50 protein-coding genes, 3 rRNA genes and 1 riboswitch are annotated in these 56,992 nt (G+C 70.0%); of the genes, 21 read left to right on the top strand and 32 right to left on the bottom strand.

Annotated elements, in window-relative coordinates; all coding sequences use genetic code 11:
- Positions 1–73: 73 nt before the first annotated feature.
- On the bottom strand, positions 74–643 hold the full coding sequence (locus G3I54_RS25925) for a hypothetical protein (protein ID WP_164617597.1): 570 nt from the start codon (positions 641–643) through the stop codon (positions 74–76).
- A 182-nt stretch (positions 644–825) separates the two neighbouring features.
- Here G3I54_RS25925 and G3I54_RS25920 point away from each other — a divergent pair, with 182 nt between their 5' ends.
- The 3 genes from G3I54_RS25920 to G3I54_RS25910 all read left to right on the top strand — a co-directional run bounded on the left by G3I54_RS25920 (position 826) and on the right by G3I54_RS25910 (position 3,278).
- On the top strand, positions 826–1,848 hold the full coding sequence (locus G3I54_RS25920; RefSeq protein WP_164617595.1) for a winged helix-turn-helix domain-containing protein: 1,023 nt from the start codon (positions 826–828) through the stop codon (positions 1,846–1,848).
- A 139-nt stretch (positions 1,849–1,987) separates the two neighbouring features.
- A complete protein-coding gene (locus G3I54_RS25915) occupies positions 1,988–2,701 on the top strand; it encodes a C39 family peptidase (RefSeq protein WP_164617593.1) in 714 nt (237 codons plus the stop codon).
- 124 nt (positions 2,702–2,825) lie between these two features.
- Positions 2,826–3,278: a Rieske (2Fe-2S) protein gene (locus tag G3I54_RS25910; RefSeq protein WP_164617591.1), complete on the top strand. Its 453-nt coding sequence runs from the start codon at positions 2,826–2,828 to the stop codon at positions 3,276–3,278.
- 9 nt (positions 3,279–3,287) lie between these two features.
- Here G3I54_RS25910 and G3I54_RS25905 read toward each other — a convergent pair whose 3' ends face one another.
- Positions 3,288–3,953, bottom strand: coding sequence for a cysteine hydrolase (locus G3I54_RS25905; RefSeq protein ID WP_164617590.1), 666 nt, complete (start codon positions 3,951–3,953; stop codon positions 3,288–3,290).
- Between the two features lie 165 nt (positions 3,954–4,118).
- On the opposite strand from G3I54_RS25905, the gene G3I54_RS25900 reads away from it, so the two are divergent.
- Positions 4,119–4,589 (top strand): pyridoxamine 5'-phosphate oxidase family protein, encoded by a 471-nt coding sequence (locus G3I54_RS25900; protein WP_164617587.1) that lies wholly within the window; start codon positions 4,119–4,121, stop codon positions 4,587–4,589.
- On the opposite strand, the gene G3I54_RS25895 is transcribed toward G3I54_RS25900, so the two are convergent.
- Positions 4,582–5,499, bottom strand: coding sequence for a LysR family transcriptional regulator (locus G3I54_RS25895; protein ID WP_164617585.1), 918 nt, complete (start codon positions 5,497–5,499; stop codon positions 4,582–4,584). The two genes, G3I54_RS25900 and G3I54_RS25895, sit on opposite strands and share 8 nt — an antisense overlap.
- A 74-nt stretch (positions 5,500–5,573) precedes the next feature.
- Between G3I54_RS25895 and G3I54_RS25890 the strand changes: the two genes are divergently transcribed.
- Entirely contained in the window at positions 5,574–6,689 is a 1,116-nt protein-coding gene (locus G3I54_RS25890; RefSeq protein WP_164617583.1) for a DMT family transporter, read from the top strand.
- Here the strand turns inward: G3I54_RS25890 and G3I54_RS25885 are convergent.
- Entirely contained in the window at positions 6,676–8,007 is a 1,332-nt protein-coding gene (locus G3I54_RS25885) for an aminotransferase class I/II-fold pyridoxal phosphate-dependent enzyme (protein WP_164617581.1), read from the bottom strand. The genes G3I54_RS25890 and G3I54_RS25885 overlap by 14 nt on opposite strands.
- Before the next feature lie 35 nt (positions 8,008–8,042).
- On the opposite strand from G3I54_RS25885, the gene G3I54_RS25880 reads away from it, so the two are divergent.
- Positions 8,043–8,738: a pyridoxamine 5'-phosphate oxidase family protein gene (locus tag G3I54_RS25880; RefSeq protein ID WP_164617579.1), complete on the top strand. Its 696-nt coding sequence runs from the start codon at positions 8,043–8,045 to the stop codon at positions 8,736–8,738.
- 134 nt (positions 8,739–8,872) lie between these two features.
- Here the strand turns inward: G3I54_RS25880 and G3I54_RS25875 are convergent, their stop codons facing one another.
- The 3 genes from G3I54_RS25875 to G3I54_RS25865 form a co-directional block, all read right to left on the bottom strand.
- On the bottom strand, positions 8,873–9,832 hold the full coding sequence (locus G3I54_RS25875) for an EamA family transporter (RefSeq protein WP_164617577.1): 960 nt from the start codon (positions 9,830–9,832) through the stop codon (positions 8,873–8,875).
- Positions 9,833–9,992: 160 nt separating this feature from the next.
- Complete coding sequence (locus G3I54_RS25870) at positions 9,993–11,018, bottom strand: EamA family transporter (RefSeq protein ID WP_164617575.1); 1,026 nt, start codon at positions 11,016–11,018, stop codon at positions 9,993–9,995.
- A gap of 214 nt (positions 11,019–11,232) precedes the next feature.
- Positions 11,233–11,775 (bottom strand): Clp protease N-terminal domain-containing protein, encoded by a 543-nt coding sequence (locus tag G3I54_RS25865; protein ID WP_343240419.1) that lies wholly within the window; start codon positions 11,773–11,775, stop codon positions 11,233–11,235.
- Positions 11,776–12,031: 256 nt separating this feature from the next.
- Here G3I54_RS25865 and G3I54_RS25860 point away from each other — a divergent pair, with 256 nt between their 5' ends.
- Together G3I54_RS25860 and G3I54_RS25855 are read left to right on the top strand one after the other, a co-directional pair.
- Positions 12,032–12,226, top strand: coding sequence for a hypothetical protein (locus G3I54_RS25860; RefSeq protein ID WP_007455626.1), 195 nt, complete (start codon positions 12,032–12,034; stop codon positions 12,224–12,226).
- 79 nt (positions 12,227–12,305) lie between these two features.
- Positions 12,306–12,737 carry an SRPBCC family protein gene (locus G3I54_RS25855; protein ID WP_164617571.1) on the top strand — a complete coding sequence of 144 codons (432 nt, stop codon included), beginning with the start codon at positions 12,306–12,308 and terminating at the stop codon, positions 12,735–12,737.
- A 120-nt stretch (positions 12,738–12,857) separates the two neighbouring features.
- On the opposite strand, the gene G3I54_RS25850 is transcribed toward G3I54_RS25855, so the two are convergent.
- The 5 genes from G3I54_RS25850 to G3I54_RS25830 all read right to left on the bottom strand — a co-directional run bounded on the left by G3I54_RS25850 (position 12,858) and on the right by G3I54_RS25830 (position 17,304).
- Entirely contained in the window at positions 12,858–13,463 is a 606-nt protein-coding gene (locus G3I54_RS25850; RefSeq protein ID WP_097877558.1) for a PadR family transcriptional regulator, read from the bottom strand.
- Between the two features lie 135 nt (positions 13,464–13,598).
- Positions 13,599–14,219: a response regulator transcription factor gene (locus G3I54_RS25845; RefSeq protein ID WP_164617569.1), complete on the bottom strand. Its 621-nt coding sequence runs from the start codon at positions 14,217–14,219 to the stop codon at positions 13,599–13,601.
- A complete protein-coding gene (locus tag G3I54_RS25840) occupies positions 14,216–15,562 on the bottom strand; it encodes a sensor histidine kinase (RefSeq protein WP_164617567.1) in 1,347 nt (448 codons plus the stop codon). The genes G3I54_RS25845 and G3I54_RS25840 overlap by 4 nt, the downstream gene beginning before the upstream one ends.
- Positions 15,563–15,568: 6 nt before the next feature.
- Entirely contained in the window at positions 15,569–16,333 is a 765-nt protein-coding gene (locus G3I54_RS25835) for an ABC transporter permease (protein ID WP_203687176.1), read from the bottom strand.
- On the bottom strand, positions 16,333–17,304 hold the full coding sequence (locus G3I54_RS25830; RefSeq protein ID WP_164617565.1) for an ABC transporter ATP-binding protein: 972 nt from the start codon (positions 17,302–17,304) through the stop codon (positions 16,333–16,335). Before G3I54_RS25830 ends, G3I54_RS25835 begins: the two co-directional genes overlap by 1 nt.
- A 148-nt stretch (positions 17,305–17,452) precedes the next feature.
- Here G3I54_RS25830 and G3I54_RS25825 point away from each other — a divergent pair, with 148 nt between their 5' ends.
- The gene (locus G3I54_RS25825; RefSeq protein WP_164617563.1) at positions 17,453–18,118 is read left to right on the top strand and encodes a hypothetical protein; all 666 of its coding nucleotides are present in this window, start codon (positions 17,453–17,455) and stop codon (positions 18,116–18,118) included.
- 99 nt (positions 18,119–18,217) lie between these two features.
- Here G3I54_RS25825 and G3I54_RS25820 read toward each other — a convergent pair whose 3' ends face one another.
- The gene (locus G3I54_RS25820; RefSeq protein ID WP_164617561.1) at positions 18,218–19,216 is read right to left on the bottom strand and encodes a WYL domain-containing protein; all 999 of its coding nucleotides are present in this window, start codon (positions 19,214–19,216) and stop codon (positions 18,218–18,220) included.
- Positions 19,217–19,350: 134 nt separating this feature from the next.
- Between G3I54_RS25820 and G3I54_RS25815 the strand changes: the two genes are divergently transcribed.
- From G3I54_RS25815 to G3I54_RS25795, 5 genes are all read left to right on the top strand, one after another.
- Entirely contained in the window at positions 19,351–19,746 is a 396-nt protein-coding gene (locus G3I54_RS25815; RefSeq protein WP_164617559.1) for a RidA family protein, read from the top strand.
- Between the two features lie 290 nt (positions 19,747–20,036).
- A complete protein-coding gene (locus G3I54_RS25810) occupies positions 20,037–21,317 on the top strand; it encodes an MFS transporter (protein WP_343240418.1) in 1,281 nt (426 codons plus the stop codon).
- Positions 21,318–21,521: 204 nt separating this feature from the next.
- Positions 21,522–21,785 carry a DUF6400 family protein gene (locus G3I54_RS25805; RefSeq protein ID WP_164617555.1) on the top strand — a complete coding sequence of 88 codons (264 nt, stop codon included), beginning with the start codon at positions 21,522–21,524 and terminating at the stop codon, positions 21,783–21,785.
- Positions 21,769–22,014, top strand: coding sequence for a hypothetical protein (locus G3I54_RS25800; protein ID WP_164617553.1), 246 nt, complete (start codon positions 21,769–21,771; stop codon positions 22,012–22,014). The genes G3I54_RS25805 and G3I54_RS25800 overlap by 17 nt, the downstream gene beginning before the upstream one ends.
- Positions 22,015–22,171: 157 nt before the next feature.
- On the top strand, positions 22,172–22,993 hold the full coding sequence (locus G3I54_RS25795; RefSeq protein ID WP_164617551.1) for a PhzF family phenazine biosynthesis protein: 822 nt from the start codon (positions 22,172–22,174) through the stop codon (positions 22,991–22,993).
- A gap of 75 nt (positions 22,994–23,068) precedes the next feature.
- Here the strand turns inward: G3I54_RS25795 and G3I54_RS25790 are convergent, their stop codons facing one another.
- The gene (locus G3I54_RS25790) at positions 23,069–23,848 is read right to left on the bottom strand and encodes a CPBP family intramembrane glutamic endopeptidase (RefSeq protein WP_164617549.1); all 780 of its coding nucleotides are present in this window, start codon (positions 23,846–23,848) and stop codon (positions 23,069–23,071) included.
- Positions 23,849–24,032: 184 nt separating this feature from the next.
- Between G3I54_RS25790 and G3I54_RS25785 the strand changes: the two genes are divergently transcribed.
- Positions 24,033–25,826 carry a substrate-binding and VWA domain-containing protein gene (locus G3I54_RS25785; protein ID WP_203687174.1) on the top strand — a complete coding sequence of 598 codons (1,794 nt, stop codon included), beginning with the start codon at positions 24,033–24,035 and terminating at the stop codon, positions 25,824–25,826.
- Between the two features lie 41 nt (positions 25,827–25,867).
- Here the strand turns inward: G3I54_RS25785 and G3I54_RS25780 are convergent, their stop codons facing one another.
- The gene (locus G3I54_RS25780; RefSeq protein WP_164617547.1) at positions 25,868–27,373 is read right to left on the bottom strand and encodes a glutamate--cysteine ligase; all 1,506 of its coding nucleotides are present in this window, start codon (positions 27,371–27,373) and stop codon (positions 25,868–25,870) included.
- 492 nt (positions 27,374–27,865) lie between these two features.
- Here G3I54_RS25780 and G3I54_RS25775 point away from each other — a divergent pair, with 492 nt between their 5' ends.
- Entirely contained in the window at positions 27,866–28,450 is a 585-nt protein-coding gene (locus G3I54_RS25775) for a hypothetical protein (protein WP_164617545.1), read from the top strand.
- A gap of 318 nt (positions 28,451–28,768) precedes the next feature.
- Complete coding sequence (locus G3I54_RS25770) at positions 28,769–28,975, top strand: DUF5999 family protein (RefSeq protein WP_007452228.1); 207 nt, start codon at positions 28,769–28,771, stop codon at positions 28,973–28,975.
- Between the two features lie 103 nt (positions 28,976–29,078).
- Here G3I54_RS25770 and gcvP read toward each other — a convergent pair whose 3' ends face one another.
- A complete protein-coding gene (gcvP, locus tag G3I54_RS25765; RefSeq protein ID WP_164617542.1) occupies positions 29,079–31,964 on the bottom strand; it encodes an aminomethyl-transferring glycine dehydrogenase in 2,886 nt (961 codons plus the stop codon).
- Between the two features lie 193 nt (positions 31,965–32,157).
- Positions 32,158–32,255: riboswitch (glycine riboswitch) on the bottom strand.
- Between the two features lie 132 nt (positions 32,256–32,387).
- Here gcvP and G3I54_RS25760 point away from each other — a divergent pair.
- Positions 32,388–32,768 (top strand): PRC-barrel domain-containing protein, encoded by a 381-nt coding sequence (locus tag G3I54_RS25760; protein WP_164617540.1) that lies wholly within the window; start codon positions 32,388–32,390, stop codon positions 32,766–32,768.
- Here G3I54_RS25760 and G3I54_RS25755 read toward each other — a convergent pair.
- The 14 genes from G3I54_RS25755 to G3I54_RS25690 all read right to left on the bottom strand — a co-directional run bounded on the left by G3I54_RS25755 (position 32,681) and on the right by G3I54_RS25690 (position 49,315).
- Positions 32,681–34,147, bottom strand: a complete 1,467-nt coding sequence (locus G3I54_RS25755; RefSeq protein ID WP_164617538.1) for a DNA polymerase IV — start codon at positions 34,145–34,147, stop codon at positions 32,681–32,683. The genes G3I54_RS25760 and G3I54_RS25755 overlap by 88 nt on opposite strands.
- A gap of 107 nt (positions 34,148–34,254) precedes the next feature.
- Positions 34,255–34,881, bottom strand: a complete 627-nt coding sequence (locus G3I54_RS25750) for a MerR family transcriptional regulator (RefSeq protein ID WP_164617536.1) — start codon at positions 34,879–34,881, stop codon at positions 34,255–34,257.
- A gap of 168 nt (positions 34,882–35,049) precedes the next feature.
- The gene (locus G3I54_RS25745) at positions 35,050–35,523 is read right to left on the bottom strand and encodes a bifunctional nuclease family protein (RefSeq protein WP_006123076.1); all 474 of its coding nucleotides are present in this window, start codon (positions 35,521–35,523) and stop codon (positions 35,050–35,052) included.
- Positions 35,524–35,576: 53 nt separating this feature from the next.
- Positions 35,577–36,320: a MerR family transcriptional regulator gene (locus tag G3I54_RS25740; protein WP_164617534.1), complete on the bottom strand. Its 744-nt coding sequence runs from the start codon at positions 36,318–36,320 to the stop codon at positions 35,577–35,579.
- Positions 36,321–36,361: 41 nt separating this feature from the next.
- Positions 36,362–37,141 carry an FHA domain-containing protein gene (locus G3I54_RS25735; RefSeq protein ID WP_164617532.1) on the bottom strand — a complete coding sequence of 260 codons (780 nt, stop codon included), beginning with the start codon at positions 37,139–37,141 and terminating at the stop codon, positions 36,362–36,364.
- A 190-nt stretch (positions 37,142–37,331) separates the two neighbouring features.
- Positions 37,332–38,144: a DUF881 domain-containing protein gene (locus G3I54_RS25730; RefSeq protein ID WP_164617530.1), complete on the bottom strand. Its 813-nt coding sequence runs from the start codon at positions 38,142–38,144 to the stop codon at positions 37,332–37,334.
- A gap of 5 nt (positions 38,145–38,149) precedes the next feature.
- On the bottom strand, positions 38,150–38,482 hold the full coding sequence (locus G3I54_RS25725) for a small basic family protein (protein ID WP_003970459.1): 333 nt from the start codon (positions 38,480–38,482) through the stop codon (positions 38,150–38,152).
- Positions 38,479–39,393: a DUF881 domain-containing protein gene (locus tag G3I54_RS25720; RefSeq protein ID WP_203687172.1), complete on the bottom strand. Its 915-nt coding sequence runs from the start codon at positions 39,391–39,393 to the stop codon at positions 38,479–38,481. The genes G3I54_RS25725 and G3I54_RS25720 overlap by 4 nt, the downstream gene beginning before the upstream one ends.
- Before the next feature lie 108 nt (positions 39,394–39,501).
- Positions 39,502–41,997: a mannose-1-phosphate guanyltransferase gene (locus tag G3I54_RS25715; protein WP_164617528.1), complete on the bottom strand. Its 2,496-nt coding sequence runs from the start codon at positions 41,995–41,997 to the stop codon at positions 39,502–39,504.
- A 112-nt stretch (positions 41,998–42,109) separates the two neighbouring features.
- Positions 42,110–42,718, bottom strand: a complete 609-nt coding sequence (locus tag G3I54_RS25710) for a CDP-alcohol phosphatidyltransferase family protein (RefSeq protein WP_164617526.1) — start codon at positions 42,716–42,718, stop codon at positions 42,110–42,112.
- A 165-nt stretch (positions 42,719–42,883) separates the two neighbouring features.
- Positions 42,884–43,000, bottom strand: a 5S ribosomal RNA gene (gene rrf / locus G3I54_RS25705).
- Between the two features lie 79 nt (positions 43,001–43,079).
- A 23S ribosomal RNA gene (locus tag G3I54_RS25700) occupies positions 43,080–46,204 on the bottom strand.
- Positions 46,205–46,507: 303 nt separating this feature from the next.
- Positions 46,508–48,035 (bottom strand): 16S ribosomal RNA (locus G3I54_RS25695).
- The 16S, 23S and 5S rRNA genes sit together here, the layout of an rRNA operon.
- Before the next feature lie 722 nt (positions 48,036–48,757).
- Complete coding sequence (locus tag G3I54_RS25690; protein WP_007456156.1) at positions 48,758–49,315, bottom strand: MarR family transcriptional regulator; 558 nt, start codon at positions 49,313–49,315, stop codon at positions 48,758–48,760.
- 132 nt (positions 49,316–49,447) lie between these two features.
- On the opposite strand from G3I54_RS25690, the gene G3I54_RS25685 reads away from it, so the two are divergent.
- On the top strand, positions 49,448–50,812 hold the full coding sequence (locus tag G3I54_RS25685) for an MFS transporter (protein ID WP_164617625.1): 1,365 nt from the start codon (positions 49,448–49,450) through the stop codon (positions 50,810–50,812).
- Between the two features lie 26 nt (positions 50,813–50,838).
- On the opposite strand, the gene G3I54_RS25680 is transcribed toward G3I54_RS25685, so the two are convergent.
- Positions 50,839–52,575 (bottom strand): SpoIIE family protein phosphatase, encoded by a 1,737-nt coding sequence (locus G3I54_RS25680; protein WP_164617524.1) that lies wholly within the window; start codon positions 52,573–52,575, stop codon positions 50,839–50,841.
- 275 nt (positions 52,576–52,850) lie between these two features.
- Positions 52,851–54,299, bottom strand: coding sequence for an NAD(P)/FAD-dependent oxidoreductase (locus G3I54_RS25675; protein ID WP_164617522.1), 1,449 nt, complete (start codon positions 54,297–54,299; stop codon positions 52,851–52,853).
- Between the two features lie 343 nt (positions 54,300–54,642).
- Here G3I54_RS25675 and G3I54_RS25670 point away from each other — a divergent pair, with 343 nt between their 5' ends.
- Both G3I54_RS25670 and G3I54_RS25665 read left to right on the top strand, forming a co-directional pair.
- On the top strand, positions 54,643–55,578 hold the full coding sequence (locus G3I54_RS25670; RefSeq protein WP_164617520.1) for a helix-turn-helix domain-containing protein: 936 nt from the start codon (positions 54,643–54,645) through the stop codon (positions 55,576–55,578).
- A gap of 263 nt (positions 55,579–55,841) precedes the next feature.
- Positions 55,842–56,992 (top strand): sigma-70 family RNA polymerase sigma factor (locus G3I54_RS25665; protein ID WP_164617518.1); only part of this gene is annotated, 1,151 nt, incomplete at its 3' end.

Raw genomic sequence — 56,992 nt, 5'->3', positions numbered from 1 at the left:
GGCATGAAGTGAGCATAGTAACCGACAGTGATCACGGGCGAGGAGACGTGAACCGCCGCGGCCGGGCCGGCCGTCAGGCCGTGGTTCGCGGAGTGTGCGTGCGGCGGCGGTAGTAGGAGTACGTGACCGCTCCCAGCAGCGGCCCCCAGGCGAGCAGCGGCCCATAGGAGACGACCAGCACCCATCCGGTGCTCATCACGCCCGACGGGTCCTTGTCATCGGTGCCGATCATCGGCTCGGGGTGGAAGTGGAAGACGAAGGTGTTCAGCAGGAAGTAGACACAGACGGCGGTGACGGCGAACGCTCCGAGCGCGGCCGGGACGACCGCGGCGGCCACCGGTACGCGCCGGCCGCCCACGAGCGGAATCCGGCGCGGCAGGATCTCACCCCAGGGCCGGACGAGGCCGAGGGTGAGCAGCGCGAGCAGCTCGGAGACAACCGTCAGGGCGAGCATGTACGCCTCTTCGGCGATGCTCGTCCCGCCCTCCAGCAGGCCGAGGGCCATGCCGATGATGACGGCCACCCGCCAGAGCCCCGACGGCAGGACGCACCAAGGAACCGCCCTTGCCGCCAACTCGGCCCAGCGCGGGACGGGTTGCGAAAGGACGGCGGGGGCGGGGGTGCGGGCGTCCCTGGCAGTCATGACACTTCCTTCGGCGGGAGGTGCTGATCAGTATTCGCGGCGGCGCCGGCCCGGAACTCCTGCTCAGGTAGGGATCGCCTCATCCGCCCGGGCTAGGGCGTGTCCGACGGCCCGAACGGAGAGACCGGCATATCCCGTCGCGGCGGCGGGTAATGGCCTGTTCGCCGTCCGATGGAGCGTCCATGCTGCGGATCCACTTCACACCCGAGGACATGACACGGGTCAGGGTGGCCCCGGGGCCGGATCTCCTGTGGGAGATCACCAACAGCGTGCAGACCCTGCAACGGACCGACGGGGCGCGGGTTTTCGGCGAGTGGCGGCGCTGGGTGCGGCCCCGGCTGCCGGAGAGCCGCCGGCTGCTCTCCCCGCTGCTGCCGCCCTACGGCTACTCCCCCGACTTCCTCACCCCCACCTCCGGGGAACGCACCACGCTCCGGGCCGCCGTCGACACCCTGCTCGGAACGCCGCGGCCGAGGCTGCGTGCGGAGCTGACCCGGCTGGCCGGATCGACGCCGCTGCCCGGCTGGGCCGCTTCGTTGGCCGAGGGCGACACGGACGCGCTCGCGCGGCTGGGCGACGCACTCCACGCCTACCAGGCGCAAGCGCTCCTGCCGCACTGGCGGCAGGTCCGCGCGGACCTGGAGGCCGACCGGGCGCTGCGGATGCGGCATCTGATGGACGGCGGCACCGAGGCACTGCTGACCGGTCTCGGGCCCGGCGTCCGCTGGCGGCCGCCCGTACTGGAGGTCGCCTACCCGGTCGACCAGGACCTGCGGCTGGACGGTCGCGGGCTCGTACTTCAGGCGTCGTTCTTCTGCTGGCCCACCCCGACCACCCTGGCGGACGGTGAACTGCCTCCCGTCCTGGTCCATCCCATCCACCACACGGCCGACTGGGCCGGCCGCCCGGGGGCGACGGGACCGACGACGGACCGCGGTCCCCTCGGCCGCCTCCTCGGGCAGACCCGTGCGGACCTGCTGCGGGCCACCCGTACCGGCTGCTCCACGGTGGAGGCGGCCAGGATGCTCCAGGTGACCCACCCGGCCGTCAGCCAGCACATGAACGTGCTGCGCGCGGCGGGGCTGACCACCACCGTGCGCACGGCCGGTCGTGCCTTTCACGTCGCGACCGCCGAGGGGCGTGCGCTGCTGGCCGCGGAGGACCGGCGCGCCGGGCGCGGTCCGGGCGGCGAACCGCGCCCGTAAGCCTGGGCTTACACCGCTTGTGCCCGTCCCTGGCCGGCCGCCACGCTGGCTGCTTCCATCGCACCGCACCCGGCCGGGCGGCCCCCACCGCCGCCCCGCGCCGGTGTTTCCGTACGGCACCCTCCCCACAGGAGCCCTCATGCGCGCGAGACTTGTCACCAGCACGGTCGCAACGCTCTTTCTCGGAGTACTTCTTCTCCCCGGCACCGCCCAGGCGTCGCCCGCGCCCGCCGTCCCGGTCGTGGACGTACGGGCCCACGACTCGACGGCCGGTACGGCCCTCCTCTCCGGCTACGACGAGCCGGGGGCCGGGCTGCGGGTCGCCGCCGGACGGACGAGCGACGCACGCTGGCTGGAGATCGACTACCAGGTCCAGGAGACCGGCTACTGGTGCGGTCCCGCCGCGACGCGCATCGCGCTCTCCGCCCGGACCGCCGCGCCGAGCCAGGGCGAACTGGCCGCGCAGCTCGGCACGACCGAGGCGGGCACCGATCACATCGGCCAGGTCACGGGCGTGCTCAACGCGCGTCTCGGCGGCGGCTGGTACGAGACCAAGGAGATGCCGAACGACCCGCCCACCCAGGGACAGCGGGACCTCCTGTGGCAGGACATCGTGTTCGACATCGACCGCAACTACCCGTTGGTCGCCAACATCGTCGCCCCGCCGGGCAACCAGCCGCCCGGCTACCCGCCGGACCAGACGATCTACCACTACTTCACCGTCTTCGGCTACGACGCGGTCGACCGCACCGTGCTCATCGCGGACCCGGCGTCCTTCGGCGGCAACCAGATCTACTGGATCTCCTTCGACCAGCTCGCCACCCTCATCCCGCCGAAGGGCTACTCCGCCTGACCGGCTGCCGCCTTCTGCGTGAACATCCGCGCGGTGCGACACGTACCCCTGATCGAAGTCATCGACGACGAGGCCCGGGACACCACCGGGACTTCACCGGGACACCGACGAAGGGAATGCCGCGATGAGCGCAACGCAGGAGCGCCGGAGCCTCCTCGGACGCCGCACGGTGGTCGTGGCCGTGGGGGCGGCCGGAGCGGCGGCCGCCCTCACCGCGTGCGGCGGATCGGACGATCCGGGAGGCTCGGACACGGTCGAGCAGCCCGGGAGCGGCAGCGAGGGCAAAGGCGGCGAAGTGCTCGCCGCGGCCTCCGACATTCCGGAGGGCGGCGGGGTGGTCTTCGCCGCGCAGAAGGTCGTGGTCACCCAGCCGAAGCCGGGCGAGTTCAAGGCGTTCTCGTCCACGTGCACCCATCAGGGCTGCGCGGTCAAGGACGTCTCGGCCGGCACGATCACCTGCCCCTGCCACAACTCCACCTTCGACGCCGCCACGGGCAGCCCGACCGGCGGGCCCGCCACCCAGCCGCTGCCCGCCCGCGAGATCACCGTCGAGGGCGATTCGATCAGGCTGGCGTAGGACCGGCTCTCAGACCGCCGTCGCCCCCTGCCTGCGCGGTCGCTTCCAGCTGCCGAGGACCGCATCGGTGGTGGTGACGGTGGCGACCAGGGCGAGGGTGTTACGGACCATGGCGGGGGTGTACTCGGCGGGCACCCCCGCGATGGCGTCGGCCGGGACGACGGCCGTGTAGCCGAGGTTGACCGCGTCGAAGACGGCGTTGGGGATGGCGATGTTGGCCGAGACGCCGGTGACGACGAGCGTGCGGCAGCCGAGGTTGCGCAGCAGCGGATCGACGTCGGTGCCGGCCAGCGGTGAGAGGCCGTGCAGCCTGCGGACGACGAGATCCTCGTCGGCCACCTCGATGGGGGGCGCGACCCGGACGGCGGTGGTGCCGGTGTGCTGCTGGACGGGCAGCCGGGCGGCGGCGCGGAAGAGCCGGGCGTTGCGGTTGCCGCCACGACCGTCGGGGCGGCTCTCGGCGACCGCGTGCATCACCTGGACGCCGCTCTCGTGGGCGGCGGCGACGAGCCGGGCGACACGGTCCAGGGCGCCCGACGAGCGGGCGGCGGCGGCGAGTTCGGGCAGGGCGCTGTCCGGCCCCACCACACCCTGCTGGCACTCGACGGTCAGCAGGACGGTGGTGGCGGGGTCGAGCAGCGCGGTGAGCCGCTCCTGTGATTCTCTCGACGGCACGGTCGCTCCTCCTTTTCCCGGTTCCGCCGGCCCGTTGCGGGAAGGCGGACTTCCGCGGACGGACCGGGCGCGCGAGAGTAGCGGCCATTGCGTCATGAAGGAAGAGCGTCCATGATTTCTGACACCCAGTCAGATTTTGTGCGCGATTCTCAGGAGAGGGCGACCATGACCGACACCCAGCGACGAGGCCGCCGGATCATGATGACGCCGGAGGAGCGGGACGCCTACCTCGGCGAACAGCGCACCTGCCGGGTGGCCACGCTCGGCTCCGACGGCGCTCCGCACATCGGTGCGCTGTGGTTCGTCTGGGACGGCGGCTCGCTCTGGCTGTACTCCATCACCCGCAGCCGTCGCTGGTCCCAGCTGCGCAAGGACACCAGGATCGCCGTGGTCGTGGACGACGGCGAGGGGTACGAGGAGCTGCGCGGCGTGGAGCTCACCGGCCGGGCGGAGTTCGTCGGCGAGGCGCCCCGCACGGGCGAGCCCTACCCCGAACTCGCGGAGCCGGAGCGGCTGTTCCCGGTGAAGTACTTCGGCATCACGGAGATGCCCCACGACGGGCGGCACGCCTGGCTGCGGCTCACCCCGGAGACGATCACCTCCTGGGACTTCCGCAAGCTCGCCGGTCTCACCTGACCCCGGCGGCCGTCACACCCGCACCCGCCGCCCGCAGCGCCTCCACCGCCGCGCGGACCGACGGCCGGCGGTCCGCGTCGGTGCGCCAGACCACATGGACGTGCCGCCGCATGGTCTGCCGCACCGGCACCAGGCGTACCCCGTCGGGAACCGGGCCGCGCCCCAGCCGGGGAGCCACACAGACGCCGAACCCGGCGGCGATCAGGGCCAGTTGCGTGTGGTGCTCACCGGCCAGATGGGCGATGCGCGGCTCGATGCCTCGCGAGCGCAGGGTGAACATCAGCCACTCGTAACAGAATTCGCCCTCGGGCCAGGACACCCACGGGTCGTCCGCGAAGTCCTCCAGCTCCACCTCGTCGCGGTCCGCCAGCGGATGCCCGGCCGGCATGGCGATGTCCGGTGCGTCGTCGAGGAGTTCGGCCTTGGTCAGGCCGCCGGGCACGGGCAGCCGCTTGTTGCTCCAGTCCAGCACGACGGCCAGGTCGACGTCTCCGCGCAGCACCGCGCGCAGACCCTGCTCGGGCTCCAACTCCCGGGTGCGGACGGTGAGATCGGGGTGGTCGGCGCGCAGGGAGGTGAGCGTCGCGGGGAACAGTCCGCGCGCCGCGGTCGGGAAGGCGCAGATCCGTACCTCGCCGACGACCTCGCCCCGCTGCGCCTCGATGTCGGACTGGGCGAGCTCCACCTGCGACAGGATCCGCGCGGCGTGGTCCGCGAGCAGCCGGCCCGCGTCGGTGAGGCGGACGCCCCGGCCGTTCTTGGCGAGCAGCCGCTGCCCCACCTCGCGCTCCAGCTTGGCCATCTGCTGCGAGACCGCCGAGGTCGTGACGTGCAGCCCGTCGGCCGCTCCGCTCACCGAGCCGTGCCGGGCGAGGGCATCCAGCGTGCGCAGCCGCTCCAGGTTCAACATGTAAGCGATGCTACGCGATCACGCACAGAAACTCTCGCTTGTCCTACGAGGTCATCTTCGTCAGGCTGTGCACCATGAGCGCTCCCTGCGAGCCGAGGGCCACGGCCCCGGCGTCAGCACCTCCGCCGCCCGTTCCGTCCGCACCAACGGCCCGGCGCCCCGCTCTCGACTGGCGGATCCGGTTCGCGGCGCTCTCGCTCATCTGGGGGTTCAGCTTTCTGCTGATCAAGGTCGGGACCGAGGGCTACGCCCCCTTCCAGGTCACCTTCGGCCGACTGCTGGCCGGTACGGCGGTGCTGGTCGCCGCCATGGCGATGCGCCGGGAACGGCTGCCGCGTTCGGCCCGGACCTGGGGGCACCTCACGGTCGCGGCGTTCCTTCTCAACGCGCTGCCGTTCTCGCTCTTCTCCTACGCCGAGCTGACGATCCCCTCGACCCTGGCCGGTATCTGCAACGCGACCTCGCCGCTGTGGGGCATGGCGCTCTCGGTGGTCGCCCTGTCGGAGGACCGCCCGACCCGTCGCCGCGTGGCCGGTCTCGGCCTCGGCTTCCTCGGCGTTCTCACGGTGCTGGGCGCCTGGCAGGGCTTCTCCGGCCTGGACCTGCCGGGCACGGGCATGGCGCTGCTCGCCTCGTTCTGCTATCCGGTCGGCTGGATCTACGTCCGCCGCACGCTGGCCGGGACCGGTTCGTCGACGCTGGCGCTGACAGGCAGCCAGCTCTTCCTCGGTACGTTGCAACTGGCCGTGGTGACACCGCTGTTCACCTCAACGCCCGCCTCCTTCCCGCTGCTCCCGACGCTCAGCGTCCTCGCTCTGGGCGCGCTGGGCACGGGCCTCGCGGTGCTGCTCCAGTACGGTCTGGTCCAGGAGGTCGGTCCGACGACGGCCCAGATGGTCACGTACTTCATTCCGGTGATCGCGACGGCGGCGGGCGTCGCGCTGCTGGGCGAACAGCTGAGCTGGAACACCCCGGTCGGGGCGCTGATCGTCCTGGTCGGGGCGGCCCTCACCCAGGGCCGCGCCCGCCCGGCCGCCACCGCCGTACCGAAGGAGCCTGCGGGGCACCCGGCCGCCGTCCCGCCCGAAGCCGCGGGGCAGCCGGTCGCCACCGCCGTACCGGAGAAGCCCGCAGGGCGCCCGGCCGCCGCCCCACCGGACGCGGACGCCCCACGCCTCAGCCGTAGTTGACCGGCCGCGCCGGCCCCGCGGCGGCGGCCACCGCGTCCGCCAGGGGGCCGATGTCCGCCGCGGTCAGCGGGGAGACGGTGAGCCGCACCCCCGGGGGCGTGTCCAGCCGGAAGCGCGCGCCCGGGGCCGCCGCCCAGCCCGCGTGGAGCAGCCGGGCGACCGCCCCGGTCTCGTCGCTCACGGGCACCCACACGTTCATCCCGCTACGCCCTCGGGCCGGCACACCGCGCTCCGCCAGCACCTGGATGAGCGCGTCCCGGCGAGCGCCGTAGGACCGTGCGACCTTACGGGCGTCGACGGCGCCCGAGGTCCACAGATGGAGCACGGCGCGCTGGAGCAGCCGGCTGACCCAGCCGGGCCCGAGCCGCTGCCGCCCCGCCACCCGGTCGACCGTGACGGCGTCCCCGGTGAGCGTGGCGACCCGCAGGTCCGGGCCGTAGGCCTTGGCCGCCGAGCGGATGAACGCCCAGTGGACCGTCGCCCCGGCCAGCGGATGCAGCGGCAGGTCGACGATGGCGTGTCCGTGGTCGTCCTCGATCAGCAGCACGTCCGGGTGGCGGGCGAGGACCGCGCGCAGCTCCCGGGCGCGCGGCGCGTCCAGCGACGCGCCGGTCGGATTCTGCGCCCGGTCGGTGACGACGAGGGCCCGCGCCCCGGCCCGCAGCGCCCGCTCCACATCGGCGGGCAGCGGACCGGAGTCGTCCACGCCGACCGGTACGGCACGCAGCCCGAGCGCCGGTACGAGGTCGAGCACGCCGCCCCAGCCGGGGTCCTCCACCGCCACCGCGTCGCCCGGCCTGAGGTGCGCCGCGAGGACCCGCTCGATCGCGTCCAGGGCGCCGGACGTCACGGCGACCGGCCCGGCGGGAACCCCGTCGGCGTCCATCGCGGCACGGGCGTACGCGGCGAACTCCGTGACCACCGGGGCCTGCCCGTACAGACCGTGGCTCTCCGCGTCGGCGGCGGCGGCCGCGGCGAGCGCCGGCCCGAGGTCGGGCAGCAGCCCCGGATCGGGATTGCCCTCGCCGAGGTCCCGGACGCCCGGCGGCGCCTCGATCCGCAGCGATCCGCGCGACGTGCTGGCCGGGGCGGGACGCACCCGGCTCCCCCGGCGGCCCGCCGTCTCGATCACCCCGCGCTCGCGCAGCGTCCGGTAGGCGGCCGCCACCGTATTGGGGTTGACCTCCAGGCGCGCCGCCAACTCCCGCATGGGCGGCAGCACATGACCCGGCGGGAGGTCTCCGGAGCCGACCCCGCGCTCGACACTGGCGGCAATCTCCGATGCACGCCGCCCACTGATCCGATACTCTCCTAGCACAAACATCATTATGCACTAGTGCAATGGAGTGAGCAATGCAGCACACCGCAACGCCCTACGGCACGGGCTCCGGCGTCGCCGCCCCCTACCTTCCCACCGATCGCACGGTCCCCACCCGGGCCAAGGAGCGCGCCTCCTACGACCGCGAGCTGGTCCACTCGATCCTCGACGAGGCCTACCTCTGCCACCTGGGCTTCGTGCGCGACGGCGCCCCGGTCGTCCTGCCGACCCTCTTCGGCCGGATAGGAGAGCGGCTGTACGTCCACGGCTCCACGGGCTCACGACCGCTGCGGTCGGCCAAGAGCGCGGATCCGGGGCTGCCGGTCTGCCTGACGGTCACCCATGTCGACGCCCTCGTGCTGGCCAGGTCCGCCTTCCACCACTCGATGAACTACCGCTCGGTGGTGGTGCACGGCACGGCCGTGACGGTGACCGACCCCGAGGAGCGCGGGCTCGCCCTGGACGCGATCGTGGACCAGGTCGTGCCCGGCCGCTCCCGCGACTCCCGGCCGGCCGATGCCAAGGAGCTCGCCGCGACGGCGGTGATCCGGCTGGACCTGAACGAGGTGTCCGCGAAGGTCCGCACCGGCGGGCCCAACGACGAGCCCGAGGACAGCGCCCTCCCGCACTGGACCGGCATCGTGCCGCTCACCCGGGGGTACGCGGCGCCGGTGCCCGCGGACGACCTGGATCCGGCCATCGGCGTACCGGACTATCTGACCGCTCTCTGACCGAGGTCGCGGCAGCCACGGCTGCCGCGACCGGCGCCACCCCCGTCGGGCGGGAGCCCGTCGCACCGCCACGGCCTCGGCGGGCCGGTGACCGTCACACCGCGACGCCCACCGCCCCCGTCGGCCGGGGCCGGTCACACCGCCACGGCCTCCTTCCGGCGAGCGACCGCCGCACCGCGTGCCTCCGCGAGGGCCAGTCCGGCCACGGCGGTCAGCAGGAGCAGCGTGCCGAGGACGGTCGCCGCCGTCAGCCGTTCCCGCAGGACGGTCACCGCGATGACCGCCGCGCTCACCGGCTCCAGGAGCATGATCACGGAGACGGTGGCCGACCGGACGGCGGCCGCTCCGGCGAAGTACAGCGCGTAGGCGAGCGCCGTGGGAACCGCCGCCACGTAGACCAGCAGCCACAGCACCTGCCCGGTCTCCGCGGTGTGCGGCACCAGCCCTTCGGCCAGGGCCATGGGCAGCAGGCCCACCGCTCCGATGCCGAACGCCCAGGCGCTGGTGGTCAGCGCGTCCCCGCCGTCGCCGTCCCGCCCGAGCCACCGGGTGAGCAGCGTGATCGCCGCGTACCCGGCGGCGGACAGCAGCGCCAGCAGCACCCCGGCCGGCACGACGTTGCCGCCCTCGCCGCCCAGGACCAGCACGACGAGCCCCGTCAGCGCGCCGGTCACGGCGGCCAGGCCGCCGCCGCCGAGGCGTTCGCCCAGCAGCAGACGCGCCCCGACGGCGATCAGGACGGGCCCGGCGCCGAGCGTGACGACGGTGCCGACGGCGAGGCCGGTGGCCTCGATCGCCGCGAAATACGCGCTCTGGAACACGGTGAGACCGATGCCGGTGCCGAGGATCCGGAGCAGCCGGCGACGCCGGGGCTCGGCCTTCCGGGGTGCGCGGCGGGGGCGGAGCGCGAGCGCCCCGGCGAGCAGCAGGAGGCCGCCCGCGCAGCGCCAGAAGGACAGGGCGAGCGGGCCGAGATCGCTGACCCGGAAGATCAGGGAGGCGGCCGCTCCGGCGGTGCCCCAGGCGACTCCGGCGACGACGAGGTACAGCAGGCCGCGCCCGACGGGCAGCGCGGAAGCAACAGGGGTGTGCATATGAACTTCTCCAAAGAAGGACAGGGTGGTGGGTCGCTCGGCTCCGCACGCGGGCAGCGACGAACCGCTCGGGGACTGCCCGAGCCCGGTCTTCGTCAGGAGTGGCCGCGCGCGCTAGACGGCAGGCGGCGGCAGCACAGTCAGATGCATGGCGGGCACACTAATGCGGGGCCCGGCCGCTGGACAACTCGCCCTCGACGCTCCCGGCCACCGCGCCGGTGCCGGCCCCGGCGGCGACGGGCCCCGACGGCGGCTTCGGCGCGGCGGACTGGGCGATGAACGCACCGGTCAGGACGACGAACCCGCCGATGAGCTGCGGCGCGGAGAGGTGTTCGCCGAGGAGCACCCAGGCCAGACCGGTCGCGATGACCGCTTCGAGGCAGGCGACGACCCCGGCCACCTGGGGCGAGAGCAGCCGGACCGAGACGACCCCGGTGACGTACGCGAGCACGGTGGCGAGCAGCACGATCCAGCCGAGCAGCAGCCAGGCGGGCACCTCGTTGCCGTTCATGCCCGCGCTGCCGCCGAGCAGGGACCAGTCCATGCCCCACGGGCGGGCGACGACGGTCAGGACGGCCGCGCCGACGATCAGTCCGTACGCGATGACGCCGACCGGGTGCGGAGGCTCGGCGCGCTCGCCGTCCCGGCCGCTCTGCCCGCCGTGGTCGGAGAGGACGAAGTAGCCGACCTGGCAGCAGGCGGCGCCGAGGGCCAGCAGCAGCCCGAGGAGATCGAAGCTGAGCCCGGCCCAGACCTCGACGACGCACGCGAGGCCGCCGACCGCCAGCACCACGCCGACCGCGGCGGCCCGGGTGACGGGCCTGCGCTGCACGAAGCGGACCCAGCCGAGGACCAGCGCGGGCGCCAGATACTCCACCAGGAGCGCCACGCCGACCGGGATACGGGAGATCGAGGCGAAGTAGAAGGCCTGGACCCCGGCCACCGCGAACAGACCGAACCCGGCGAGCAGCGCGGGGCGTTCCCGTACGAGGTTCCGGTGGCGCCAGGCGACCGGGAGCATGATGACGGCGGCGCCCGCGACGCGCAGCCAGACCACGTGCAACGGGTCGAGACCCGCCTCGATCAGCGGCTTGGCCGCCACTCCCGAACCGCCGAACGCAAAGGCCGAGACGAGGGCGAGGCCCAGCCCGGCGCTTCTGCCCTGAAACCCCGAAGACGCGTGCATCGGCACATCATGGCAGCAGTCGACAGCACCGTCACCCCCGTGACACCTGTCGAGACGGCACCCGCTCCGCGACGACGGAGAGGGCCTCGCACACGGCTGCCACGGGAGCTCGCACCACCGCCATGACGGAAGGCTCGGGACGTCACCCGTAACAGAAGCCCCAGGACGTCACACCCCACCGGGATGGACCACGCCGTCACCGCCACACCGCGGCTCACCCCTGGCGCGCCGCCTCCGCCGTGAGCGCGGCCACCCGCTCCGCCAGCCACCGCGCGTCCACGCCCCCGCGGGAGAGCACCTCCACCGCGCGGCTCTCGGTGTCGGCCGCCAGCGCGGCGAGCAGATCGAGGCCGGAGGCGCGGGCCTCCCCGCGCGCCGCCGCACGATGCAGCGCGCCCTCCATCGCGGCGAGGGCCGAGGGCGACCAGCCGTCGGCGGCCGCGTCGCGCACCACCGGAACGGCGCCGGAGTCCTCGACCGAGCCCTGCCAGCGGAGCCCGTAACCGATGCTGCGCTGGACGAGATAGCCGAGCACCCTGGCCGGCTGCGGACCGCCGTCGAAGGCCTCGCGGACCTCGGGGTCCGTCTCGATCAGCGAGTGCAGGAGGTGGGCGGTGTCGATCTGCCGGTCCCCGTCGCGCAGCGCACGCCTGCGCGCACCCGTCAGCACCGATGCCAGTTCCACGGTGAAGCGGGCATCGAGTTCGGCGTGGTTCGGTGCGGGCTGTTCAGGCATCCGCGGCGTCCGGTTTTGCACACCTCTACCCCATCAGTCCCACGGCCGGAAGACATCCCCGGAGCGGCCCATTGGACATCCCACCGAAGTTGGGGACACCGGAGCGGTCCGTCATCCTTGCGGATGAGATCGTGCCGAGGGGCACAACCATGTCGGCCCGGGGGCGCGCGCCGCCTTGCATCGCGCGCCCCCGCGGCAACCGCCGACCCCCGCGCACACGTCCCTCACGCGACAGCGCACGCGGCGCGGAAAACGGGGACGGGAAGGGAGGAACGGGTTGTTCTGGATGGTCGCCCTGCTCGCCCAGGACGGGCTGCAGTACGTCTACCGCGTGTACGCACCCGACGACGCCCTGCCCGCCGATCTCTTCTGGACGGCCTTCCACTGCCACGACGAGGGCCCGCACCCCCGCGCGTCGGACCGCTTCGACGCCGCGGTGATCTGGCGGAACAGACAGCCGCAGCAGATCTGACGGTTCATCAGTATTGAATGTTGGCGCGACTGCCGCTACGTTCCGCGACACCGAAACCGGACGAACCAGGGGTGGTCGCATGGCTGAAGTCAGCGCCGAGGCACGCATCGAGGCGCCCGCCGAAAAGGTCTGGGACCGCCTGACGGACTTCTCGTCGTACGGGGAGTGGAACGCCACCCACACCAGCTTCCCCGGGGGCGGCCCGGCCGAACTGGAGCTCGCGGCCACCTACGAGGAGAACATGAAGCTCATGGGCTTCCCGGCCGAGGTGACCTGGACGGTCGACGAACTGGAGGCGGGCCGCCTGCTGGCGACCCGGGGCAAGGGCCCGATGGGGGTCAACCTGGCCATGCGGTACTCCCTGACCCCGGAGGGCGACGCCACGACGATGCGCATCGACGGGGAGTTCACCGGAGCGGCGGTCTCGCTGATGGGCGGCAAGCTCAAGGACTCCGCGACGGCGGCGCTCCAGGAGTCGCTGCGCAAGCTCGGCGGGCTCGTCGCCCCCTGATCACGCCCGACCGCACGGTACGCGAAAGGCCCCGCGGAATCCGTTCCGCAGGGCCTTACGCACATGGCCCGCCTTACGCGCATGGCCGGCCGTACGCACGCGGCCGGTCTCACGCACGGCTCAGTGCTCGTCGGCGAGGATCAGGTAGAGCTTCTTACGCGCGTCGTTGATGACCGTCAGCGCCTTCTGCCGCTGATCGGCCGAGCCGGTCTTCCAGACCTGCCCGAACGCCTCCATCAGGCCGAATCCGGCCTGCCGGATCTCGTTGACGCCTTCCCAGTCCACTCCGCGCCCGGCCTCCTCCCACGGAGCCTCGGGGCCGGTCTCGGCCTCGCTCCGTCCGGATTCGGTGAGCGTGAACAGCTTCTTGCCGCCCTCGCTGGCGCTGACGATCAGACCCTCGTCCTCCAGCAGCTGGAGCGTCGGATAGACGGAGCCGGGACTGGGCCGCCAGGCCCCGCCACTGCGCTCGCCGATCTCCTGGATCATCTCGTAACCGTGCATCGGGCGATCCTTCAGCAGAGCCAGGATCGACGCCCGCACGTCACCGCGCCGCGCCCGTCCCCGGCCACCGCCCCGACCGCGCCCGCCACCGAAGGGCCCGCCGCCGAACGGCGGCCCGAACGGCCCGAACGCGGCCCGACGGCCGTCACCCTCACCTCGACCGTGATGACCGGGCCCGTAGTGCCCCGGCCCGTGCTCGTATCCATGTCCGTGTGAACGCATCGCTACGCTCCTTCCATCGTTGATCTGTCGCGATGCGTCAACGATATATCGGAAACTATCGAATGACAAGGAACCCGAATATCGGTGGCTGAGACGTGCGACAGGAGCCCCGGGCCGTGGCCGGCAGCGGAGGCGTTACGTGAGCAGGCGGCGGCGGTAGCCCTCGGCCACTGCCGAGGCTCGATCACGGACGCCGAGTTTGTCGTAGATGTGCTGCAGATGGGTCTTGATGCTCGCTTCGCCGATGAACAACGCCGTAGCGGCATCGCGATTGGAATGGCCGTTCGCGACCAGTTGCAGCACCTCTTTCTCCCGATCGGTCAGAGTGCCAGCGCCGGGCCTCCGAACCTGCCCCATGAGGTGCTGCGTCACCGACGGCGCGAGCACCGACTCCCCACGCGCGGCCGCACGGACGGCTCGGAGCAGCTCGTCGGGCAACGCGTCCTTCAGGAGGTATCCGATCGCGCCCGCCTCGATCGCCGGCAGTACGTCGCTCTCGCTGTCGAAGGTGGTCAGGATCAGCACTCGGGCACTCGGGGCCCTCTCGCGCAGGGCCGCGGTCGCGGCGACGCCGTCCATCCCGGGCATCCGGAGGTCCATGAGCACGACATCCGCTGCCAGCCGCTTCGCGCGTTCGACCCCCTCGGCGCCGTCCCCGGCCTCACCGACCACGACCATGTCCTCGGCGCCCGCGAAGGTGCCTCGAAGACCGCCCCTCACGACCGGATGGTCGTCGACGATGACCAGGCGAATCATCGGACGGCCTCCCCCTTCGCCCTCGTGCCCCCGGGGGCGATCGCCGGAACGCGGACACTGACGGATGTTCCTTCACCCGGTGCGCTCTGCACCTCCAGGTGACCGCCGACCCCTCTGATGCGCTGGCGCATGCTCGTCAGGCCGAAGCCGGTGCCGGCGCCTTCTGCGAACCCGCGTCCGTCGTCCCGTACGTCCAACAGCACCTCGGCGCCCGTGTACGACAGCGTGACACCGACGCGCGAGGCCTCCGCGTGCTTCGCCACATTGGTCAGCGACTCCTGCGCGACCCGGAAGAGCGACACCTCGATCGCCGGGCTCAGCGGCTCCCGGACGCCGGTGACCTCCAGCTGCGCTCCGATCCCCTGGTCCTGCGACCATCGCTCGGTCAAGGTGCGCAGCGCGTCGGGGAGTTGCGCTCGCCCGAGTTCCTGAGGGGCGAGCGCCCGCACGGACCGTCTGGCCTCGGTCAGACTGCTGCGCGCGAGCCGGAGCGCCCGCGCGACGTGCTCCTCCGTCTCGCCCCGCACACGCGCGGAACGCTCCGCGGCCTGGAGCTGCGTGATGATGCCGGCGAGCCCCTGGGCCAGCGTGTCGTGGATCTCGCCGGCCAGTCGCTGCCGCTCGTCCTGCGCCCCGGACTCCCGTGCCTGGGCGACCAGTTGGGCATGGAGCCCGGCGTTCTCGTGCAGGGCCGCCTCCAGCCGCTCGACGAGCTTCTCCCGCTTGCGTTCCTCCGGTTCGCTTCGCGCCGTGAGCAGGATGCCCGCCCCGATCGCCGCGGTCTGCACGGCGACGATCAGGATGAACTCCGCGACCGTCTCCGGGGTCGGGTTCGCCCACACCCGCATCGGCGAGCCGTTGAGGGCGATGGAGGTCGCCAGGACTCCGAGCAACCCCACCGGCCACGGCTTGAGCACGTACGCGTGGAAGAAGCCCGCGATGGTGAAGACGAGGAAGATGTCGGAGTACATCATGAGGGTGACGCACAGTGCCAGCAGCCCGACGAAGTAGACGGCCGCCGGCACGGGCCGGAGCGTCCTCGTCCTGAGCGGCAGGGTGTGTCCGAACAGCACCCACAGCACCGAGACCATGACCAGTCCGAGGACGGATGCTCCCTCGGGCCGGAAGCGTTCACCGGAAGCCGGAAGCACCCACGAGAAGTAAACCGCCGTCGAGACCGTCAGCAGCAGCCACGGTGTGAACAGTTGCAGCAGGTCCCAGACCCGTAGCTGCTGCTCCTTCCAGGCCAGCCGGGAGCGATGCGCGATCTCCGCCTCTTCCGCGACGGCGGATTCGTGCGTACGGGAGCTCGGGCGCCCACCGGACCCGGGATCTCGCGTCATCGTGACCTACTCCCAGCGGAAGAGCTTGGCGGCGATCGTGCTCGCGATCACTGCGACACCCGCCATTATGGCGATCTGCAGCCAGAAGGGCTGCCCACCGGCGGTGGCGGTGACCTCGCCCGCTTCGGCGGACCACGCCGCGGTGAGGGCCTGAAGACCGGGCGGGATGAACTCGCCGGCCTCGCGCAGCACGTCGGGCATGAGGACCCGGGGCAGGAAGGCCCCGCCGAAGAACATCAGCGCGACGAACAGGAGGGTGCCGGTCTGGTTCGCGGCACTGCTCGTGCGGACCACGGCCGCGGAGATCATGCCGAGCCCGAGCAGTGCCGCGTAGCCGACGACGAAGGCGACGACGAACTTCAGGGGCTGCTCGGGCGGCGCGATGTCCAGCACCGCCCACGCGAGGAAGATCATGAGCGCCGCGGAGACGAGCACGGAGGCGAACGCGACCGTCATCTGCGCGAGCAGCACGCTCCGCGGATGCGCGGGAGTGGTCGACAGCCTGCGCAGGATGCCGCGCTCCCGGTACGTCGCGATCACCGCCGGGATGTGCTGCACGGCGATCATCACCATCCCGAACACCAGCGCGGTCGGCGCCCAGATGTCGATGGACCGGAGCCCGCCGGTCTCCGGCGACGACTCTCCCAGCGCCGGGACGGCGCCCAGCCCGAGCAGGAGTCCCGCCGGGAACAGCACACCGAAGGTGACGGTGGCGGAGTCCCGCAGGAAGAGTTTCGTCTCGACCTCGACCATCTTCAGGAGAGCACGCATCACCCGGCCCTCCTCTCGGAGCGTTCCGGGGAATCCGGGGAATCCGGAGACTCCCGGGATTCCGGGGCATCCGGGGCTCGGCCCGTGAAGGCCACGAACGCGTCGTCGAGGTTGCGCTGGTCGACGCGGAGGTCCTCCGCCACGACCTGCGCCCTGGCGAGAGCCCCGGCGACGCTGCTCAGAAGCTGTCCGCTGCCGGTGACCAGCCAGCGGCCCTCGGTGATCTCGACATCGGTCACGTCGGGAAGCTCGGTCAGGGCACTCCTGTCCAGCGGCTGCCTCACACGGAACCGGACCTGCTGCACCGCGCTCGACCGCGCGATCAGCCCCGCGGGCGTGTCCACGGCGGCGACCCGGCCACCGTCGATGACGGCGATCCGGTCGCTGAGGCGCTCCGCCTCATCCATGAAGTGCGTGACGAGGACGATCGTGACGCCCGTGTCACGGACCCGCTCGACGAGGCTCCAGGTGTCGCGCCTCGCCTGCGGGTCCAGTCCCGTCGTGAGCTCGTCGAGAATCGCGACCTTCGGGTTGCCGACCAGGGCGAGCGCGATCGAAAGCCGCTGCTTCTGCCCGCCCGAGAGGGCCTTGTACCGCGTGTCGCGTTTCTCCGTGAGACCCAGGAGCTCCATGAGCTCGCGCCGATCGGCCGGGTCCCGGTAGAAGGAACCGTAGAGTTCGAGCGCTTCGGCGACCTTGATCGCGTCCGGGAAGCTGCTCTCCTGCAGTTGCACGCCGAGTAGCTCACGCACCTCCGCCCGGTCCTTGACCGGGTCGAGTCCCAGCACCGAGATCGAGCCCGAGTCGGGTGTCCGCAGCCCGGCGACGCTCTCGACGGTGGTCGTCTTGCCGGCGCCGTTGGGTCCGATGACGCCGAAGATCTCCCCCTCCTCAACGGTGAAGGAGACGTCGTCGACGGCGATGTGCCGCCCGTATCGCTTGTGCAGATTCCGTACTTCCAACGCGGTCATACCGCGAAGTTACGGACGCACCGCACCCCGCCACATCGACCGTGGCGTCCGAGCCCCGGTTGATTCGCGCATCCACCGATCGGTGGATGCACAGCATCTCGGGGAGCCTCGATCCCCTTCGCTTCCGGGATGGGGAACACTTCGCCGAATGATCGTGATGCGGCCCGTCCTGGAGATGAACACCCCCGACGGCTTCGACCTCTGGCCCGTCGTGGAGACCGAACGGTTCGGCTTCCTGCCGCTCGGCGGCGACCTTTCACCCGCCGAGGTCGGGACGGCGCTCATGCGCATCGCCGCGTGCAATGACGTCGGCCCCACGGATGACGACGAACTGCCGCCCCGGCCGACCGACCCTGTCAGCGGCTTCCTGCACGGACTGCTGACCCTCGACAGCCTCTACGCCGCGGGCGGTCTGCGGGTCACGGACACCGCCACGGGCGTCGTCTTCTCGCCCGGCTGCTGCGACGGCCTGGAGGACTGGCGCGACTGGTACGTGCTCGCCGACTGCGGGGGCGGAATCGGGTACGGCCACGATCCTCGGTCGTCGCTGGCCGAGCGCCTCGGCGACACCGTCCGCCTGACCGTCGACACCGACCGGACGGACAGCCCGGTGATCGAACTGCCGGTCACCGGGCTTCGCCGTCTGCTCGCCGGCGCCGAGCGCGACCTGACCGAGTTTCTCGCGGTGGCGGCCGACTGGGTCTCCGGGCACCTGCCCGACCACTCCGCTCCTCTGGTGGCCGCCCTCGCCCGCGTTCTCGACGTTCCTCCGCCCGGCGTACCGCCGACGCCGCTCAGCACGGAACGGACGTAGGACACCGGCCGACGGCGATCGGCCGACGGCGATCGACCATCGTCCATCGGCCCAGGTCCGACGACATGGAGCAGTGGACCGGCCCGCTCCGGCGAAGCATCAGGGGCCGCCCGGCCGGAAGGGCTCCCGGGATGCCTCTCCGTAGCGGGCCGCGATCGTGGCGGCCCGGTCCCGCAGGGCGTTGCGCAGCGACTGCGGGGCCAGGGCTTCCGCGTCCGTGCCGAGCTGCCACAGCGCCCATTCGGCGTGCCGTGAGTCCTGGAAGGTGACCTCCAGCCTCGGCCAGCCGTCCGCGTCGGGGTCTTCCGCGCGGACGGCCAGCACGGTGCCGAGCAACTCCTCCCGCCGCACCGGGTTCACCCGTACCAGCACGGTGATGTGCTCGTCGGAGAGGAACCGCGCGGACCGTTCCCGCCAGATCCGGTCCAGATCGACCCGGTCCGGCCGCTGTGCCGGTTCGGGCAGCTCCTCGGCGGCCAGCACCCGCGACAGCCGGTAGGTGCGGTCCGCGCCGGATCTCGTGGCCAGCAGATAGCCCCGGTCCCGTACGGTGACCAGCCCGATCGGGTCCACCGTGCGCCACTGCGGCCCCTGGCCCGTGGCCGCGTAGTGGATGCGCAGTTTGTGTCCGGCGAGCACGGCCCGGCGGACCTCGATCATGGTGGGGCCGGACACCTCGTCGGCGACGGTCCGGCGTGAGAGCAGATCGGTCTCCGGGTCGACGAGAAACCGCCGGGCCGCGTCGCTCGCGGTGGCCTGATGGCTTTCGGGCAGCGCGTCGACGACCTTCCGCATCGCCGAGGCGAGCGCCGACCCGAGGCCGAACACCTGCTCCCCGCGCCCCGATCCGGCGGCCAGCAGGGCAAGGGCCTCGTCGTGGTTCAGCCCGGTGAGTTCGGTCCGGAAGCCGGGCAGCAACGCGAACCCGCCGTGCCGGCCGCGTTCGGCGTAGACGGGAACGCCGGCCGCGGACAGCGCCTCGATGTCGCGCAGCACGGTGCGGGTGGACACCTCCAGCTCGCGGGCCAGGGTGTCCGCGGTCAGCCGGCCGCGCTGACGCAACAGCAGTACCAGGGAGACCAGTCGGTCGGCGCGCATGCGGGAACCGTAACGAAATACATGACCAAGGGTGTCGTCATTTGTTGGCAGGCTCCCCAGCACGACGTCGAAGCCGGCGACCGCCGAGCCGATGGACGTACGTATTCCCCGCATCGAATGGAGCTGAAGTGGCCGTGGAACGAACAGCCGTCAACCCGGTGACGTGGTCGGTGGACCTGGGGTTCAACCAGGGCGAGGTCGTTTCCGGGCAGGCCCGGACCCTGTACATCTCGGGCCAGACCGCGATGAGCGACGACGGCAAGCCCCTGCACGACGGTGACATGGCGGCGCAGTTGGCGCTGAGCACCGACAACCTGCAGGCCGTGCTCGGCGAGGCCGGCATGTCCCTCGCGAACCTCGTCCGGCTCAACGTCTACACGACCGACGTCGATCTGCTCTTCCAGCACTACGGCGTACTGGCGGGGCGGTTGGGCGCGGCCGGGGTGGCGCCGGCCAGCACCATGCTCGGAGTGACGCGACTGGCGGTACCCGGCCAGTTGGTGGAGCTCGAAGGCACCGCCGTGGCGTGATGCGACCTCGTACGCCGGTAGGTGCCCGTACCTGTAGTCGCCCGTAATCGCCTGTCGCGCCCGCCCGCCGAGCGCTAGCGTTCGGGGCGACGAGTGACCCACCAGGAGCGGAGAAGGCGGAGAGACATGCCCGGTCGTCCGAGCGCGCGTTGACGTCGTAGGCCGAGACCGGCCCGTCATCGCGTGCTGCCCCTGAAGTCGCGGCACAGCGAGCCCTTTCCCGACCGATGCCCGGCGTGCTTTCGCGCGCCGGGCGCCGGTTCTCGTTTCCGGCGACCCCAGAGGCTTCCGTGCAGCCCCCTTCCCCTTCACCCTCCGCCGCCCCTTCCTCCTCCTTGTGGCGGGACGCCGACTTCCGCAGGCTCTGGGCGGGCCAGACGGCCTCCCAGCTCGGCGAACACACCACGCTCGTCGTGCTGCCGCTCTTCGCCGTTCTGACGCTCGACGCCGGCGCGGGCCAGTTGGGCGTCCTCCGCGCCGTGGGGCAGGCGCCGGTCCTGCTGCTCTCGCTCCTCGCGGGTGCGTGGGTGGACCGGTGGCGGGCCCGCACCGTGATGGTGCTCACCGACGCCGCCCGCGCCGTGGCGCTGGGCGCGGCAGCCGTGGCGGGACTCCTCGGACTGCTCGGTCTGCCCGCCCTGTTCGTGGTGGCGTTCACCGTCGGGGCCCTGTCCGTGCTCTTCGACGTGGCGCACCAGGCCTCCCTCGTACGGATGGTGCGGCGCGATCAGCTCGTGCAGGGCAACAGCGCGCTGGAGGGCAGCCGGTCCGCCGCGCAGATCGGCGGTCCCGCGCTCGGTGGTGCGCTGGTGTCCCTGCTGTCGGCGCCGGTCGCCACCGCGTCCGGCGCGCTGTTCTTCGCGGTGTCGTTCGTGTCCCTGCGGCGGATCCGCCGCAGGGAAGCCGTACCGGAGCGCGTGGCGCCGGTTCCACAGCAGGCCTCCCGGCTCCGGCACCGGATCCACGAGGGCCTCCGCTTCGTCGCCGGAAACCCCTGGCTGCGGGCCGTGTGCCTCGCCTCGGCCGCCTTCCAGTTCTCCCTCTCCGCCACCATGACCGTCTACCTCCTCTTCCTCCCGCGCGAACTGCACCTGCCGGGCGCCACCGTCGGGCTCGCCCTCGCGGCGACCGGGCCGGGCGCGCTCCTGGGCTCGGTCCTGGCCGCACGGCTGCCGGGGCGGTTCGGCCACGGCGTGGTGCTCGTGGCGGCAGCGGTGCTCGGCAACGGCGCACTGCTGTGCGTACCGGCACTGCACGGCCCCTCGACCGCGACGATCCTCGCGCTCCTCGCCGTCAACTTCGTGTTCGGGGCCTTCAGCCAGTTGGTGAACGTCACCGTCATGTCCGTACGGCAGGCCGTCACGCCGGACGGGATGCAGGGGCGCGCGGCCGCGACGATCACCTTCGTCGGCATGGGCTGCACCCCGCTCGGCTCGCTGCTCGGCGGCCTTCTCGCGCAGGAGTGGGGGCTGCGCGCCGGCCTCCTGGCGGCGGCCGCGGGCATGATGCTGTCCCCGGCCGTCATGGCCGCCTCCCCGCTCGTACGCCTGGGACGGAGGCTCACGCTATGACGTACGCCACAAGGCCGCGCGCGGACCGGGCCGCCGTGCGCACCCCCGTACGGACAACCACCCGTCCTCGCCCACCGATCCGAGGACGCGCCCCCGAGGCCGCGAGACCGAAGCCCCGCCGGGCGACTTAGGTCACCCTTCCCTGTCGCTGCGCGGGCCTGGTACAGATGGTGAGGTTCCACCTCCCACACCGGAAGCGCAGCCATGAACGCACCCCTGGATCAGGACAGGACAGCCGAGCTCACCCCCTTCACCATCGATCTGACCTTCGAGGAAGCACGGCGAAGGGCCGAGGTCGTCGCCGCGCTGGGGCCCGACTGGGATCCGGTGGCCGCCCTCCGCAGCGAGAACGAGGCCTACGCCCTGCTCTACTCGGGCCTGGACGCCGATCAGCAGCGCACCTACGACCGGCTGGTGGCCGCCGGTGTCCTGCCGGACGAGGATCCGGGCCGTGCGGCTGCCCATTGATCCGCAGGCGGACATCGCCCGCCGCGCCTGGGTGGCCTGCCCCGCCTGCGACGACGCCCGCCACTGCGCGACCTGCGCGGACCGTCGCACCTGCGGCGAGCACTGGCGCTATCTGATCTCCAACAACGGTCCGGTGCTGCACCTCCAGTGCCCCGGCTGTACGCACACCTGGTCGCTCGACACCCGCCCCGGCCGTACGCCGGTCGAGCTCAGGCCGCGGCGTACCTGAAGGGTGCTCCCGCCGCGAAGGCCCTCGACGATGTCCTCGCCGTTCTCCTCCTTGAGCCGGTGAACCTCCTCGGGCGGGTCCCGGCGGGGGCGGACAAGGGCCAGACACCCGGAATTGGCCTTGGCCGATCTCCGCGCCGCCGACCTACGGTCGCCCCATGAGGATTCGCATCGTCGACGCGTTCACCGACCGCCCCTTCTCCGGAAACCCCGCCGGCGTGCTGCTGTTGGAGAGCGGCGCGTTCCCGGCCGCCGAGCGCCTTCAGGAGATCGCGGCCGAGGTCAACCTCTCCGAGACGGCCTTCGCCCACCCGCTGCCGCCGGGCGGCACGGCCGACTGGGCGCTGCGCTGGTTCACCCCGGCCACGGAGGTGGACATGTGCGGGCACGCGACGCTCGCCACCGCCCATGTCCTGCACACCACGGGCCTGGCCTCGGGCCCGGTGCGGTTCGCCGCGCGCTGCGGGATCCTGACCGCGACCGCCCACGCGGACGGCTCCCTCACCCTCGATTTCCCGACCTCCCCGCTGACCGAGGAGCCGGTGCCGTACGGTCTCGCCGACGTCCTCGGGGCCGACCCCGTCTCGGTGCACGACACCGGCGAGCACATCGGCGACCTGCTCGTCGAACTCCGCGACGAGGCGACCGTACGGGCGCTCGCACCGGACTTCGCCGCGCTGGTGGCCCACTCCCGGCGCGGCGTCATCGCCACCGCAGAGGCCGAGGACCCCGCCCGGGGCTACGACTACGTCTCGCGCGGCTTCTTCCCGGGCGTCGGCATCGACGAGGACCCGGTCACCGGCAGCGCCCACACCGCGCTGGCCCCCTTCTGGTCGGCCCGCCTCGGCCGCGACGACCTCACCGGACTCCAGGCATCCGCCCGCTCGGGCCTGGTCCGCACCGCACTGCGCGGTGAGCGCACTCTGCTGACCGGCAGCGCGGTCACGGTGATCGACGGCGAACTGCTCACCACGCTCTGACCGACGGCCCCACCGGGGTGCGCCGAACTCCGGCGCACCCCCCTCGCCCTCTCGCCGCACCGCACCGCACCGCACTCAGGGCGTCGGCAGCCAGCCGACCCGGCCCGCGAGCAGCGCGTATCCGACGAACGCCCCGATGTCCAGGAGCGCGTGCGCGACGACCAGCGGGCCCACCCGGCCCCAGCGCCGGTAGAGCAGCACGAAGACGACGCCCATCACCACATTGCCGATGAAGCCGCCGATCCCCTGGTACAGGTGGTACGAACCGCGCAGCACGGAGCTGGCCACCAGGGCCGCCATCGGCGTCCAGCCCAACTGCCCGAGTCTGCGCAGCAGATACCCGACGACGATGACCTCCTCCACCACGGAGTTCTGGATCGCCGAGAGGATCAGTACGGGGTACTTCCACCAGACCTCGGGCAGGGATTCGGGGACGACCGTCAGGTTGAATCCGGTGGCGTGCGCCACGAGGTAGAAGGCCAGCCCGGCGCTGCCGATGCCGGCCGCGACCAGGGTTCCCCGCCCGAGGTCGAACCAGGGCCTGGCCCGGTCGAAGCCGATGGCCCGCAGGCCCGTTCCCTCCCGGATCAGCAGGTGCGCGACCAGCGCGACCGGCACCAGAGCCGTTGCGATTCCGAACATTTGCCATGACAGATCAAGCCATGGGCGGTCCGGAGCGTACGAGCCGTTGAGCTTCGCCGCCTGGTCCTTCAAGCCTCCCGGTTTCGTCAGTGATCCGACAAAACTGATGAGGGAGGACAGTGCACTGGCGCCCAGCGAGAGCGCCAGGACCAGCACCACCTCGGTCCGCAAGATCCTTCGTGACACGGCCTCTTGGGGAAAAGAATCAGCCACGCGCCCGGCCTCCACCTGCACACCTGCCTTTTGTTCTGCAATCGCGTCTCATCCCGCCAACCGTCCCGCTAGTGTCTCGAAAGCACGTACGAAGATCATGCGCGACAGGCCGGGGGACGACCGCCATCGCTGATGGCGCGGTCCCCCTTTCCTTGTTTGATCCTCAAGGAGGGGCACCACCGACATGGGACGTCATAGCTTGCCCGACGGCCACGCGACCGAAGGACGCCGGGACCGCCGAAGCCCCCGGCGCCGGCGTCGCACGGTCGCCATCGCCACCCTGCTCGTCCTCGCCGTGGCGGCGGGAACGGCTGTAGCGGTCAAGGGCGGCCTGTTGTCGTTCTCCGGTTCCTGCGAGGACTCCACCGTGCGTCTGTCCGTGGTCGCCTCCCCGGACATCGCCCCCGCCGTACGCTCCGTGGCCGAGCAGGCCCGCGCGGACGAGGTCAGGGCCGACGGCCGCTGCCTCGCGGTGGAGGTGCTGGCCCGCGATTCGCACAAGGTCGCCGAGGCGCTCGCCGCCGGGGGCGCGGATCCCGACTTCCAGGTCTGGCTGCCCGACTCCGACCTGTGGCTGGAGCGGGCCAAGGGGCTGGGCGAGGGCATCCCCGTCTCCCCGTCCGACTCAGTGGCCTCCTCACCGGTGGCGCTGGCCATGGTGCCGTCCGCCGCACAGACGCTGGGGTGGCCCGAGAAGACGTACTCCTGGGCCGAGTTGGTCGCGGCGGCGCTCGGTTCCGACCGGGTACGCCTCGGCGCCGCGGATCCGGCGCGCAGCGCCACCGGGCTGCTGGCGCTCACCAGCATCGGCGCCTCGTCCGCGCGGCAGGGCGGGGACAGCGACACCCGGGTCGCCCAGACCGCGAAGGTGCTCGCCGAGCGGATGTCGGACGGCGACGCGCAGGTGCTGGAGACCCTGGCGCGCAGCACGTCAGGGGCCGAGGAGGGCAACCCGAAGCGCAACCAGGCGGTCCTGATCTCCGAGCAGTCGGCCTTCACGCACAACGCGGAGGCGACCGGCGGGGGCAAGCTGGACCTCTTCTACCCCGAGGACGGCACGCCGCTGCTGGACTACCCGTACACACTGGTGAACGAGGTGCGGCTGAGCACCGCGGAGTCCCGCGCGGCCCTGCGCTTCATGAATCTGCTGGGCGACCGGGAGGCTCGGGCCACGTTCGCCGAGCACGGGTTCCGGGCCGGCGACGGGACCGCGAAGGACTCGCTCGTCGCGGCGGCCGGCGGCCGAAAGCCCCAGCCGTACGCCGAACAGGCCGCCGAGGCGCCCTCGGCGAAGGTGCTCCAGGAGACGCTCGGGATGTGGACCATCACCGTGCAGAGCGCCCGGCTGACCACCGTGGTCGACGCCTCCGGCTCCATGGCGACACTCGTACCGGGCCGGGGCCAGTCCAGGATGGACGTCACGAAGGAGTCTCTAATCCAGGCGCTGGGCCAGTTCACCCCCAACGACGAGATCGGGCTGTGGGAGTTCGCCACCACGCTGGACGGCGACAAGGACTACCGGCGGCTCATGCCCACGAAGCGGCTCGGCGACCCGGCGGCGGGCGGCGGAACCCACCGGGAGAGGCTCACGGCCGCGTTCGCGGGCCTGGAGCCGGTGCCGGGCGGTGCGACCGGGCTGTACGACACGACGCTGGCCTCGTACAAGGAGGCCCGGTCGACGTATCGGAAGGACAAGTTCAACGCCCTGGTGATCCTCACCGACGGCTCCAACCAGGACGAGAACAGCATCTCGCGGACCGGGCTCATCGCCGAGCTGAAGAAGCTGGTCGATCCGGAGCGCCCCGTACCGGTCATCGCCATCGCGGTGGGCCCGGACGCGGACCGCGACGAGGTCGCCGAGATCGCGCGGGTCACCGGCGGCGACGGCTACGAGGTGAGCGACCCGGCGGAGATCCAGGCGGTGATCCTGCAGGCCATCATGGCGGCGGGGCAGAACGGACGCGCCGCGCAGGAATGACCGGCCGACAGGCCCCCGCGCGGCGCGTCCGGCACCCCGCGTCAGGGGGCCGGGAAGCCCACCGGCCAGGTGTGCACCGGCTCCCCCGCGTGCATCAGCTCGGCATAGCGACGGGTGGTCGCCGCGAGCGCCGCGTCCCGCCCGAGCCCGGCGTCCAGGGCCCGGTGGTACGTGGCCACCTGCCAGGAGGCCCCGTTGACGCGCCGCTTGCAGCGCTCCTCGATCACTCCGAGATAGCGGTCCCGGTCCGCGGGCTCGATATGCCAGGCGTCCAGCCCCGCGGCGGCCAGCGGGAGCAGTTCCTCCCGCACCAGCTGTACGGCGGAGATCTTCGCCAGTCCGCCGGAGCGGCCGGGACGCGGCCAGAGCAGCTCCGCCTCGATGCCGTGCCGGCAGGCCTCGGTGAAATTCTCCTCGGCGGCCTCGAACGGCAGCCTGTTCCACACCGGCCGGGACTCCTCGGCGAGCGCCCGTACGAGCCCGTAGTAGAACGCGGCGTTGGCGATCACATCGGTGACCGTCGGCCCGGCGGGCAGCACCCGGTTCTCCACCCGCAGATGGGGGACGCCGTCGGCGATCCCGTACACCGGGCGGTTCCAGCGGTAGACGGTGCCGTTGTGCAGCACCAGCTCGGCCAGCTCGGGCACCCCGCCCTCGTCCAGCACCTTCAGCGGGTCCTCGTCGTCGCAGATCGGCAGCAGCGGCGGGAAGTAGCGCAGGTTCTCCTCGAAGAGCTCGTGGGCGGAGCCGATCCAGCGCTCACCGAACCAGGTCCTGGGGCGCACGCCCTGGTTCGCCAGCTCCGGCGGCCGTACGTCGGTGGCCTGCTGGAACAGCGGCGGCCGGGACTCGCGCCACAGCTCCTTGCCGAAGAGGAAGGGGGCGTTGGCGCCCAGTGCGATCTGGACGCCGGTGATCGCCTGAGCCGCGTTCCACACGTCGGCGAACCGGGCGGGCGTCACCTGGAGGTGCAGCTGGACCGAGGTGCAGGCCGATTCCGGGGCGATCGACGGCGAGGTGCAGACCAGTCGCTCGACGCCTTCGATATCCAGGGCGAAATCCTCCCCCCGGGCGGCCGCCATTTGATCGTTCAGCAGGGTGTAGCGGTCCACGTCCGAGAGATTCGCGGACACCACGTCGTGCTCGCCCAGGGTGGGCAGGATTCCGATCATCACGATCCCCGCGTCCACCTCCCCCGCCTTGCGGTGGGCATAGGCGAGACCGGTCCGCAACTCCTCGGAGAGCTGATCGAATACCCGGCCGCCGAGGCGGTGCGGGACGATATTCACTTCGAGATTGAACATCCCCAGTTCGGTCTGGAAATCCCGGCTCGCGATGCGCTGGAGCACTTGCTGATTCATCATCCGGGGCAACCCGTCGGAACCCGCGAGATTCAGCTCTATCTCCAGCCCCATCAGGTTCCGCGGACGGTCGAACCTCCGCTCCGCCAGGAGTCTGCCCAGAGCCTCCAGGCACTGGTTGAGCTTGGTGCGGTACGCCTGTCGATCGGACAGGTCAACGGCTTCCGCCACGACCTTCTCCCCCATCTAGGGGTCCCTCCTCCAGTGGGCGGCCCGCGGCCCAGGCCGCTCGCATCACGATCGATAATGCCCAGCGGGAGTGATCCGTAACGCCCCCACGGGCCTCCGATACCCGATAGTCTGGTTGAAGGAGACCGGGGGCACATTCCCGCGGCATGCGGCTCCCCGCATTTTCGGCCGGAGCATGCGTGGCGGAAACACCGACGAGTTTCGGCCGACCGCACCGCCGGAAGGACGCCAGGTCGGCGTCGACAACACGGTCTCAAATCACCAGGAATACCGCGATTCGAAGGCCGGATGACGCCTTGTGCGACATATCCGCGGCTGCTAGCGGAAACACTGTGTGAACATGCGTCATATAAACTCCGCTCAACGAGGCAGAGAATCGATACGACTCGCCCGTCACCGGCCGTCTCCGGCCCGCATGCCCGCATGCCGACAGCGCCGTCTGCACCCGCCCAAGCTCCACCGTGTCTCCGAAGTGAGAGGCGACCCACCATGCCGCTGCATGTCCCCTCGGCTCCCGCGCCCGCCCTGCGCAGCGTTCTCGCGGCCCTCGGTTCTCCCACCGCCGTCCGCGAGGCCAAAACGTCCGCTCTCCGGTCCGTCCAGGGACCGCTGAGCCCCGAACTACCGCTTCCCGTCCATGTGCTGGACCGGATCACTCCCGCCAGGACCGCACCGCTGACACGCCTCGCGGCCTGGCGTTTCCTGATCCGGAGCGAGGGCCGCGCGGTCGCCGCGGCGGACACGGTGCTCACCCCCGACGGCTGGACGTTCTCGCACTTCTTCGAGGGGCCCTACCTCGCCTCGACCGAGCTGGCCGTCCGGCAGGCCGAGGCGTCGGCCACCGCCTGCCAGGCGCGACTGCTGTCCATCCCTGAGCTGTACATGCTCACCCTCTGGCTGCACGGCGACACCGAGGCCGATCCCGCCGGCGGGGTGCTCGCGCCGACGGACGTCCTGGTGCCCCTGGCGCCGGCCCCACCGGGCATCGCCGCCCATCGCCCGCACCGGGTCGCCGATCTGCTGCCCGTCATCTCGCTGCGCGTGGCCCCGGGGCCGCTCCTCAGCTCGGCCTGACCGGCGCCGTCCCGGCACACCGCCCCCGCAGCGACCCCGATCCGCACACCGACGGAAGGGATCACTGCGGGGGCGGTGTGCTGCTCACACGGACTAGCCCCATCCGGCCACCCCGAACCACCCAAAGGGACAGTGCAGTTGCGGTGAACCGTCCGCGCGGGTGATGCGTCATGGGAGGAGTACGGGTGCTGCAGCGAAATCCCTGCGGATTCTTCCCCGTAGGGCAACACTGGGACCGGACCGACTGATACGGGGGCGGCCATGAACACCTCATCCAGCCGCAGGACACTCGACTCGACGCAGCGAAAGAACCCATCCATGTGCCAGCACCAGCCACCCTGCCCCACCGCCGATTCACCCGACCGGGAGGCCGCCCGCCTGACGGCCCACCACCCCGAACAGGGGTGGAGCCTCCTGTGCAACGGCGTCCTGCTCTTCGAGGACACCGGCGAACTACTGCCCGACGGGCAGATCATCGCCCCGCACCGGCCGCTGGCAGCCGGCCGCGTGGTGAAGGCCGCCTGAGGACGGTCGTACGAGAAGGGGCCGGCCCGGAGAGATCTCCGCACCGGCCCCGACGCATGTCCGGCGCACGCCGCTCACGGCGCACGCCCTACGACAGGCGGTCTCAGTCGTCGTACGCGTCCAGCGGGGGGCACGAGCAGACCAGGTTCCGGTCGCCGAAGGCCCCGTCGATCCGGCGCACCGGCGGCCAGTACTTGTCCGCGGCGGACACCCCGGCCGGGAAGACGGCCTCCTCGCGGCTGTAGCCGTGCTCCCAGTCGCCGCCGAGCGCGGCCGCGGTGTGCGGGGCGTTGGCCAGCGGGTTGTCGTCCTTGCCCCACTCCCCCGAGGCGACCTTCTCGATCTCGGCGCGGATCGCGATCATGGTGTCGCAGAACCGGTCCAGCTCCGCGAGGTCCTCGCTCTCCGTCGGCTCGATCATCAGCGTGCCGGCCACCGGGAACGACATGGTCGGCGAGTGGAAGCCGTAGTCGATCAGGCGCTTGGCCACATCGTCGATGGAGACGCCGGTCGCCTTGGAGATCGGGCGCAGGTCCACGATGCACTCGTGCGCGACCAGACCGGCCGGGCCGTTGTACAGGATCGGGAAGTGCGGCTCCAGGCGCTTGGCGATGTAGTTCGCGGCCAGCACGGCGACCTGCGTGGCCCGCTTGAGGCCCTCGCCGCCCATCAGACGGACGTACGCCCAGGAGATCGGCAGAATGCCCGCCGAGCCCCACGGGGCGGCCGAGATCGGGCCCACACCGGTCTCCGGGCCCGCGGCGGGCTGGAGGGGATGGTTGGGGAGGTACGGGGCCAGGTGCGCGCGGACGCCGACCGGGCCGACGCCGGGGCCGCCGCCGCCGTGCGGGATGCAGAAGGTCTTGTGCAGGTTCAGGTGCGAGACGTCGCCGCCGAACTTGCCGGGCTTGGCGAGCCCGACCAGCGCGTTGAGGTTGGCGCCGTCGACGTAGACCTGGCCGCCGGCGTCGTGCACCTCGCCGCAGATGTCGGCGACGTGCTCCTCGAACACCCCGTGCGTGGACGGGTAGGTGATCATGAGCACGGCCAGCTCGTCGCGGTGCTGCTCGATCTTGGCGCGCAGGTCCGCGATGTCGACCTCGCCGTCGTCGGCGGTCTTCACCACGACGACCTTCATGCCCGCCATGACGGCGCTGGCGGCGTTGGTGCCGTGCGCGGAGGACGGGATGAGACAGACGGTGCGCTGGTCGTCGCCGTTGGCCCGGTGGTACGCGCGGACGGCCAGCAGACCCGCGAACTCGCCCTGGGAGCCGGCGTTGGGCTGGATGGACACCGCGTCGTAGCCGGTGACCTCGGCCAGGCGCTCCTCCAGCTCACGGATGAGGGTGAGGAAGCCCTGCGCCTGCTCGGCTGGGGCGAAGGGGTGCAGCGCGCCGAACTCGGGCCAGGTGATCGACTCCATCTCGGCGGTCGCGTTCAGCTTCATGGTGCAGGAGCCGAGCGGGATCATGCCGCGGTCCAGCGCGTAGTCACGGTCGGCGAGCTTGCGCAGGTAGCGCAGCATCGCGGTCTCGGAGCGGTGCTGGTGGAAGACCGGGTGGGTCAGGATGTCGTCGGAGCGCAGCAGCGCCTCGGGCAGCGCGTCGGCGACCGTGGCGTCCAGCGCCTCGATGTCGCCCTCGGCGCCGAAGGCGGCCCAGACGGCGGAGATCTGCGCACGGGTGGTGGTCTCGTCGCAGGCGACGGAGACGTGGTCGGCGTCGACGAGGCGGAGGTTGACCCCGCGCTCCCGGGCGTCCGCGACGACGTCCGCGGCCTTGCCGGGCACGCGCACGGTCAGGGTGTCGAAGAACGCGCCGTGCACGACCTCGGCGCCGGCGCTCCGCAGACCGTCGGCCAGGATCGCGGCGAAGCGGTGGGTGCGCCGGGCGATCGTCCGCAGCCCCTCGGGGCCGTGGTAGACCGCGTACATCCCGGCCATCACGGCGAGCAGGACCTGCGCGGTGCAGATGTTGCTGGTGGCCTTCTCGCGGCGGATGTGCTGCTCGCGGGTCTGGAGGGCGAGGCGGTAGGCCTTGTTCCCGTCGGCGTCGACGGAGACGCCGACGAGGCGGCCGGGCAGGGAGCGGGCGAACTTCTCGCGGACCGCCATGAAGCCGGCGTGCGGGCCGCCGAAGCCCATGGGCACGCCGAAGCGCTGGGTGGTGCCGACGGCGATGTCGGCACCGAGCGCGCCGGGCGAGGTGAGCAGCGTGAGGGCCAGCAGGTCGGCGGCGACGGTGACGATCGCGCCGAGCTCGTGGGCCTGCTCGATGACGGGCTCGATGGCGCGCACGGCCCCGGAGGCGCCCGGGTACTGGAGCAGGACGCCGAAGACGCCGCGCTCGGCGATCTCGGCGGGGATGCCGTCGCTCAGGTCGGCGACGACGACCTCGACGCCGGTGGGCTCGGCGCGGGTCTCGATGACCGCGACGGTCTGGGGCAGGGTGTCGGCGTCGACCAGGAAGACGCCCTTCTTGACCTTGCCGACGCGCCGGGACAGGGCCATCGCCTCGGCGGCCGCGGTGCCCTCGTCGAGCAGGGAGGCGCCGGAGGTGGGCAGCCCGGTCAGCTCGGCGACCATCGTCTGGAAGTTCAGGAGGGCTTCGAGGCGGCCCTGGGAGATCTCCGGCTGGTACGGCGTGTAGGCCGTGTACCACGCGGGGTTCTCCATGACGTTGCGCAGGATGACGGGCGGCGTGAAGGTGCCGTAGTAGCCGAGGCCGATCATCGGGGCCAGCACCTGGTTGCGGTCGGCCAGCGAGCGCAGCTCGGCCAGCACCTCCGCCTCGGTGCGCGCCGACGGAAGGTTCAGGGCCTCCGCGCTCTTGATCACGTCGGGCACCGCGGCGGCGGTGAGCTCGTCGAGGGAGCCGTAGCCGACCTGGGCGAGCATCTTCGCCTGGGCTCCGGCGTCGGGCCCTATGTGGCGCTGCTCGAACGGAATGCCCTGCTCCAGCTGGGAGAGCGGAGTGCGACGGGGGGTCATGGTGGAGGCCTCCTGGTCTGTCACGACCTGCGAGGGGCACCACGGCGCGGGTGCCCGAACGGCCTCCCCCTCTGTCATCTCAACCTGAGAGCTTCACCGGCCCGCCCGGGGGCGTGCCGACTTTCACCGTCGGTGAGGGTCAAGTCCGTCCGGGCCTGCGCCCGCACGGAACCGCCCTGCTTTCCAGAGTGACCTCAACCGTGCGGTACGGGGGCCTGAGAGATTCCGGGGAGGAGTTGCTCCTTCGGCGCCTCCGGATTCTGCACCGGAGGACTCTCCCGCACGGGGTCAGCAGCCACTGCCAGCCTACCAGCGGCCACCGCGCCGGAGCTCTCGAGTGGCCGACACCACGGATCTGCACTTGTGTGGTGCTGGTGGAGCAACAGGGACCACCCTGAGCAGTTGCGACCAGTGGGAGGCACCGTGCAGACCGATATCGATCCGCGCCGCCTGATCGGCCGCAAGGCATTCGATCGCAAGGGCGCCAAGATCGGAACGGTGGATGAGGTCTATCTCGACGACGCGACGGGCGTGCCCGAGTGGGCGGCCGTCCGCACCGGCCTGTTCAGCAGGGACGCCTTCGTCCCCCTGGAACCGAGCGAATTCACCGATGACGCGCTGCGCGTCCCGTTCGACCGCGCCTTGATCAAGGACGCGCCGGACTTCGGCGTCGGCCGGCACCTCTCGCCCGAGCAGGAACTGCAGCTCTACCGGCATTACGGGCTGGACTCCCCACCCCCGGAGGCTGCGGCGGATCCGGCGTCCGACCGGGACTTCGGCAGGCTGGCCGGCCAGGAGGAGTAGTCGGCCGGCTCGCGGACGAGCGGCAGCGGGTCGGCGGGCCGCAGCAGCGGATCGTCGATGCGGAACGTGAGGACCCGGCCGGGTGCGCTCCACGGTTCCTCGAACCGGACGGTGACCCGGCCGATGCCGCTCCCCTGCACCCAGCCGTGCCCGTGCTCCTCGTGGCGCACATCGTGTCCGGCGGGCCAGCGTCGCGCGGCGAGCAGCTCCCCGCTGTCCGGCTCGGGCTCGGGCACGGCCTCCTCGGCGCCGCCCGCCACTACCGGAGCCCGGTCCTCCTGGGCCCGCTGCGCGAGCTCCCGGGCGTCGGCGGCCTGGGCGAACAGGTCCTCCTGCGTGTAGTCGGCAAGCCCCGTGACGCCGACCCCGAGCAGCCGCACGCCTCCCGTGGTGTCGACGGACTCCAGCAGCCGCCCCGCCGCCTCACGGACCACCGTGGGGTCGTCCGTGGGGCCTCTGAGGGTCTCGGAGCGGGTCAGCGTGGAGAAGTCGTAGCGGCGGACCTTCAGCACCACCGTGCGGCCCGAGCGGTCGGCGGCGCGGAGCCGTTCCACGCACCGTACGGCCAGCCGCTCCACCTCGGCGCGCACCCGCACCCGGTCGTGCAGGTCCACGTCGAAGGTGTCCTCCACCGATACGGACTTGGCGTCCCGCTCCGCGACCACCGGCCGGTCGTCGAGCCCCAGCGCCATCCGGTACAGCCCGTGGCCGTGGGCCTTGCCGACCAGCCGTACGAGCTCCGCCTCGCCCGCCTCGGCCAGGTCGTGGACGGTGGTCATGCCCGCGCGTCTGAGATGGTCACCGGTGGCCGGGCCGACCCCCGGCAGGATGCGGACGGACATGGGGGCGAGCAGTTCGCGTTCGGTGCCCGGCTCGATGACGAGCAGCCCGTCGGGCTTGGCCTCCTCGGAGGCGATCTTGGCGAGCATCTTGGAACCGGCCAGGCCGACCGATCCGCTGAGGCCGGTCACCGCCCGGATGGCCGCCCGCAGCCCCTCCCCCGCCGCCCGGGCCGACGCCGTGTCCTCGGCCGTGCCACCGGCCTCCAGGTCCACGAAGGCCTCGTCCAGGCTGAGCGGCTCCACCAGGGGCGACAGCCGCCCGAGAAGCTTCATCACCTGGTCGCTCACCGTGCGGTACAGCGAGAAGCGGGGCACCAGATAGGCCGCGTTCGGTGCGAGCCGCCGGGCCTGTGCGGTGGGCATCGCCGAGTGCACGCCCAGGCGCCGGGCCTCGTACGAAGCGGTGGCGACCACCCCGCGCGGTCCGAGGCCGCCCACCACGACCGCCTTGCCGCGCAGGCTCGGCTTGGCCGCCTGCTCCGCCGACGCGTAGAAGGCGTCCATGTCCAGGTGGAGGATGGTGGGCGCGGGTCTCACACCGTCGATGCTGCCCTACGGCACTGACAATGGGACGGTCCGGCGCTCGAAGGAGCGCCGGACCGTCCCGTTGCCGTGCTGTTCGTCGTCCGTTCGTCGTGCGCTGCTCAGCCGGCGCGGTTACGTCGCCGCGCCAGTTCGTCCGCGGGGTTGTGCCCGACGAGCGTCTCGCCGGTGTCGACCCGCTCGCCGTGCAGCTGCGAGAGTGCCGCATCCACGTCCCGCCAGACGACGCCGACGGCGATCCCGAAGACCCCCTGCCCGCCCTGGAGCAGGCTGACGACCTCGTCGGGCGAGGAGCACTCGTAGACCGTGGCCCCGTCGCTCATCAGCGTCATGCGTTCGAGGTCCTGGAAACCACGGGCCCGTAGGTGCTGGACCGTGGTGCGGATGTTCTGCAGAGCGACCCCGGTGTCCAGGAACCGCTTGACGATCTTGAGGAGGACCACGTCCCGGAAACTGTAGAGACGCTGGGTGCCCGACCCGTAGGCCGGGCGCACACTGGGCTCCACCAGTCCCGTACGCGCCCAGTAGTCCAGCTGGCGGTAGGTGATCCCCGCCGCCGCGCACGCCGTAGGTCCGCGATAGCCGATGTCGTCGGCATCGCTCGCCGCTGCCACGCCGCCCGCTGCCACCGCCGCCGGTTGAACCGGCTGCCTGATGGCGTGGTCGGCTCCACTGCCGTGCTGCGGATACGGCCCACCCGCCGCCGTACCGTCGCCGCTGCTTCTCACGCCGACCTCCGTCCTTGACCTGCCCACTCGAAGGTAGGCAGTCACTCGGGGTGCGTCAACGATCGCCACACTCGGCACGCCGAGTGATAATCACCCTGAGGGTGGTTTCCCGTGTCTCGTTTCCGGGAAAGGCTTGTCGGATGCGCTGACGGCACCCCTGCGGGACGGTCACTGACTGTTCGTACCGAAGTCCTCCGGAGAGATCTGGTCGAGGAATTCGCGGAACTTCTCCACCTCGTCCTCCTGCTCGTCGGGGATCGCGATGCCCGCATCGTCCAGCACGCCGTCACTGCCGTAGATCGGCGTGCCGGTCCGCAGGGCGAGCGCTATGGCGTCGGAGGGCCGGGCGCTCACCTCGACTCCGCTGGCGAAGACGAGCTCCGCGTAGAAGACCCCTTCGCGGAGGTCCGTGATCCGGACCTCGGTGAGCTCCTGGCCCACGGCCTCGAGCACATCCTTGAACAGGTCATGGGTCAGCGGCCTGGCGGGCGCCATGCCCTGCTGGGCGAAGGCGATCGCGGTCGCCTCCCCAGGACCGATCCAAATGGGGAGGTACCGGTCGCCTCCCACTTCACGCAGGAGAACGATCGGTTGGTTGGAGGGCATTTCCACCCGGACACCGACAACGTCGAGCTCGTTCACACAGCAACCCTAGGACGTGCTCGCCATGTTTGGGTAGTCGGGCTCCGCCGAGCTCAGTGCAGACGGCTGCGCAGAGCGCTCTGGACGAGTGCCGCGTGCAGCCGTACGGACAGCTCGGCGAGCTCGTTCGCGGTGGCCTCGGCATGGGCTCTGGTCTGCGGATTACGGTGCCGGCGCAGGGGCGCGACCAGCTGCTCCACCAGCCCCGCCTCCCGGTCGGCGGAGGCCCGCATGGCGCGAAGATGCCGCGGTTCCAGACCGAAACGCCCCAGATCCGCCACCAGCTTGGCGACGGTCACCATCTCGGCGTCGTAGCCGCCCTCGGGAGCCGGGACGATGAGCCCGTAGGACTCCCATTCGGCCAGCCGGTCCTCGTCCACCTCGGCAGCGGCGAGCAGCTCGGCCCGCCCGATCCGGGCGGCGGTCGCCGCGCCGGGACCGCCCTCCCACACCCCGTCGGCGAGGTCCCGCCGGTCGCCGGGCGTGGGCAGGACGGGCCGCTCGCCCCGGGCCAGTGCGTCCAGGTGCTCCCGGATGACCTTCAGCGGCAGGTAGTGGTCCCGCTGCATGCGGAGCACCTGCGCCAGACGCTCCACATCACGCGGAGCGAACTTCCGGTATCCGGAAGGAGTGCGCTGCGGCTCGATGAGCCCCTCGGCTTCCAGGAACCGGATCTTGGAGATGGTGACTTCGGGAAACTCGTCGCGCAGCTGGATGAGCACCGTGCCGATGCTCATCGGGCGCGCTTCCGCGGTGGCGGTGCCGTGGCCGGCACCGCCTGTCGGTGTTCGCAGCATGGGCCTTCCTGGGGGTCCCCCCGGACGGAGTCCGGGGCTGGTCACACGCCCCGCGGGCTCGCATAGAAGACCAGGCGGTACTTTCCGATCTGGACTTCGTCGCCGTTGGACAGCTGGACCGAATCGATGCGCTCACGGTTGACGTAGGTGCCGTTGAGGCTGCCGACATCGCCCACGGTGAAGCTACCGTCCGGGCTCCTGCGGAACTCCACATGACGCCGCGACACGGTCACGTCATCGAGAAAGATGTCGCTCTGCGGGTGACGGCCGGCCGTGGTCAGGTCGCTGTCGAGCAGGAAGCGGCTGCCGGAATTCGGGCCGCGCCGCACGACCAGCAGTGCCGAGCCTCCGGGCAGCGCGTCGACCGCGGCCTGGGCCTCCGGGGAGAGCGAGGGCAGAGCCGTCTGGCCCGTGGCCTCCGCCTCGTACGCCTCGAGACCGGAGATGGAGATCGTGGACGTCGTCTCCGAGGGGCGCTCGGGAACGCCGCCCCGCAGCGGCGCGCCGCAGTTGGAACAGAACCTGCTGGCCTCCGCGTTGCGGTGACCGCACCTCGTACAGACCGGCATCGACGAGCCCTCCGGGGTGAACCCTCCACCCGCACTCGAGGCTGATGGTTCGCCGAAACCTATGCGTCCGGCACCGGCAGGGTCAACAGACGACACGCCGTCACCACCAGGGGCGCCGGACACCTCGTCGCGGAAGAGCGGACGCTCCGCCTCCGGCTCCTCGCCCTGACCGTGGCGCGGCGCGCGGTGGCGGGCAGCACTGTTGCTGTCCTCGCGTGCACTCTTCCCGAACAACTTCGCAAACAACTTCACGGGCGATTCCCCTTGACCGACATAGACCCGCCCGTGGGGCAGGACGAACCCTGAATGAACACACCTGCCGACCCGGACATCTTCACAACGTCCGTATCCACCCGACAGTTTCCACCACGCACCACCAATCCGGTGCGCCGACCCCCCGCAACCGTCCGACCCGGTCCACCGGCCCTCACGCTCGCCCGGATCACGGGGACGACGACCGAGCGTAGTCAGGCCGCTGCGCCGGTCGCAAGGCATCGACGACGATGTCGTCGGACCGCTCCACGAGCACGGTGGCCTGCTCCTTCTCCAGTGTCTGGACCACACCGCCGGGGATGTTGAGGGCGGGCTCCAGATCCTGCGGCTTGCCGATCACCGTGAACTCGTACGGTGCTTCGATCTTCTTTCCGTCGACCCGTACGTCCCCGGCGTCACCGGAGAAGTAGGTGTTGGCCACCACCCGCACCCCATTGACCTCGATCGCCTCGGCGCCCGCCGCCCGCAGTTCCTGGATGGCGTCGAGCAGCATGTCGGGCGCGACCGCCCCCGAGGGGTCGGTGATCGTCAACGTGATGCCGGGGCCCTTGGCCGCCACGGTGCCCGCGAGGATGCCGAGCTGCCGTTCCTTCTCCAGCGTCTGCTTCCGGGCCTCCTCGGCCTGGTCGGAGCTGTTCTCCAGCTCGGCGCGCTGATCGTCCAGCCGCTGCTTCTCGTCCTCCAGCCGCTGGGTCCGGTCGTCGACCTCGTCGAGGATGCGGACCAGGTCCTCCTGCCGGGCGCCTCGCAGCGCACCGTCGTCGCTGGTGGACCGCACCTGGATGGCGAGCCCCAGACCGAGCCCGAACAGCAGCACGGCGACGATGAGTTGCGCCCGGCTCAGCCGGGGCGGCCAGAGCCCCGCCTTGAGCCGTTGGCGACCGGACACCTCCTCGGCCGCGGACGGCGGCACGGAAGCGTCAGGGGCGGCGGACGCGCCGCCCTCGGGCTGTTCGCTGCGGGGGTTCTCGTCGTTGTTCATCGGCCTCAAGCCCGGAAGACGTGCCGGCGGATCGCGGCGGCGTTGGAGAAGATCCGGATGCCGAGCACGACCACCACACCCGTGGAGAGCTGAGCGCCGACACCCAGTTTGTCGCCGAGGAAGACGATCAGCGCGGCCACCACCACATTGGAGAGGAAGGAGACCACGAAGACCTTGTCGACGAAGATTCCGTCGAGCATGGCCCGCAGACCGCCGAACACGGCGTCGAGCGCGGCGACCACCGCGATCGGCAGGTAGGGCTCGACCACCGCCGGTACCTCGGGCCGGACCAACAGTCCGACCACGACTCCCACGACGAGGCCCAGTACGGCGATCACGATGTGCCCTTCCCTGTGTCTGCCGCACCACTGCCGGCGGCCTTCGGCTCTGCTGTACGGACGATCAGGCTCGGCGCGGCCGGAAGCTGCACCTTCGCCTGATCGGAGATGCTGGTGCGGATGTCGAAGCTCTCCTTGAGCGCCTGCAGGTACTGGCCGTCGGCGCTGTCCTGGAAGGCGGTCGCGAGCTTCTTCCCGTCCCCCACCGCGAGCACCGTGTACGGCGGTACGAGCGGCCTGTTGTCGACCAGTATGGCGTCGCCGGCGGCCCGGATGGCCGACAGTGCCGTCAGCCTTTGCCCATTGATGGCGATGGCCTCGGCCCCGGATTCCCAGAGGCCGTTGACGACCCGCTGCATGTCCCGGTCGCGGACCCGCCCGGTGTCGGCGAAGCCCGACGACTCGCGCGGCCCGCCGCCGCCCTGGTCGGTGTTCTTCGCGTCGTCGACGACCAGCTTCACCCCGGGTCCCTCTACCGGAGTCGCTCCGGCCAGCAGGGCCACCAGCTCCCCCTGGTCCCCGCCGTGCTGCTCCAGGGCCTTGCGTTGACGTTCACTCACGTCGGAGCGGAGCGCGTCGACACTCGACTCCAGCGTGTCCGCGGCCTGCGTCTCCGCGTTGATCCGGTCGATCAGCTCTTCGCGCTCCTTGGCGACGACCGGCGCCGAGATCCGCGCCTCGGCGGCGCCGAGGGTGACCACGAGGGCGGCCACCACCAGTCCGGCGGCCAGGCCGAGCTTCGACTTGAGCGTACGGGGCAGCCCGGCGCTCCCGTCGGCCTTGCGCCGGGCCGAGGCCTCCGCGTAACCGTCGTCGAGGCTGTGGTCCATCACGTTGTTCAGCAGCGACATGGAGGCGTCGGGGCTTGCGGGCGGCGAGGCGGTGCTCCGATCGGGGGACTGCTGCGACATGCCGCACATCGTCGCACGTCATCACGGCTGCCGCCGAATGGCCCCACCGGTGCGCCACAACCCCCTGTCCGGGGCGTCGCGGCGCACCGTACCGTGCGGGTCCGGGCGTCAGTCGCCCGCGCTGTCCACCACCGCGGCCCACTCGTCGAGCAGTGCCTGGGCCGAGGCGTCGTCCGGACCTTCCGCCCACAGATGGGTGACGGCCTCCGCCCGGTCGGGCAGGACCATGATCCACCGCCCGTCGGCCTCGACCACCCGGACCCCGTCCGTGGTGTCCACGCTGCGGTCACCGGCCGCTTCGACGACCCGCCGCATGACGAGCCCCTTGACGGCCCAGGGCGTGGCCAGGTCGCGGCGCAGGACATGCGCCCGGGGAATGCGGGCGTCGATCTGGCTCAGAGTGAGCTGGGTGCGCGCGACGAGACCGATCAGCCGGACGAAAGCGGCGCTCCCGTCGAAGACACTGCTGAATTCGGGAACGATGAACCCGCCGCGCCCGTCTCCTCCGAAGATGGTGTCCTCTTCACGGCCCACCCGGGTCAGGTCGTCGGGCGAGGTGGTCGTCCACTCCACCTGGGTGCCGTGATAGGCCGCCACCTGCTCGGCGACGCGCGTGGTCGTCACCGGCAGGGCGACCCGACCGCTGCGCCGCTCGGCGGCGACGAGATCGAGGAGGACCAGCAGGGCCCGGTCGTCCTCGATGATTCGGCCCAGTTCGTCAACGAGGGAGAGCCGCTCGCCGACCGGGTCGAACCGCACCCCGAAGGCGGCCCGCGCGGAGGACACGATCTCCCCGAGCCGCACCAGACCGGCCCGCCGGGTTTCTGCGGACTCGGTGGGCCGCGACTCGTCGAGCCCGGGGTTGATCGTCAGCGCGTCCACGCCCAGCCTGCCGAGCAGGCTGGGCAGAACGAGCCCGGCGCTGCCGTTGGAGGCGTCGACGACGACCTTGAGCCCGGATTCGGCGATGCCGTCGACGTCGACGTTCCGCAGGAGAGATCCGGTGTACGAGTCGAACACGCTGGACGGGAAGTGCAGGTCCCCGATCTCGCCGGGGAACGCCCTGCGGTACTCCTGCCGTGCGTAGACCCGGTCGAGCTTGCGTTGCTGCGCCTGCGAGAGGTCCGCGCCCCGCTCGTCGATGAACATGATGTCCACGGAGTCGGGCACCCCGGGCGACGTACGGATCATGATGCCGCCGGCGCTGCCCCGGGCGGTCTGCTGGCGTGCCACGGGCAACGGTACGTTCTCGAGGTCCCGGACGTCGATGGCGCTGGCCTGCAGGGCCGAGATGACGGCCCTCTTGAGGGCGCGGGCGCCTCGGGAGTGGTCACGGGCGGTCGTGACCGTCGAGCCCTTCTTGAGGGTCGTGGCGTAGGCGCCGGCCAGCCGTACGGCCAGTTCGGGGGTGATCTCGACGTTCAGGATCCCGGAGACCCCGCGCGCTCCGAAGAGGTGCGCCTGTCCGCGGGATTCCCAGATGACCGAGGTGTTGACGAACGCGCCGGCCTCGATGGTCTTGAACGGATACACCCGCACATTGCCCTGGATGATCGACTCCTCGCCGACCAGGCATTCGTCTCCGATGACGGCGCCGTCCTCGATCCGGGCCGCACGCATGATGTCGGTGTTCTTGCCGACCACACAGCCTCGGAGGTTGCTGTGCTGGCCGATGTAGACGTTGTCGTGCACCACGGCCTTGTGAAGAAACGCGCCGGTCTTGACGACGACGTTCGACCCGACGACCGTGTGCTCCCGGATCTCGACGTCCGCCTCGACCTTGGCGTAGTCGCCGATGTACAGCGGTCCGCGCAGCACGGCGTCGGGGTGGACCTCCGCGCCTTCGGCGACCCATACGCCGGGCGAGATCTCGAAGCCGTCGAGCTCCACGTCGACCTTGCGCTCCAGGACGTCCGCCTGGGCCTTCACATAGCTCTCGTGTGTGCCGACGTCCTCCCAGTAGCCCTCGGCGATATAGCCGTAGATGGGCTTGCCCTCTTTCATCAGCTGAGGGAAGACATCACCGGACCAGTCGACCGAGGTGTCGGCCTGGACGTAGTCGAAGACCTCGGGCTCCATGACGTAGATACCCGTGTTCACGGTGTCCGAGAAGACCTGCCCCCAGGTCGGCTTCTCCAGGAACCGTTCGACCTGACCGTTTTCGTCCACGATGGTGATGCCGAATTCCAGCGGATTGGGCACCCGGGTCAGGCAGACCGTGACGAGTCCGCCCTTTTCCTTGTGGAACGCGATGAGGTCGGTGAGGTCGAAGTCGGTGAGCGCGTCACCGGAAATGACGAGAAACGTGTCGTCCTTCAACGCCTCCTCGGCGTTCTTCACGCTGCCCGCGGTGCCGAGTGGCTTCTCCTCGTTGGCATAGGTGAGCTCCATTCCGAGCTCCTCGCCGTCCCCGAAATAGTTCTTGACGAGGGAGGCGAGGAACTGGACGGTCACTACTGTTTCGCTGAGCCCATGCCGCTTGAGCAGCCGCAGGACGTGCTCCATGATCGGCCTGTTGGCCACGGGCAGGAGCGGCTTGGGCATGCTCGAGGTCATGGGGCGAAGACGTGTGCCTTCGCCGCCAGCCATCACGACGGCCTTCATGTCGGAAACGTCCTCCTAGAAGAGACGACGGTCAGCCGAATTCGCCCGTCGGGGCATCATGAAAAACTTCTGCCGCGGGCCGGCGACACTGCGCGGCACCGCATCAACGAGCTCAATCGGCTACTGCGTCCGCCTTCACGAGCCGGCGGACCTGAACCACGTAGAGGATCCCTGCCCACCAGTAGAGCGTTGTACCCCATCCTGCGAACGCCCATCCGAAAACGGCGGCCAGTGTGGCCAGCCAACCACTCCCGTCGCTGAGCAGCAACAAGGGGAACGCGTACATCAGGTTGAACGTTGCAGCTTTCCCGAGGAAGTTGACCTGCGGGGGCGGATAGCCGTGGCGTCGCAGGACGGCCACCATCACGAGGAGCATCAGTTCCCGGGCGAGAAGCGCCGCGGTGACCCAGAGGGGCAGGATCTCACGCCAGGTGAGGCCGACCAGGGTGGAAAGGATGTAGAGGCGGTCCGCCGCCGGGTCCAGGAGCCGGCCGAGGCTGCTGATCTGGTTCCACTTGCGGGCGAGCTTCCCGTCCAGGTAGTCGCTGATGCCGCTGAACATCAGCACCAGCAGCGCCCAGCTGTCGCTGTTGGGCCCGCCGAACACGGGGCGAAGAATCAGCCACAGGAAGAGCGGTACCCCGACAAGGCGAGCCATGCTGAGGATGTTGGGGATGGTGAGGACCCGGTCCGTCTGGACCCGAGTCTCCTGGACCTCCACCCGGGGGCCTCCTGTGAAGAACGTGCCAATGATGCCCCCTGACCCTACCCTCAGCTTCCCCCGTCCGGTGCACGGGGGTGCAGCGAAGGAGCTCGGCAAAGGTCATAAGTCCGGAACGCAGAAAAGCCCCGCACCTTATCGGTGCGGGGCTTTCCCGGAAAAATTGTTCGGCGGCGTCCTACTCTCCCACAGGGTCCCCCCTGCAGTACCATCGGCGCTGAAAGGCTTAGCTTCCGGGTTCGGAATGTAACCGGGCGTTTCCCTAACGCAATGACCACCGAAACACTATGAAATTAACCAACACCGGATTTTTACACGGCCGTTCGTTATTTCAGAACTAACACAGTGGACGCGAGCAACTGAGGACAAGCCCTCGGCCTATTAGTACCAGTCAGCTCCACCCCTTACAGGGCTTCCACATCTGGCCTATCAACCCAGTCGTCTACTGGGAGCCTTAACCAATCAAGTTGGTGGGAATACTCATCTCGAAGCAGGCTTCCCGCTTAGATGCTTTCAGCGGTTATCCTTTCCGAACGTAGCCAACCAGCCATGCCCTTGGCAGGACAACTGGCACACCAGAGGTTCGTCCGTCCCGGTCCTCTCGTACTAGGGACAGCCCTTCTCAATATTCCTACGCGCACAGCGGATAGGGACCGAACTGTCTCACGACGTTCTAAACCCAGCTCGCGTACCGCTTTAATGGGCGAACAGCCCAACCCTTGGGACCGACTCCAGCCCCAGGATGCGACGAGCCGACATCGAGGTGCCAAACCATCCCGTCGATATGGACTCTTGGGGAAGATCAGCCTGTTATCCCCGGGGTACCTTTTATCCGTTGAGCGACAGCGCTTCCACAAGCCACTGCCGGATCACTAGTCCCGACTTTCGTCCCTGCTCGACCCGTCGGTCTCACAGTCAAGCTCCCTTGTGCACTTACACTCAACACCTGATTGCCAACCAGGCTGAGGGAACCTTTGGGCGCCTCCGTTACTCTTTAGGAGGCAACCGCCCCAGTTAAACTACCCATCAGACACTGTCCCTGATCCGGATCACGGACCCAGGTTAGACATCCAGCACGACCAGAGTGGTATTTCAACGACGACTCCACAACCACTGGCGTGGCCGCTTCAAAGTCTCCCACCTATCCTACACAAGCCGAACCGAACACCAATATCAAACTATAGTAAAGGTCCCGGGGTCTTTCCGTCCTGCTGCGCGAAACGAGCATCTTTACTCGTAGTGCAATTTCACCGGGCCTATGGTTGAGACAGTCGAGAAGTCGTTACGCCATTCGTGCAGGTCGGAACTTACCCGACAAGGAATTTCGCTACCTTAGGATGGTTATAGTTACCACCGCCGTTTACTGGCGCTTAAGTTCTCAGCCTCGCCAACCCGAAAGTCAGCTAACCGGTCCCCTTAACGTTCCAGCACCGGGCAGGCGTCAGTCCGTATACATCGCCTTACGGCTTCGCACGGACCTGTGTTTTTAGTAAACAGTCGCTTCTCGCTGGTCTCTGCGGCCACCCCCAGCTCAAGCAGCAAGTGCTATCACCAGTGATGGCCCCCCTTCTCCCGAAGTTACGGGGGCATTTTGCCGAGTTCCTTAACCATAGTTCACCCGAACGCCTCGGTATTCTCTACCTGACCACCTGAGTCGGTTTAGGGTACGGGCCGCCATGAAACTCGCTAGAGGCTTTTCTCGACAGCATAGGATCATCCACTTCACCACAATCGGCTCGGCATCAGGTCTCACCCTTAACGCGTGACGGATTTACCTACCACACGGGCTACACCCTTACCCCGGGACAACCACCGCCCGGGCTGGACTACCTTCCTGCGTCACCCCATCGCTTACCTACTACAAGTCTGGTTCATCGGCTCCACCACTACCCTCAACTCCGAAGAGATCGGGCCGGCTTCACGGACTTAGCATCGCCTGATTCAGTACTGGGCGTTTCAAAGCGGGTACCGGAATATCAACCGGTTGTCCATCGACTACGCCTGTCGGCCTCGCCTTAGGTCCCGACTTACCCTGGGCAGATCAGCTTGACCCAGGAACCCTTAGTCAATCGGCGCACACGTTTCTCACGTGTGTATCGCTACTCATGCCTGCATTCTCACTCGTGAACCGTCCACAACTCGCTTCCGCGGCTGCTTCACCCGGCACACGACGCTCCCCTACCCATCCCAGCCCCCGTTGGGGGTACATGCTGGAATGACACGACTTCGGCGGTACGCTTGAGCCCCGCTACATTGTCGGCGCGGAATCACTTGACCAGTGAGCTATTACGCACTCTTTCAAGGGTGGCTGCTTCTAAGCCAACCTCCTGGTTGTCTCTGCGACTCCACATCCTTTCCCACTTAGCGTACGCTTAGGGGCCTTAGTCGATGCTCTGGGCTGTTTCCCTCTCGACCATGGAGCTTATCCCCCACAGTCTCACTGCCGCGCTCTCACTTACCGGCATTCGGAGTTTGGCTAAGGTCAGTAACCCGGTAGGGCCCATCGCCTATCCAGTGCTCTACCTCCGGCAAGAAACACACGACGCTGCACCTAAATGCATTTCGGGGAGAACCAGCTATCACGGAGTTTGATTGGCCTTTCACCCCTAACCACAGGTCATCCCCCAGGTTTTCAACCCTGGTGGGTTCGGTCCTCCACGAAGTCTTACCTCCGCTTCAACCTGCCCATGGCTAGATCACTCCGCTTCGGGTCTAGAGCGTGCAACTCAAACGCCCTATTCGGACTCGCTTTCGCTACGGCTTCCCCACACGGGTTAACCTCGCTACACACCGCTAACTCGCAGGCTCATTCTTCAAAAGGCACGCAGTCACGACTGCATGTGCAAGCACATACAGCGACGCTCCCACGGCTTGTAGGCACACGGTTTCAGGTACTATTTCACTCCGCTCCCGCGGTACTTTTCACCATTCCCTCACGGTACTATCCGCTATCGGTCACCAGGGAATATTTAGGCTTAGCGGGTGGTCCCGCCAGATTCACACGGGATTTCTCGGGCCCCGTGCTACTTGGGTGGTTCTCAAGCAAGCCGTTGATGTTTCAGCTACGGGGGTCTTACCCTCTACGCCGGACCTTTCGCATGTCCTTCGCCTACATCAACGGTTTCTGACTCGTCTCACAGCCGGCAGACTATGAAAGAGAGATCCCACAACCCCGCATGCGCAACCCCTGCCGGGTATCACACGCATACGGTTTGGCCTCATCCAGTTTCGCTCGCCACTACTCCCGGAATCACGGTTGTTTTCTCTTCCTGAGGGTACTGAGATGTTTCACTTCCCCTCGTTCCCTCCACACTGCCTATGTGTTCAGCAGCGGGTGACAGCCCATGACGACTGCCGGGTTTCCCCATTCGGAAACCCCCGGATCAAAGCTTGGTTGACAGCTCCCCGGGGACTATCGTGGCCTCCCACGTCCTTCATCGGTTCCTGGTGCCAAGGCATCCACCGTGCGCCCTTAAAAACTTGGCCACAGATGCTCGCGTCCACTGTGCAGTTCTCAAACAACGACCAGCCACCCATCACCCCACCCATAACAGGCGAGTTCACTGGGGCCGGATCAGAAGGAACAACCATGACGGCCGCACCCTCAGACACCCAACAACGTGCCCGACACAACCCATCCGTTCCCGTTTTCCACGCTCCGAAGAGCAGTACTGACAGAAACCAACCGACTGTGCCGAATAGTCAACGTTCCACCCATGAGCTGACCACCGTCGAACATTTGCCGACGTAGTGGCTCTGGATTCCTTACGGAATCTAGATGCTCCTTAGAAAGGAGGTGATCCAGCCGCACCTTCCGGTACGGCTACCTTGTTACGACTTCGTCCCAATCGCCAGTCCCACCTTCGACAGCTCCCTCCCACAAGGGGTTGGGCCACCGGCTTCGGGTGTTACCGACTTTCGTGACGTGACGGGCGGTGTGTACAAGGCCCGGGAACGTATTCACCGCAGCAATGCTGATCTGCGATTACTAGCAACTCCGACTTCATGGGGTCGAGTTGCAGACCCCAATCCGAACTGAGACCGGCTTTTTGAGATTCGCTCCGCCTCGCGGCATCGCAGCTCATTGTACCGGCCATTGTAGCACGTGTGCAGCCCAAGACATAAGGGGCATGATGACTTGACGTCGTCCCCACCTTCCTCCGAGTTGACCCCGGCAGTCTCCTGTGAGTCCCCATCACCCCGAAGGGCATGCTGGCAACACAGAACAAGGGTTGCGCTCGTTGCGGGACTTAACCCAACATCTCACGACACGAGCTGACGACAGCCATGCACCACCTGTATACCGACCACAAGGGGGGCACCATCTCTGATGCTTTCCGGTATATGTCAAGCCTTGGTAAGGTTCTTCGCGTTGCGTCGAATTAAGCCACATGCTCCGCTGCTTGTGCGGGCCCCCGTCAATTCCTTTGAGTTTTAGCCTTGCGGCCGTACTCCCCAGGCGGGGAACTTAATGCGTTAGCTGCGGCACCGACGACGTGGAATGTCGCCAACACCTAGTTCCCAACGTTTACGGCGTGGACTACCAGGGTATCTAATCCTGTTCGCTCCCCACGCTTTCGCTCCTCAGCGTCAGTAATGGCCCAGAGATCCGCCTTCGCCACCGGTGTTCCTCCTGATATCTGCGCATTTCACCGCTACACCAGGAATTCCGATCTCCCCTACCACACTCTAGCTAGCCCGTATCGAATGCAGACCCGGGGTTAAGCCCCGGGCTTTCACATCCGACGTGACAAGCCGCCTACGAGCTCTTTACGCCCAATAATTCCGGACAACGCTTGCGCCCTACGTATTACCGCGGCTGCTGGCACGTAGTTAGCCGGCGCTTCTTCTGCAGGTACCGTCACTCTCGCTTCTTCCCTGCTGAAAGAGGTTTACAACCCGAAGGCCGTCATCCCTCACGCGGCGTCGCTGCATCAGGCTTTCGCCCATTGTGCAATATTCCCCACTGCTGCCTCCCGTAGGAGTCTGGGCCGTGTCTCAGTCCCAGTGTGGCCGGTCGCCCTCTCAGGCCGGCTACCCGTCGTCGCCTTGGTAGGCCATTACCCCACCAACAAGCTGATAGGCCGCGGGCTCATCCTTCACCGCCGGAGCTTTTAACCCCGTCCCATGCGGGACAGAGTGTTATCCGGTATTAGACCCCGTTTCCAGGGCTTGTCCCAGAGTGAAGGGCAGATTGCCCACGTGTTACTCACCCGTTCGCCACTAATCCACCACCGAAGCGGTTTCATCGTTCGACTTGCATGTGTTAAGCACGCCGCCAGCGTTCGTCCTGAGCCAGGATCAAACTCTCCGTGAATGTTTACCCGTAATCGGGTGCACACATCACGAGAGCGGAACAACCGGTCGGAATAAGACCCGTTGTTCACAGCGTCCTCGCTGTGTAAATGCCTACCCGGTCACCGAAGTGAACCCGGTAGGACTTTCAAAGGAACCACCAACCTGCCGAAGCAGGCCGGGGTATCAACATATCTGGCGTTGACTTTTGGCACGCTGTTGAGTTCTCAAGGAACGGACGCTTCCTTCGGTCCCGTTTCACCGGGGCCCTCCGGGCGCTTCCCTTCGTTCTTGCGTTTCCGACTCTATCAGACTCTTTCGTGTCCGATTCCCGGTCGAAGCGGGTCAAGCGGTCCTGCTCTTTTCGCTTTCCAGGTTCTTCGCTTTCGCGTTTTCCCTTTCCGGCGAGTCCGACTCTATCAGATCCTTTCGGGCCTGATTCCCAGTCAGCGGGGCTTGTCTTCCCGGCTGTTGGGCCGTTCCGACGCTCAAACTCTAGCGGATTCTCCCGGCGGCTCATAATCGAGCCTTCGTCATGAATTCCGGCATGCCGAAATCATCCCGAGTGGGAGATCGTGCTGAAGTTTGGTTGCCGCGTTCGCGGCGGGATCGGCTGCCGCGGAACCGTTCCGGCTCCGTGACAACTCGGAGAACTTTACGGATCCTCCAGGGGCGTGTCAACCCTCCCCCGGTGACCTCCGCGGTGGCTTCCGTGGGGCCTTCGTGGCGTCTCCGGCCTGGCCGTCAGTCCAGGTCGGTGAGGCGGCCGCCGGCGTCCGGCTGGGCGTGTTCCACCCGGCGCAGGAGGCGGACCAGCAGCTCGCCGAGGACGCCGCGTTCGTCGCCGGACAGGTCCTGGAGGAGGTCCTCCTCGAAGTCGCTCGCCATGCGCATCGCTTCGAGCCACTTCGTACGGCCCTCGTCCGTCAGCTCGACGATGACGCGGACCCGGTTGTTCTCGTCGCGGTCCCGGGTGACCAGGCCCTCGCCGGCCATCCGGTCGATGCGATGGGTCATGGCGGCCGGGGTGAGACCGAGGCGCTTCGCCAGTTCGCCGGGGCCCAGGCGGTAGGGGGCGCCCGCCAGGACCAGGGTCTTGAGGACCTCCCACTCGGCGTTGCTGATGCCGAGGGCTGCGACCTGCCTCCCGTACGCGACGTTCATCCGGCGGTTCAGGCGACCCAGTGCGGAGACGACCTGCTCGACCTGTGGGTCGAGGTCGCGGAACTCGCGCTGATAGGCGGCGATCTGTTCGTCGAGGCTCGGCTCGCTGGGGCCGGGCTCCTCGGTGCTCTCAGACATGGCGGGCAGTATGGCACGCCCCCACCACCCTTGAAGTCCTTCAGCCTGTAGTTTTCACCTTCTAAGTTTAGTGCTAAAGTCTTCGAGTCTGATTTCTTCGAAACCTTGAGGTAGGTGAGTGTGACCAGGGAGATGGGCGCAGCGCTGCGGCGGATCCAGCTGGGCAGCGCGCTGAGCGCGTTCGGGCTCGGGTTCACCGTTCCGTATCTGTACGTCTACGTGGCGCAGGTGCGGGATCTGGGCGCCGGTACGGCGGGAGTCGTTCTGGCGGCCTTCGCGATGGCGGCGCTGGTCGTTCTGCCGTTCACCGGGCGGGCCATCGACCGGCGGGGCCCGTTGCCAGTGCTGGTGGTGGCCTCCGTTCTGGCCTCCGTGGGCGCGGTCGCCCTGGGGTTCGCGAGCAGTGTTCCGGCCGCCGTGCTGGCCGCCGCGGTCCTGGGTGCGGGCACCGCCGTCATGCAGCCGGCCCTCGCCACGATGCTCGTGTGGTGCTCCAGCACCGCGACCCGTACGCGCGCCTTCGCCATGCAGTTCTTCCTGCAGAACCTGGGGCTCGGCCTCGGCGGGCTCGTCGGCGGGCAGCTGGTGGACGTGGACCGTCCGGCGAGCTTCACGATGCTCTTCCTGATCGAGGCCGCGATGTTCGTGGTGCTCGGTGTCGTCGTGACCACCGTGCGCATGCCGCGTAACGCTTCGCTCGGCGGCGCCAGGCCGGCGGACGGGTCCGCCGCGAAGGGCGGCGGGCTGCGGGCGCTGCTGTCGCACCGGGCCATGGTGCAGCTGTGCGTGCTGGGGTTCGTGCTGTTCTTCGCCTGCTACGGGCAGTTCGAGTCCGGGCTCGCTGCGTACGGCACGGAGGCCGCCGGGATCGAGCCCTCCACCCTCGGCTTCGCGCTGGCCGCCAACACCGCGGTCATCGTCGTGGCGCAGTTCGTCGTGCTGCGGCTCGTGGAGCGGCGGCGGCGCAGCCGGGTCATCGCCGCGGTCGGCCTGATCTGGGCCTTCGCCTGGATCGTGGCGGGCTACGCCGGGCTCGGGCACGGCAGCCAGACCATGGCGACGGCCGCGTTCATCTCGACGTACGCGCTGTTCGGGCTGGGGGAGGCGATGCTGTCGCCGACCGTCGCCCCGCTGGTCGCCGATCTGGCGCCGGAGTCGATGGTCGGGCAGTACAACTCGGCGTTCGCCCTGTGCAAGCAGCTCGCGCTCGCGGTCGGTCCGGCCGTCGGCGGGCCGATGGGGGCGTCGCTGCACGGCCCGTACATCGTGACGTTCGTGTTGTTCTCGCTGGGCATCACGGTGCTCGCGCTGCGGCTGGGCCGGCGGCTCACCCCCGTACAGGACCAGCCTTCGCCGGCCAACGTCCCCTCGCGGGTGGTGGCGGTGTCACTGCCCGAGGGCGGAGACGTCGCGGAGGCCGCTCCCGCGCCCCCGTCCGCAACGGTCGCCCCGGCCTCACCGGCCGCACCCGCCGCCCCGGTCTCCGCGGGGCACTGACCGGATCCGCTGAACGTTCGCCCTGCTCACTGCGGCAGGGCGAACTCGCACCAGACCGCCTTGCCGCCGCCCGGTGTGCGCCGGCTGCCCCATGAGGTGGCGATCGAGGCGATGATCGAGATGCCGCGTCCCGCCTCGTCCGCCGGTTCGGCCTGGCGGCGGCGCGGCAGGTGGTCGTCGCCGTCGGTCACCTCGATGATCAGCCGACGGTCCGTACGACGGAGTCCCAGGCGCATCGGCGGGGTGCCGTGCTGGAGGGAGTTCGCGACCAGTTCGCTGGTGGCGAGGACGCCCAGGTCGCGGAGCTCGACCGGAAAGCGCCAGGAGGTCAGGACGCCGGTGGCGAAGGCGCGGGCGCGCGGGGCGGCCTCGATGCCGCCGAGGAGATCGAGCGCGGCGTTGTGGAACAGCTCCGCGTTCGTCCCCGTACGGGCGGGGTGCTGGACCACCAGGACCGCCACGTCGTCGTCATGCTCGGCGGTCACGCCGAGGGAGCGGATCAGCCGGTCGCACACCACCTGCGGTGATCCCTTGGCGCCCGAGAGGGCGCGGGCCAGGGAGGCGACGCCCTCGTCGATGTCCTCGCTGCGCCGTTCGACCAGGCCGTCCGTATAGAGGACCGCGGTGGAGCCGGGCGGCAGTGCGATGGTGCCCGAGGTGTGGACCCAGCCGCCGGTGCCGAGCGGTGGGCCGGTGGGGTCGGCGGCTCGGTGGACCGTGCCGTCCTCGTCGCAGACGAGGATCGGGAGGTGTCCGGCGGAGGCGTAGACGAGCTGCCCCTCGTTCGGATCGTGGACGGCGTAGACACAGGTCGCGATCTGGCTGGCGTCGATCTCGGCGGCGAGGACGTCCAGCAGCTGGATCACCTCGTGCGGCGGGAGGTCGAGCCGGGCGTAGGCGCGGACGGCGGTGCGGAGCTGGCCCATCACGGCGGCGGCCCGGACCCCGCGGCCCATCACATCGCCGATGACGAGGGCGGTGCGGCCCGCGCCGAGGGTGATGACGTCGTACCAGTCGCCGCCCACCGCGGCGTCGGTTCCGCCGGGCTGGTAGGTGGCGGCGATGCGGAGGTCGTCGGGCTGTTCCAGCTCCTGCGGGAGCAGGGAGCGCTGGAGGGTGACGGCCGTTTCGCGGTGGCGGCGCTCGCTGGTGCGCAGGCGTTCGGCGGCTTCGGCGTGGTCGGTGACGTCGGCGGCGTACACGAGGACGCCGCCTTCTCTCCTGCCGTCTCCCTTATCTCCCTTGCCTTCCTTGCTTTCCTTGTCGTCCTTGTCCTCCGTGCTGTCCCAGGAGGCGACCGGGGTGCAGGTCACGGTGTACGAGCCGCCCTCGGCGGTCCTGCGGGACTTGACCGTGCGGGCGGTGCCGCTGCGCAGGACCTGGTCGAGCAGGGGAAGCACGCTGAGCTGGGCGAGCTCGGGCATGGCCTCGGCCGCGGGGACGCCGGACGGGCGGGGGCCGAACGCGGCCTCGTACGCGTCGTTGACGTACGCGACGCGGTGGTCCGCGCCGTGCAGCAGGGCGACGGGGGCGGGGAGCCGGCCGAGGATCTCGCGGGCGGAGAGGTCGTCGAGGGCGGGCCCGGGGAGGGCCTCCGTCGGGGCGGGGCCGGAAGGAGCCGGGGAGGCGTCGTCCGGCAGGGCGGGCGAGCCCTCCGGCCGGGCGTACTCGGCTCGGGCCGCCGGCACGGCACTGCGGTCGTCCCGCGCGGCGGCTCGGCGCTGCGTTCCGGGAAGGCGGGCGCTCCAACGCGTGAAGTTCACGGTATTTCTGGCCTCGTGTGTCGGTCTGGTCCGCTCGGGCGGGCTGCTTCTTCTGCCGTGTTCGGGGGCACCGGGGGCCATACCCCGGGAAGGCGCAGCCGGGCCTCGTCGTGCTGTTGGTGCGTCGCTGCAGGTCACTGTCGGTCACTGCTGACCGGGTCACTCTGTGCAGGCGTGGGCCCACCTATGGTCACACGTCCAGTGTGACCGACCGTACTGACAGTCGCCGCCCTGCCGCCCGCCGGCTGTCCGTCAGCTGTCCTTCAGCTGCCCGTTCAGCTGTCCGTTCGGCGGTCGTCCGGCGGTTCTCCGGAGCTCTTCGGGCGGCCCGGTCCGGGGACTCCCGGGGTGCCGGAGCCGCCGCCCGCCGCGAGTTCGAACTCGGCGCGGGGGTGCTCCAGCGAACCGAGGGAGACGATCTCGCGTTTGAAGAGTCCGGACAGGGTCCATTCGGCAAGGACGCGCGCCTTCCGGTTGAACGTGGGCACCCGGCTGAGGTGGTACGTACGGTGCATCAGCCAGGCGGGGTAGCCCTTGAGCTTGCGACCGTAGACGTGGGCGACGCCTTTGTGCAGGCCCAGGGAGGCGACCGATCCGGCGTACGCGTGGCGGTACTCCTTGAGCGGCCGGCCGTCGACCGAGGCGAGGACGTTGTCGGCGAGGACCTTCGCCTGGCGCACCGCGTGCTGGGCGTTGGGCGCGGTCTCGCGGCCCGGTTCGGAGGCGGTCAGATCGGGTACGGCGGCGGCGTCGCCGGCGGCCCAGGCGTGCGGCACCCCCTCGACGCCGAGGGTGGCGGTACAGCGGAGCCGGCCGCGTTCGGTGAGGGGCAGGTCGGTGGCGGCCAGCAGCGGGGCGGGTTTGACGCCCGCGGTCCATACGAGGGTGCGGGTGGGGAAGCGGGAGCCGTCGCTGAGGACGGCGACGCGGTCCTCGCAGGTGTCGAGGCGGGTGTCGAGGCGTACGTCGATGTTCCGGCCGCGCAGCTCGCCGATGGCGTACGTGCCCATGGCCTCGCCGACCTCGGGGAGGATGCGCCCGGAGGCCTCGACCAGGATCCATTTCAGGTCCGTCGGCTTGATGTTGTGGTAGTACCGCGCCGTGTAGCGGGCCATGTCCTCCAGTTCGGCCAGCGCTTCCACGCCCGCGTAGCCGCCGCCGACGAAGACGAAGGTGAGAGCGGCGTCGCGGATCGCGGGGTCGCGGGTGGCGGAGGCGATGTCCATCTGTTCGATGACGTGATTGCGCAGCCCGATGGCCTCCTCGACGGTCTTGAAACCGATGCCGAACTCGGCGAGGCCGGGAACGGGCAGGGTGCGCGACACGGACCCGGGGGCGATGACGATCTCGTCGTACGCGATCTCCATGGCTCCGGTGCCGTCCTCGCCGGTGGCGAGGGTGGTGACGGTCGCGGTCCGTTCGGTGTGGTCGACGCGCTGCGCCTCGCCGATGACGATCGTGCAGTCGTTCAGGACGCGGCGCAGCGGCACGACCACATGGCGCGGCGAGATCGAGCCGGCGGCCGCTTCGGGGAGGAAGGGCTGGTAGGTCATGTACGGCTCGGGCGTGACGACCACGATCTCGGCGTCGCCGCTCTTCAGTCTCTGCTTCAACTTCCGTTGGAGACGCAGCGCTGTGTACATCCCGACGTAGCCGCCGCCGACGACGAGAATGCGCACACCTGGCCGGGTGCCGGGGGTCGTCCCCCGGGAATCTGGAGCCATCACCACCCCATGACGCAACGGAGTCAGTGGTTTGTCCACAGGCCCGGCAAATTGTGTGACTGGCGGATCCTCAACGGCACTCGGGGCCCGTGGGTGGCGGAAAACGACAGCCGCGCAGGTCAGGCGCTACGCACGAGGTGAGTGGGAGGGCGATGTTCCGCCAACGATCGGATCTTGGTCCGATCGGGGGGCGTCCCATGCGGAACTACCCCCTTCTGAATTGACGCGGGCTCAACTATGTTCGTAACCCGTCGGGGTGTCGGGTGCGGATTTCGTTGTGCTCCGCTCCCCGGCTGAAACGGCGGGAAGTCTCCGGGGGGAGACGTCATAACCGGGGGAAGTTATGCATATTCAGGATACGCATGGCCAGGCTGCGCTCTCTCGCGCGTCCGAGGACCATGGACGCCTCGGCTCCGTGGGTGCGCTCGGCGTCATGAGCTCGGCGGACGCCGTTCGATCGGCGGCCGCGGTGAGTGCGGCGGCGATGAATTCGGCCGGTGCCGGACAGGCCCCGAACGGGGCGACGACGGCGGGAACGGCGACGACAGGGGCCGCGGGCGCACCGCGCTCGGCTCCGCTGCGCGTCGACGCGCAGCGCAATCTGGAGCACGTGCTGCGGGCGGCTCGCGAGGTGTTCGGGGAGCTGGGTTACGGCGCTCCGATGGAGGACGTGGCACGTCGCGCCCGCGTCGGCGTGGGCACCGTCTACCGACGGTTCCCGAGCAAGGACGTGCTGGTACGACGGATAGCCGAGGAGGAGACCTCCCGGCTGACCGAGCAGGCGCGCACGGCGCTGGGGCAGGAGGAGAAGCCCTGGTCGGCGCTCTCCCGCTTCCTGCGTACGTCTGTGGCGTCGGGTGCGGGCAGGCTGCTGCCGCCGCAGGTGCTGCGGGTCGGGGCCGACGGGGAGGAGTCGGGTGCACCGGCGGCTTCCGGGGCGGCTTCGGCTCCGGGCGCGGTGGACGAGACGCGGGTTCCGCAGCAGCGGCAGGGAGTGGGCCAGGACGACTTCCGCGTCGTCGGCCAGCGCTCCGGGGGCGGCGACGGGCTCGACGGCCTCGGTGAGGACTCGGGCGCGGTCGAGCTGCTGGAGGTCGTGGGGCAGCTGGTGGACCGGGCCCGGGACTCCGGTGAGCTGCGCCGGGATGTGACGGTGGCCGATGTGCTGCTGGTCATCGCGACGGCGGCTCCTTCACTGCCGGACGCCGCTCAGCAGGCCGCGGCTTCGGCCCGGTTGCTGGACATCCTGCTGGAGGGGCTGAGGTCGCGGCCGGCGTGAGGCAGCCGTCCGTCTGTGTCCGTCCGCGGCCGGCCGTCCTTCTCGACGGCTGTCCCGGACGGGCGGACGGGCGGACGGGCGGTGAACGGGTGTCGGGAGACGAATCGACGGGGTCTCCTTCCCCGAAAGAAGGTTCTCTAGTACTCGTATTCGAGAAAACGCCCCGGATGAGTGGTTGGCAGGACTGAGATGCCAACGCGATTGAGCCATGTGGCAGTCTTGGCCGATATTCGGGTCCGAGGGTGTATACGGGGGCTTCCGCGATGAGCGGTAACGAGCAGCAGGAAGAGCCGCTCGGCGAGATCGCTGCGGCCGACAGGGACACGAAGGCGGACGGGCCGTCCGCCGGGCAGGTGCCGAGCCAGGCCATACGCGGCGCGTCGGACGGGGAGTCCGAGGGCGGTACCGTCCTGCCCGGCCCGTGGCCCGCCGTCGCCGAGGGGGACGCCTCCGGCGGATCCGGCGCACCCGCGGTTCCGCAGCAGCGCGCGGGGCGCAGCGGGGCCCCCGAGGCCGGTCTTTCCGACGCCCGGCTGATCGAGGACATGCGGGCGGGCGACGACCAGGCCTACGAGGAGCTGTTCCGGCGGCACTCGGGCGCCGTGCTCCGCTACGCCCGCAGCTGCTGCCGGGACGGGCACACCGCCGACGACCTGACGGCCGAGGTGTTCGCGCGCACGCTCCAGGCCGTACGGGGCGGAAAGGGGCCGACGGAAGCGGTCCGGGCCTATCTGATGACCGCCGTCCGCCATGTCGCCGCCGCCTGGACCAAGAGCGCCAAGCGTGAGCATCTGGTCGACGACTTCGCGGTGTTCGCCGCACAGGCCTCCCGCTCCTCGGAGGTCTCCGACGACGACACCCTCGAACTCGGCGCCGACGTCCTGGCGATGCACGAGGCCGAGCAGACGATGGCGATGCAGGCGTTCCGGAGCCTCCCGGAGCGCTGGCAGGCGGTCCTGTGGCACACCACGGTGGAGGAGGAGTCGCCGAGCGAGATCGCCCCGCTGTTCGGCCTCACCGCCAACGCCACCGCCGTCCTGGCCAGCCGCGCCCGCGAAGGGCTCAAGCAGGCGTATCTCCAGGCCCATGTCAGCCAGGCGCTCACCACCGGCGGGGACTGCGCGCAGTACGCCGACCGGCTCGGCGCCCACGCCCGGGGCGGGCTGCGGACCCGGGCCGAACGCGGTCTGCGCAAGCACCTCGACGAGTGCGCCAAGTGCCGGGTGGCGGCGGGCGAGCTGGACCATGTGAACGCCGGGATCCCGGCGCTGCTGCCCGTCGCGGTCATCGGCTGGTTCGCCGCCGGGTATTCGCTCAAGGCCGCGGGCATCGTGGCCGGCGGCGCGGCCGGGGCCGCCGGAGCGGGAGCCGCCGCGGCGGCCACCGGGTCCGGTTCCACCGGTGGCGCCGCCGG

Origin of the sequence: Streptomyces sp. SID14515 (assembly GCF_010548505.1) — a bacterium.
GTDB classification, from domain to species: Bacteria; Actinomycetota; Actinomycetes; order Streptomycetales; family Streptomycetaceae; genus Streptomyces; species Streptomyces caviscabies.
Note: the sequence above shows the minus strand (reverse complement) of the source record. Positions and strands in the feature narration are given on the sequence as shown.

What these genes read in the sequence shown, in the direction of transcription:
- G3I54_RS25835 (WP_203687176.1), bottom strand. Translation starts at nt 16,333, where the DNA reads ATGCGTGCTCTCCTGAAGATGGTCGAGGTCGAGACGAAACTCTTCCTG.
- G3I54_RS25925 (WP_164617597.1), bottom strand. Translation starts at nt 643, where the DNA reads ATGACTGCCAGGGACGCCCGCACCCCCGCCCCCGCCGTCCTTTCGCAA.
- G3I54_RS25840 (WP_164617567.1), bottom strand. Translation starts at nt 15,562, where the DNA reads ATGACGCGAGATCCCGGGTCCGGTGGGCGCCCGAGCTCCCGTACGCAC.
- G3I54_RS25915 (WP_164617593.1), top strand. Translation starts at nt 1,988, where the DNA reads ATGCGCGCGAGACTTGTCACCAGCACGGTCGCAACGCTCTTTCTCGGA.
- gcvP (WP_164617542.1), bottom strand. Translation starts at nt 31,964, where the DNA reads ATGACCCCCCGTCGCACTCCGCTCTCCCAGCTGGAGCAGGGCATTCCG.
- G3I54_RS25670 (WP_164617520.1), top strand. Translation starts at nt 54,643, where the DNA reads ATGCATATTCAGGATACGCATGGCCAGGCTGCGCTCTCTCGCGCGTCC.
- G3I54_RS25740 (WP_164617534.1), bottom strand. Translation starts at nt 36,320, where the DNA reads ATGCTGCGAACACCGACAGGCGGTGCCGGCCACGGCACCGCCACCGCG.
- G3I54_RS25920 (WP_164617595.1), top strand. Translation starts at nt 826, where the DNA reads ATGCTGCGGATCCACTTCACACCCGAGGACATGACACGGGTCAGGGTG.
- G3I54_RS25850 (WP_097877558.1), bottom strand. Translation starts at nt 13,463, where the DNA reads ATGCGTTCACACGGACATGGATACGAGCACGGGCCGGGGCACTACGGG.
- G3I54_RS25880 (WP_164617579.1), top strand. Translation starts at nt 8,043, where the DNA reads ATGCAGCACACCGCAACGCCCTACGGCACGGGCTCCGGCGTCGCCGCC.
- G3I54_RS25820 (WP_164617561.1), bottom strand. Translation starts at nt 19,216, where the DNA reads ATGCGCGCCGACCGACTGGTCTCCCTGGTACTGCTGTTGCGTCAGCGC.
- G3I54_RS25770 (WP_007452228.1), top strand. Translation starts at nt 28,769, where the DNA reads ATGTGCCAGCACCAGCCACCCTGCCCCACCGCCGATTCACCCGACCGG.
- G3I54_RS25870 (WP_164617575.1), bottom strand. Translation starts at nt 11,018, where the DNA reads ATGCACGCGTCTTCGGGGTTTCAGGGCAGAAGCGCCGGGCTGGGCCTC.
- G3I54_RS25875 (WP_164617577.1), bottom strand. Translation starts at nt 9,832, where the DNA reads ATGCACACCCCTGTTGCTTCCGCGCTGCCCGTCGGGCGCGGCCTGCTG.
- G3I54_RS25830 (WP_164617565.1), bottom strand. Translation starts at nt 17,304, where the DNA reads ATGACCGCGTTGGAAGTACGGAATCTGCACAAGCGATACGGGCGGCAC.
- G3I54_RS25685 (WP_164617625.1), top strand. Translation starts at nt 49,448, where the DNA reads ATGGGCGCAGCGCTGCGGCGGATCCAGCTGGGCAGCGCGCTGAGCGCG.
- G3I54_RS25775 (WP_164617545.1), top strand. Translation starts at nt 27,866, where the DNA reads ATGCCGCTGCATGTCCCCTCGGCTCCCGCGCCCGCCCTGCGCAGCGTT.
- G3I54_RS25890 (WP_164617583.1), top strand. Translation starts at nt 5,574, where the DNA reads ATGAGCGCTCCCTGCGAGCCGAGGGCCACGGCCCCGGCGTCAGCACCT.
- G3I54_RS25805 (WP_164617555.1), top strand. Translation starts at nt 21,522, where the DNA reads ATGAACGCACCCCTGGATCAGGACAGGACAGCCGAGCTCACCCCCTTC.
- G3I54_RS25675 (WP_164617522.1), bottom strand. Translation starts at nt 54,299, where the DNA reads ATGGCTCCAGATTCCCGGGGGACGACCCCCGGCACCCGGCCAGGTGTG.
- G3I54_RS25690 (WP_007456156.1), bottom strand. Translation starts at nt 49,315, where the DNA reads ATGTCTGAGAGCACCGAGGAGCCCGGCCCCAGCGAGCCGAGCCTCGAC.
- G3I54_RS25720 (WP_203687172.1), bottom strand. Translation starts at nt 39,393, where the DNA reads ATGTCGCAGCAGTCCCCCGATCGGAGCACCGCCTCGCCGCCCGCAAGC.
- G3I54_RS25825 (WP_164617563.1), top strand. Translation starts at nt 17,453, where the DNA reads ATGATCGTGATGCGGCCCGTCCTGGAGATGAACACCCCCGACGGCTTC.
- G3I54_RS25780 (WP_164617547.1), bottom strand. Translation starts at nt 27,373, where the DNA reads ATGGGGGAGAAGGTCGTGGCGGAAGCCGTTGACCTGTCCGATCGACAG.
- G3I54_RS25715 (WP_164617528.1), bottom strand. Translation starts at nt 41,997, where the DNA reads ATGAAGGCCGTCGTGATGGCTGGCGGCGAAGGCACACGTCTTCGCCCC.
- G3I54_RS25730 (WP_164617530.1), bottom strand. Translation starts at nt 38,144, where the DNA reads ATGAACAACGACGAGAACCCCCGCAGCGAACAGCCCGAGGGCGGCGCG.
- G3I54_RS25795 (WP_164617551.1), top strand. Translation starts at nt 22,172, where the DNA reads ATGAGGATTCGCATCGTCGACGCGTTCACCGACCGCCCCTTCTCCGGA.
- G3I54_RS25895 (WP_164617585.1), bottom strand. Translation starts at nt 5,499, where the DNA reads ATGTTGAACCTGGAGCGGCTGCGCACGCTGGATGCCCTCGCCCGGCAC.
- G3I54_RS25910 (WP_164617591.1), top strand. Translation starts at nt 2,826, where the DNA reads ATGAGCGCAACGCAGGAGCGCCGGAGCCTCCTCGGACGCCGCACGGTG.
- G3I54_RS25785 (WP_203687174.1), top strand. Translation starts at nt 24,033, where the DNA reads ATGGGACGTCATAGCTTGCCCGACGGCCACGCGACCGAAGGACGCCGG.
- G3I54_RS25845 (WP_164617569.1), bottom strand. Translation starts at nt 14,219, where the DNA reads ATGATTCGCCTGGTCATCGTCGACGACCATCCGGTCGTGAGGGGCGGT.
- G3I54_RS25855 (WP_164617571.1), top strand. Translation starts at nt 12,306, where the DNA reads ATGGCTGAAGTCAGCGCCGAGGCACGCATCGAGGCGCCCGCCGAAAAG.
- G3I54_RS25900 (WP_164617587.1), top strand. Translation starts at nt 4,119, where the DNA reads ATGACCGACACCCAGCGACGAGGCCGCCGGATCATGATGACGCCGGAG.